Annotated in this window: 43 protein-coding genes and 1 pseudogene (1 of these 44 running past the window's edge); 23 read left to right on the top strand and 21 right to left on the bottom strand. The window is 72.1% G+C overall.

The annotated features are described in order from the left end of the window. The 7 genes from BKI49_RS31455 to BKI49_RS36080 form a co-directional block, all read right to left on the bottom strand. Positions 1–1,043: the 5' portion of a sugar ABC transporter ATP-binding protein gene (locus BKI49_RS31455; RefSeq protein WP_095937685.1), read on the bottom strand. It extends 469 nt beyond the left edge of the window; the window shows 1,043 of its 1,512 coding nt (coding positions 1–1,043); it begins with the start codon at positions 1,041–1,043; its stop codon lies off the left edge, out of view. A gap of 146 nt (positions 1,044–1,189) precedes the next feature. Next, positions 1,190–2,371, bottom strand: a complete 1,182-nt coding sequence (locus BKI49_RS31450; protein ID WP_095937684.1) for an ROK family transcriptional regulator — start codon at positions 2,369–2,371, stop codon at positions 1,190–1,192. A gap of 551 nt (positions 2,372–2,922) precedes the next feature. Then, positions 2,923–3,597 (bottom strand): GntR family transcriptional regulator, encoded by a 675-nt coding sequence (locus BKI49_RS31445; protein ID WP_028801785.1) that lies wholly within the window; start codon positions 3,595–3,597, stop codon positions 2,923–2,925. Between the two features lie 187 nt (positions 3,598–3,784). Beyond that, entirely contained in the window at positions 3,785–4,723 is a 939-nt protein-coding gene (locus BKI49_RS31440; RefSeq protein ID WP_095937683.1) for a beta-ketoacyl-ACP synthase III, read from the bottom strand. A 183-nt stretch (positions 4,724–4,906) separates the two neighbouring features. Then, on the bottom strand, positions 4,907–5,044 hold the full coding sequence (locus BKI49_RS35475; protein ID WP_179332645.1) for an MFS transporter small subunit: 138 nt from the start codon (positions 5,042–5,044) through the stop codon (positions 4,907–4,909). Then, positions 5,010–6,344 (bottom strand): OFA family MFS transporter, encoded by a 1,335-nt coding sequence (locus tag BKI49_RS31435; protein WP_095937682.1) that lies wholly within the window; start codon positions 6,342–6,344, stop codon positions 5,010–5,012. The genes BKI49_RS35475 and BKI49_RS31435 overlap by 35 nt, the downstream gene beginning before the upstream one ends. A 406-nt stretch (positions 6,345–6,750) precedes the next feature. Beyond that, positions 6,751–7,143: a hypothetical protein gene (locus BKI49_RS36080; RefSeq protein ID WP_257005030.1), complete on the bottom strand. Its 393-nt coding sequence runs from the start codon at positions 7,141–7,143 to the stop codon at positions 6,751–6,753. A 362-nt stretch (positions 7,144–7,505) separates the two neighbouring features. On the opposite strand from BKI49_RS36080, the gene BKI49_RS31425 reads away from it, so the two are divergent. The 5 genes from BKI49_RS31425 (at position 7,506) to fdhD (ending at position 14,001) form a co-directional block, all read left to right on the top strand. Next, entirely contained in the window at positions 7,506–8,477 is a 972-nt protein-coding gene (locus BKI49_RS31425) for a 2-dehydropantoate 2-reductase (RefSeq protein WP_095937681.1), read from the top strand. Beyond that, a complete protein-coding gene (locus BKI49_RS31420) occupies positions 8,474–10,393 on the top strand; it encodes a molybdopterin oxidoreductase family protein (RefSeq protein ID WP_095937680.1) in 1,920 nt (639 codons plus the stop codon). The genes BKI49_RS31425 and BKI49_RS31420 overlap by 4 nt, the downstream gene beginning before the upstream one ends. Positions 10,394–10,397: 4 nt before the next feature. Continuing rightward, on the top strand, positions 10,398–12,221 hold the full coding sequence (locus tag BKI49_RS31415) for an NADH-ubiquinone oxidoreductase-F iron-sulfur binding region domain-containing protein (protein WP_095937701.1): 1,824 nt from the start codon (positions 10,398–10,400) through the stop codon (positions 12,219–12,221). A 63-nt stretch (positions 12,222–12,284) separates the two neighbouring features. Continuing rightward, a complete protein-coding gene (locus tag BKI49_RS31410; protein ID WP_095937679.1) occupies positions 12,285–13,145 on the top strand; it encodes a 2Fe-2S iron-sulfur cluster-binding protein in 861 nt (286 codons plus the stop codon). A gap of 7 nt (positions 13,146–13,152) precedes the next feature. Next, positions 13,153–14,001, top strand: a complete 849-nt coding sequence (fdhD, locus tag BKI49_RS31405; protein ID WP_095937678.1) for a formate dehydrogenase accessory sulfurtransferase FdhD — start codon at positions 13,153–13,155, stop codon at positions 13,999–14,001. A 234-nt stretch (positions 14,002–14,235) separates the two neighbouring features. Here fdhD and BKI49_RS31400 read toward each other — a convergent pair whose 3' ends face one another. Together BKI49_RS31400 and BKI49_RS31395 are read right to left on the bottom strand one after the other, a co-directional pair. Continuing rightward, positions 14,236–14,778, bottom strand: a complete 543-nt coding sequence (locus BKI49_RS31400; RefSeq protein ID WP_095937677.1) for an isochorismatase family protein — start codon at positions 14,776–14,778, stop codon at positions 14,236–14,238. A gap of 19 nt (positions 14,779–14,797) precedes the next feature. Then, on the bottom strand, positions 14,798–15,232 hold the full coding sequence (locus BKI49_RS31395; protein WP_095937676.1) for a MarR family winged helix-turn-helix transcriptional regulator: 435 nt from the start codon (positions 15,230–15,232) through the stop codon (positions 14,798–14,800). A 123-nt stretch (positions 15,233–15,355) separates the two neighbouring features. On the opposite strand from BKI49_RS31395, the gene BKI49_RS31390 reads away from it, so the two are divergent. The 5 genes from BKI49_RS31390 to BKI49_RS31370 all read left to right on the top strand — a co-directional run bounded on the left by BKI49_RS31390 (position 15,356) and on the right by BKI49_RS31370 (position 20,780). Further along, positions 15,356–16,273, top strand: coding sequence for a quinone oxidoreductase family protein (locus tag BKI49_RS31390; RefSeq protein ID WP_095937675.1), 918 nt, complete (start codon positions 15,356–15,358; stop codon positions 16,271–16,273). 225 nt (positions 16,274–16,498) lie between these two features. Continuing rightward, a complete protein-coding gene (locus tag BKI49_RS31385) occupies positions 16,499–16,771 on the top strand; it encodes a hypothetical protein (protein WP_028801797.1) in 273 nt (90 codons plus the stop codon). After that, on the top strand, positions 16,768–17,517 hold the full coding sequence (locus BKI49_RS35470) for a collagen-like protein (protein WP_179332644.1): 750 nt from the start codon (positions 16,768–16,770) through the stop codon (positions 17,515–17,517). Before BKI49_RS31385 ends, BKI49_RS35470 begins: the two co-directional genes overlap by 4 nt. Positions 17,518–17,641: 124 nt before the next feature. Continuing rightward, positions 17,642–19,531, top strand: a complete 1,890-nt coding sequence (locus BKI49_RS31375; protein WP_095937674.1) for a sialidase family protein — start codon at positions 17,642–17,644, stop codon at positions 19,529–19,531. Positions 19,532–19,541: 10 nt separating this feature from the next. After that, positions 19,542–20,780, top strand: a complete 1,239-nt coding sequence (locus BKI49_RS31370; RefSeq protein WP_095937673.1) for a DUF4185 domain-containing protein — start codon at positions 19,542–19,544, stop codon at positions 20,778–20,780. Here BKI49_RS31370 and BKI49_RS31365 read toward each other — a convergent pair. Further along, a complete protein-coding gene (locus tag BKI49_RS31365; RefSeq protein ID WP_095937672.1) occupies positions 20,713–21,753 on the bottom strand; it encodes a bile acid:sodium symporter family protein in 1,041 nt (346 codons plus the stop codon). The two genes, BKI49_RS31370 and BKI49_RS31365, sit on opposite strands and share 68 nt — an antisense overlap. 145 nt (positions 21,754–21,898) lie before the next feature. On the opposite strand from BKI49_RS31365, the gene BKI49_RS31360 reads away from it, so the two are divergent. Continuing rightward, complete coding sequence (locus BKI49_RS31360; RefSeq protein ID WP_028801803.1) at positions 21,899–22,771, top strand: LysR substrate-binding domain-containing protein; 873 nt, start codon at positions 21,899–21,901, stop codon at positions 22,769–22,771. 19 nt (positions 22,772–22,790) lie between these two features. On the opposite strand, the gene BKI49_RS31355 is transcribed toward BKI49_RS31360, so the two are convergent. Beyond that, complete coding sequence (locus BKI49_RS31355; RefSeq protein WP_095937671.1) at positions 22,791–23,771, bottom strand: Lrp/AsnC family transcriptional regulator; 981 nt, start codon at positions 23,769–23,771, stop codon at positions 22,791–22,793. 118 nt (positions 23,772–23,889) lie between these two features. Here BKI49_RS31355 and BKI49_RS31350 point away from each other — a divergent pair, with 118 nt between their 5' ends. From BKI49_RS31350 to BKI49_RS31330, 5 genes are all read left to right on the top strand, one after another. Beyond that, positions 23,890–25,374 (top strand): MFS transporter, encoded by a 1,485-nt coding sequence (locus BKI49_RS31350; protein ID WP_095937670.1) that lies wholly within the window; start codon positions 23,890–23,892, stop codon positions 25,372–25,374. Between the two features lie 815 nt (positions 25,375–26,189). Further along, entirely contained in the window at positions 26,190–28,016 is a 1,827-nt protein-coding gene (locus BKI49_RS31345; RefSeq protein ID WP_095937669.1) for an AMP-dependent synthetase/ligase, read from the top strand. 211 nt (positions 28,017–28,227) lie between these two features. Next, the gene (locus BKI49_RS31340) at positions 28,228–29,481 is read left to right on the top strand and encodes an ABC transporter substrate-binding protein (RefSeq protein ID WP_095937668.1); all 1,254 of its coding nucleotides are present in this window, start codon (positions 28,228–28,230) and stop codon (positions 29,479–29,481) included. Positions 29,482–29,503: 22 nt separating this feature from the next. Continuing rightward, complete coding sequence (locus BKI49_RS31335; protein ID WP_095937667.1) at positions 29,504–32,200, top strand: ABC transporter permease subunit; 2,697 nt, start codon at positions 29,504–29,506, stop codon at positions 32,198–32,200. Next, on the top strand, positions 32,197–33,033 hold the full coding sequence (locus BKI49_RS31330; protein ID WP_095937666.1) for an ABC transporter ATP-binding protein: 837 nt from the start codon (positions 32,197–32,199) through the stop codon (positions 33,031–33,033). Before BKI49_RS31335 ends, BKI49_RS31330 begins: the two co-directional genes overlap by 4 nt. 75 nt (positions 33,034–33,108) lie before the next feature. Here the strand turns inward: BKI49_RS31330 and BKI49_RS31325 are convergent, their stop codons facing one another. Next, positions 33,109–33,894, bottom strand: a complete 786-nt coding sequence (locus tag BKI49_RS31325) for a heparin lyase I family protein (RefSeq protein WP_095937665.1) — start codon at positions 33,892–33,894, stop codon at positions 33,109–33,111. A gap of 355 nt (positions 33,895–34,249) precedes the next feature. On the opposite strand from BKI49_RS31325, the gene BKI49_RS31320 reads away from it, so the two are divergent. Together BKI49_RS31320 and BKI49_RS31315 are read left to right on the top strand one after the other, a co-directional pair. Then, positions 34,250–35,041 (top strand): aldo/keto reductase, encoded by a 792-nt coding sequence (locus BKI49_RS31320; protein ID WP_095937699.1) that lies wholly within the window; start codon positions 34,250–34,252, stop codon positions 35,039–35,041. A 206-nt stretch (positions 35,042–35,247) separates the two neighbouring features. Beyond that, the gene (locus BKI49_RS31315; protein ID WP_095937664.1) at positions 35,248–35,943 is read left to right on the top strand and encodes a glycoside hydrolase family 75 protein; all 696 of its coding nucleotides are present in this window, start codon (positions 35,248–35,250) and stop codon (positions 35,941–35,943) included. A gap of 80 nt (positions 35,944–36,023) precedes the next feature. Here the strand turns inward: BKI49_RS31315 and BKI49_RS31310 are convergent, their stop codons facing one another. Then, positions 36,024–36,725 (bottom strand): SDR family oxidoreductase, encoded by a 702-nt coding sequence (locus tag BKI49_RS31310; protein WP_095937663.1) that lies wholly within the window; start codon positions 36,723–36,725, stop codon positions 36,024–36,026. A 165-nt stretch (positions 36,726–36,890) separates the two neighbouring features. Then, the gene (locus tag BKI49_RS31305; RefSeq protein WP_095937662.1) at positions 36,891–40,463 is read right to left on the bottom strand and encodes an nSTAND1 domain-containing NTPase; all 3,573 of its coding nucleotides are present in this window, start codon (positions 40,461–40,463) and stop codon (positions 36,891–36,893) included. Positions 40,464–40,807: 344 nt separating this feature from the next. Between BKI49_RS31305 and BKI49_RS36075 the strand changes: the two are divergent. After that, a pseudogene (locus BKI49_RS36075) lies at positions 40,808–41,260 on the top strand (glycosyltransferase family 39 protein); the annotation flags it as partial. Positions 41,261–42,103: 843 nt separating this feature from the next. Here the strand turns inward: BKI49_RS36075 and BKI49_RS31295 are convergent. The 3 genes from BKI49_RS31295 to BKI49_RS31285 all read right to left on the bottom strand — a co-directional run bounded on the left by BKI49_RS31295 (position 42,104) and on the right by BKI49_RS31285 (position 46,477). Further along, positions 42,104–43,012 (bottom strand): class I SAM-dependent methyltransferase, encoded by a 909-nt coding sequence (locus BKI49_RS31295; RefSeq protein ID WP_095937698.1) that lies wholly within the window; start codon positions 43,010–43,012, stop codon positions 42,104–42,106. 236 nt (positions 43,013–43,248) lie between these two features. Continuing rightward, positions 43,249–44,964, bottom strand: a complete 1,716-nt coding sequence (locus BKI49_RS31290; RefSeq protein WP_095937661.1) for a glycoside hydrolase family 6 protein — start codon at positions 44,962–44,964, stop codon at positions 43,249–43,251. A gap of 34 nt (positions 44,965–44,998) precedes the next feature. Further along, positions 44,999–46,477: a cellulose binding domain-containing protein gene (locus BKI49_RS31285; RefSeq protein ID WP_095937660.1), complete on the bottom strand. Its 1,479-nt coding sequence runs from the start codon at positions 46,475–46,477 to the stop codon at positions 44,999–45,001. Positions 46,478–46,729: 252 nt separating this feature from the next. Between BKI49_RS31285 and BKI49_RS31280 the strand changes: the two genes are divergently transcribed. Then, positions 46,730–49,645 (top strand): glycoside hydrolase family 48 protein, encoded by a 2,916-nt coding sequence (locus tag BKI49_RS31280; RefSeq protein ID WP_095937659.1) that lies wholly within the window; start codon positions 46,730–46,732, stop codon positions 49,643–49,645. A gap of 135 nt (positions 49,646–49,780) precedes the next feature. Then, a complete protein-coding gene (locus BKI49_RS31275) occupies positions 49,781–52,459 on the top strand; it encodes a cellulose binding domain-containing protein (protein WP_095937658.1) in 2,679 nt (892 codons plus the stop codon). Positions 52,460–52,550: 91 nt separating this feature from the next. Here the strand turns inward: BKI49_RS31275 and BKI49_RS31270 are convergent, their stop codons facing one another. Beyond that, positions 52,551–54,425, bottom strand: coding sequence for a rhamnogalacturonan lyase (locus BKI49_RS31270; RefSeq protein ID WP_179332643.1), 1,875 nt, complete (start codon positions 54,423–54,425; stop codon positions 52,551–52,553). Between the two features lie 88 nt (positions 54,426–54,513). Continuing rightward, positions 54,514–55,458, bottom strand: a complete 945-nt coding sequence (locus BKI49_RS31265) for a helix-turn-helix transcriptional regulator (RefSeq protein ID WP_095937657.1) — start codon at positions 55,456–55,458, stop codon at positions 54,514–54,516. Positions 55,459–55,497: 39 nt separating this feature from the next. Between BKI49_RS31265 and BKI49_RS31260 the strand changes: the two genes are divergently transcribed. Both BKI49_RS31260 and BKI49_RS31255 read left to right on the top strand, forming a co-directional pair. Further along, complete coding sequence (locus BKI49_RS31260) at positions 55,498–56,004, top strand: hypothetical protein (protein WP_095937656.1); 507 nt, start codon at positions 55,498–55,500, stop codon at positions 56,002–56,004. Further along, entirely contained in the window at positions 56,001–56,471 is a 471-nt protein-coding gene (locus tag BKI49_RS31255; RefSeq protein WP_095937655.1) for a hypothetical protein, read from the top strand. The genes BKI49_RS31260 and BKI49_RS31255 overlap by 4 nt, the downstream gene beginning before the upstream one ends. A 12-nt stretch (positions 56,472–56,483) precedes the next feature. Here BKI49_RS31255 and BKI49_RS31250 read toward each other — a convergent pair whose 3' ends face one another. Continuing rightward, positions 56,484–57,200, bottom strand: coding sequence for a class I SAM-dependent methyltransferase (locus tag BKI49_RS31250; protein ID WP_095937654.1), 717 nt, complete (start codon positions 57,198–57,200; stop codon positions 56,484–56,486). A gap of 5 nt (positions 57,201–57,205) precedes the next feature. Beyond that, a complete protein-coding gene (locus tag BKI49_RS31245; RefSeq protein ID WP_095937653.1) occupies positions 57,206–57,511 on the bottom strand; it encodes a 4a-hydroxytetrahydrobiopterin dehydratase in 306 nt (101 codons plus the stop codon). Between the last annotated feature and the right edge of the window lie 160 nt (positions 57,512–57,671).

The following is a 57,671-nucleotide window of genomic DNA, read 5'->3' as shown; positions in this document are numbered from 1 at the left end:
GCCTGTGCCTTGCGCTCCTCGGGGGCGAGACCGAGTCCGGCCCGGACGGCCGCGCGTACGCTGCCGGGGCGCAGGGGCCGTCCGTCGACGCTGATCCGGCCGGCCGTCGGCTTGCGGGCTCCGTAGATCGTCTCCAGGATCTCGGAGCGTCCGGAGCCGACGAGTCCGGCCAGGCCGACGATCTCGCCAGGGCGCAGATCGAGGTCGAGTGACTCGAACTCCCCCTCGCGGCTGAGCCCTTGGACCGTGAGGACGGGCTCGCCGGGTGGCCGCGTGGAGGGCCGGTCGGGGAAGACGTACTCGACGTTGCGGCCCGTCATCAGGGCCACGACCTCGCTGGTCGGGGTCGACTTGGCGGGCAGTCCGCCGGCCACGGCACGCCCGTCCTTCAGGACGGTGACGCGGTCGCCGATGCGGCGGATCTCCTCCAGGCGGTGCGAGATGTAGACGACGGCGACGCCTTCCGTTGTCAGGTCGCCGACGATGCGGAAGAGGTTGTCGACCTCGTCGGGGTCGAGCGCGGCGGACGGTTCGTCCATGACGATGAGCCGTACGTCGTGGGACAGGGCCCGTGCCATGGAGACGATCTGCTGCTGCGCCGCCGACAACTCACCGACCAGCCGCGCCGGGTCGATCTCCGGGTGGCCGAGTCGCTTGAGCAGTGCGGCCGTCGACGCCCGTGCCGCCTTTCCCCGTACGACGAAGCCGGCGCTGGTGGGTTCGTGTCCGAGGTGGACGTTCTCGGCCACCGACAGGCCTTCCACCAGGTCGAGTTCCTGGTAGATGGTGGCGATGCCGAGGCGCATGGCCGCGATCGGGGACTTGAGGGTGACGGGTGCGCCGCGCCAGCCGATGGTGCCGTCGTCGGGCTGGTGGGCGCCTGCCAGCACCTTGATGAGGGTGGACTTCCCGGCACCGTTCTGGCCGAGCAGGCAGTGCACTTCGCCGGCCTGGACGTCGAGGTCGACTCCGTCGAGGGCCCGGACTCCGGGGAACGACTTGGTGATGCCGGACATGGTGAGCAGCGGTGGTTCTGGTGCCATGACGGTTCCCCTTGGCGGGCGTGCGGACCGGTTTCAGGGCGTGGCGTGCGCGAGCAAGCGCTTTCAGGCAGGGCAGGGCGAAGCAGGGCGCTGTGCTGGTGACACGTGCCGACGGTGCGGCTGGTGATGCGTGCTGGTGTGGTGGGCTACGCGGGTGAGAACAGGTGGTCGCTGATGAGCCGGGCCGCGCCGATGACTCCGGCGGTGGGCCCCAACTCCCCGAGAACGATGGGGAGGTTGCCGGTCGCGAGGGGCAGCGACTGACGGTAGACCTGGGTGCGGATCGCGGCGAGCAGGGTGTGGCCGAGACCCGTCACCCCGCCGCCGATCACCACCAGGCCCGGGTTGAAGAAGCTGACCAGGCCGGCGATGACCTGGCCGGTGCGGTTGCCGCCCTCGCGGATCAGGTCGAGCGCGGTGGCGTCGCCCGCGGCGGCCGCGGCGGCGACGTCGACGGCGCTCAGGGCGCCGTTCGTCTCCAGTCGTGCGGCGAGCTCCGCCGAGAGACCCTGTTGGGCCGCCTCGACGGCGTCGCGGGCGAGCGCGGCGCCGCTGAAGTGTGCCTCCAGGCAACCGCGGTTGCCGCAGGCGCACGGACGGCCGTCGGGTACGGCCTGGATGTGGCCGATGTCGCCGGCACTGCCCGTCGTACCGCGGTGGACCTCGCCGCCGACGACGATGCCACAGCCGATGCCGGTACCGATCTTGACGCAGAGGAAGTCGCCCACGGAGCGTGCGACGCCCGCGTGCTGCTCCCCCATGGCCATCAGGTTCACGTCGTTGTCGACCATGACCGGGCAGCCGAGTTCCTGGCTGAGTGCCTCGCGGACCGGGAAGCCGTCCCAGCCGGGCATGATCGGCGGGGCGACCGGGACACCCTCGGGGAAACGGACCGGTCCGGGGACGCCGATGCCGGCGCCGTCGAACCCTTCCGCGAGCCCCGAGGCGCGCAACTTGGCCGCCATGGAGAGGACTTGCTCGAAGACCGCGACCGGGCCCTCGCGGACGTCCATGGGCTGGTTGATGTGGCCCAGGACCTCCAGCTCGGCGTTGGTGACGGCGACGTCGATCGAGGTGGCGCCGATGTCGACGCCGAGGAAGCGCAGTGCCGGTGCGAGCCGGATGTTGTGGGAGCGGCGGCCACCGCGGGATGCGGCGAGTCCGTCGGCCACCACGAGCCCGGTCTCCAGGAGCCGTTCCACCTCGACGGCCAGCTTCGACCGGGAGAGGTCGATCTGGTCCCCGAGCTGGGCGCGGGAGTTGGGCCCTCCGTCACGCAGCAGGCGCAACAGGCGAGCCTGGTGCGCATTGGCAGGTCGTGCCGTCATACGTCTCACGAGCCCCTCCCCGCCTCAATCGGCCTGCGTCCGTCGCGTTCCGGCCAACTTCGCCGGTCTCGCTTTCGAGGGGAACGTAGCAGTGGCTGCCGGGGGTGGGAAGAAGTCGCGCACGAATTGCTCTCAACTTTTTCCACTGACAGGACAAAGCAGGGGCTGCCGACAGCGCAAGGGCGCGCCCCCTGGCCGGCACCGGGGGGTGCCCGACAGGGGACGTTCAGGGGAACTCTGCCTGGTGGCCGGGGTGTTGGAAGCACTCTGGACGTGACGGCCCGAACGGGGCGACGCGGCGCGGAACGCCTTCGGTGTCGCGGCACTGGACCGCCCGGACGGGAGCCGGGGGCGCGCCGGCCGTCTTCAGCGGGGCGGCGACGTAAGGCTGTCGGGCGGGACGAACCACGGCCGGCCGCCGCGCGAGCCTCACCTCGTCGGCGGCGTACGGCTGTCCGGGCCGCGTGGGCCGGAGGAGCGGCCTCGGTGCGCCGCCCCGAGGGCGCGGAGCGTCGTCCCGGCGGCACCGAGCGGCTTCCGGGCGGGCGGAGTTACTTCTCCCGCTCGTGGTACGTCTTGCGCGTGTGCTCCGTGTGCGCGCGCATGACCTGAGTGGCGCGCGGCTCGTCGCGGTCCGCGATCGCCGCGATGAGGTCACGGTGCTCGATCCAGGACTGCCGGCCACGCTGCCGGGCGACCGGCGTGTAGTACCAGCGGACGCGCCGGTCGACCTGCGCGGCCAGCTCGGCGAGGACGGTGTTGCCGGCGAGCTCCATCACCTTCGCGTGGAAACGGGCGTTCATCGCGACCGCGCCGTCCACGTCGTCCGCGGAGACCGCGCGCTCGCCCTCGGCACACAGCTCCTCCAGGGCGGCGATACCGGCGCTCCCGGCGTTGGCGGCGGCGAGGCGGGCCGCCTCGGCCTCCAGCAGCGTACGCACGGTGAGGAGTTGGTCGGCCTCCTCCTCCGTCGGCTCGTGCACGAACGCGCCCTGGGCGGGACGCAGGTCGACCCACCCCTCCGTGTTCAGCCGCTGCAACGCCTCGCGCACCGGCTGGCGGGAGACCCCGAGATGCCCGGCGAGTTCGCTCTCGACCAGGTGCTGGCCCGGCTGGAGGGCACGGGTGGTGATGAGTTCGAGCAGCGCCTCGTAGACGCGGTCGCGCAACGGGCCGGGCCGTTCCAGCTTGGGCACGGACCCTTGCGGCAGTCCGGTCGACAACATCACGGTCCCCCTCCTGAGGCAGCGGCGGGTGCGGCAGCCGAAAGCCGGTGCCACCGGTCGGCCGGAGCCGCTCGGGAGCCGACGCCACCGGAAAGCCAGTATGAATTGTCTTTCGTCTACAGTCTACGGCGCACAATGGCCAGGGAGAACGGGAGTTGGACTCGTCACACCGGGATGTCCGTGCACGTCAGGGGCAGCGCACGACCTGCCCGGCGTACGACAGGTTTCCGCCGAACCCGAAGAGCAGAACCGGATCCCCGCTGCGGATCTCGCCGCGTTCGACGAGCTTGGAGAAGGCGAGCGGGATGCTCGCGGCGGAGGTGTTGCCGGATTCGGTGACGTCGCGCGCGACGACCGCGTTCACGGCGCCGATCTTCTCGGCGAGGGGCTCGATGATGCGCAGGTTCGCCTGGTGCAGGACGACTCCGGCGAGGTCCTGCGGGGCGAGACCGGCCCGCTCGCACGCCTTCCGGGCGATCGGCGGCAACTGGGTGGTGGCCCAGCGGTAGACGCTCTGCCCCTCCTGGGCGAACCGGGCGGGCGTGCCCTCGATCCGTACCGCGTGCCCCATCTCGGGCACCGATCCCCACAGCACCGGCCCGATGCCGCCCTCGTCGGAGGCCTCGACGACCGCGGCACCGGCACCGTCCCCGACCAGCACGCACGTCGTACGGTCGGTCCAGTCCGTCACGTCGGTCATCTTGTCGGCGCCGATGACCAGGGCCCGGGTCGCGGCACCGGCGCGCACGGCGTGGTCGGCGGTGGCGAGGGCGTGCGTGAAGCCGGCGCAGACGACGTTCACGTCCATGGCGGCCGGGGAGGGCACGCCGAGGCGGGCGGCGACGCGGGCCGCCATGTTCGGGGAGCGGTCGACGGCCGTGGACGTGGCGACGAGGACCAGGTCGATGTCGCCGGGGGTCAGGCCGGCCGCCGCGAGCGCCTTGGCCGCGGCGTGCGCGGCCAGCTCGTCGACCGGTTCGTCGGGGCCCGCGACATGGCGTGTGCGGATGCCCACCCGGCTCCTGATCCACTCGTCGCTGGTGTCGACCATGCCCGCCAGGTCCTCGTTGGTGAGCACCTTGGCGGGCTGGTAGTGGCCGACGGCGGCGATCCGTGAGCCGTTCATGGGTGGTCCCCCTCGTTGCCTTGGGTAGCGGGATCCACCAGTCTGATCAGTGACTCACGGGTACGAGGGCAGGTGATGCCACAGGAATGCGGCGCCAGGCTTGTCGGCTTCTGTCAGCACTCCCGCACGGCGTCGGTGCCGACAGCCCCACACAGGGTCACCGGACAGAAGGGCGTCCGGCGGTCATCCCGTGAACAGCTGGGTCGCCTTCTGGGTCAGTTCGTACAGCCCGTAACCGAACGGGATCCCCACCCACAGCCAGGCGACGGCGATCAACGCGCGGCGGCTAGGCGGACTGCTGGGGCTGGACGGAGTCGTCATCGGCGGCCTCCCTCGGTGCGGGGATGTGATGGCGGGCGTGCACGGGGCGGACCAGCTCGTTGGCGACGAAGCCGACGGCCAGCAGCCCGATCATGATCAGGAACGAGGTGCCGTAGAGCGAGGAGCCGTGCTTGCCGGCCTCCTCCTGGCGGTCCGCGATCCAGTTGACGATCAGCGGACCGAGGACGCCCGCCGTGGACCACGCGGTGAGCAGCCGGCCGTGGATCGCGCCGACCTGGTAGGTGCCGAAGAGATCCTTCAGATAGGCGGGGACGGTCGCGAAGCCGCCGCCGTAGAAGGAGAGGATCACCAGGGCGCAGAGGATGAACAGCGGCTTCGACGAGTCCCCGAACCAGGCGATGAGCGCGTACATCAGTGCGCCCACGCCGAGGTAGACGCGGTAGATGTTCTTGCGCCCGATGAGGTCGGACGTCGAGGACCAGCCGATGCGGCCCGCCATGTTCGCCGCCGAGAGCAGCGCGACGAATCCCGCGGCCGCGGACGCGGACACCGGGGTGGACGTGTCCGCGAAGAAGTCCGTGATCATCGGGGCGGCCTTCTCCAGGATGCCGATGCCGGCGGTCACGTTCATGCACAGCACGAGCCACAGGCACCAGAACTGCGGGGTGCGCACCGCGTTGCGGGCCGAGACCTGCACGCCGTCGAGCGCGCTCGGACCGGACGCGGCGGGCTTCTCACCACGCGGGACCCGCACCAGCAGCACGCCGAGCGACATGAAGACGGCGTACGCCAGCCCGTGCACGAGGAAGGCGAGCGCGATCCCGGAGGAGTCGGACCCGAACGACTTGAGCATCTGCGTGGACCACGGCGAGGCGATCAGCGCGCCGCCGCCGAAGCCCATGATGGCGATGCCGGTGGCCATGCCGGGCCTGTCCGGGAACCACTTGATCAGGGTCGAGACGGGCGAGATGTAGCCGATGCCGAGGCCGATCCCGCCGACGAAGCCGTAGCCGAGCACGATCAGCCAGTACTGCTCGGTGGCGGCGCCCAGCGCCGAGATCAGGAACCCGGAGGAGAAGCAGACCAGGGCGACCGTCATGGCCCAGCGCGGCCCGTTGCGCTCGACGAGCGTGCCGCCGAACGCGGCCGACAGGCCGAGCATGACGATGCCGAGCTGGAAGGGGAGCGCGCTCTGGGTGCCACTGAGGCCGAGCGCGGATTCGAGCGGCGGCTTGAAGACGCTCCAGGCGTAGGCCTGGCCGATGGAGAGGTGGACCGACAGTGCGGCCGGCGGGACGAGCCAGCGGCTCCAGCCGGGCGGTGCGACAGGGGGACTCATGATCCGGGACGATAGAAAGCGGTACCGGAGTTGGGAACCCGCGCGGCGTGAATCGGTCGACCGTATGCGGTGAGCGGTATGCCACGCGCGACGAGCGGTCGTCCGGACCGGACGAACGGCTTCCGCCCGGCCGGATCCCGCCCCCTCGCTCCCGGCGAACGCGGCCCGGTCACCGCCTGCGGAAGGTCACCGGCATGCGTCGGGGCGGACGAGCCGGCTGACGTCGCCTCGCCGTGGACGTCGGTTCCCCGATTCCGGGACGAAGTGCCGATGACGGGCAGCCCCGAGCCCGGACGGCCCGCGTCCGGCGCTGCGGCATGTCCGCTCCGCCCGCCGGCGGGATGCCCCGTGACCCGGCGGTGCCGCCCGCGCCGTCGCTGGCGGATGCGCGCGGCAAGGCGGCGGCTCAGCTCGGGCGGAACACCTGGGCCGGCCCCTCAGCGGTGTCGATCACTTCCGGTCGGGTCGTGCTCGTCGGCTCGTAGTGCGTCCCGAGGACGGTGATCCCGTCGCGCACGACCGTGAGGGGCAGTGGTCGCGTACGGCCGTCGGCGGGACCGCCGACGAAGGCGACCAGCACGGTGATCGAAGCGGGATCCATGGACGGTTGCGCCTCGGGCGTCTTCACCGGCACACGGGGTACGGGACTCGTGGCGTCATGGGGCACCTCGGTCGCGGCGTCGCGCGGTACCGGACTCGCGGCGTCGCCGTCGGTGCCGCCGGCGCGGGCGCCCGCGGCGCCGCATCCCGTCACGGCCAGGAGCACCGCGACCCTTCCGAGGGCCCTCAGTGATCGCACCCGGACAGTGTGCCGTCGCCTGCACCCCGCACCGAGCGATGTGCCGATCTTGAGATGTGGGACGGACCCGCACCCCGCGCCGCCGCCCCAGGGCGAAGGCGCCACCGTCCTGGCGAAGGCGCCACGGTCCCGGCGAAGGCGCCACCGTCCTGGCGAAGGCGCCCCGGAAAGTCGCGGTCAGCTCGCCACGGCGACGCGCGCCGCCCGAACGAGGCCCGGCCGCACCGACCTTGGCCCCTCGGCCAAGTCCTGCCCAGGTGCTGCGCGAAGTCTTGCTGCCCCAACCTCCATACTGTAGACAATATTTCGTCGACAGAGTTCGGCAGTTCCTCGGTACCCTCGACCGAACGGAGCGAGCCACCGTGAAAGTCGCAGTTCTCGGCGCCGGTGCGATCGGCGCCTACGTCGGCGCCGCGCTGCACCGCACGGGCGCCGACGTGCATCTCATCGCCCGTGGACCGCACCTTGCGGCCATGAGGCAGCACGGAGTCCAAGTCCTCAGCCCGCGCGGGGACTTCACCGCGCGTGCGCACGCCACCGACGACCCGGCCCAGGTGGGTCCGGTCGACTACGTCCTGCTGGGTCTGAAGGCGAACTCGTACGCGGCGTGCGGGCCGCTGATCGAGCCGCTGCTGCACGACACCACGGCGGTCATCGCCGCCCAGAACGGCATCCCCTGGTGGTACTTCCACCGGCACGGCGGCCCGCACGACGGCCACCGCGTCGAGAGCGTGGACCCCGGCGGCGCGGTCAGTGCCGTGCTCGCGCCCGAACGGGCCATCGGCTGCGTGGTGTACGCGGCGACCGAACTGGCGGGCCCGGGCGTCGTACGCCACCTCGAAGGCACCCGGTTCTCCGTCGGCGAGCCCGACCGGTCGGTCTCCGACCGGTGCACGGCGTTCAGCGAGGCCATGCAGGCGGGCGGTCTCAAGTGCCCCGTCGAGCAGGACCTGCGCAACGACATCTGGCTCAAGCTGCTGGGCAACATCTCCTTCAACCCGATCAGCGCACTGGCCCGCGCCACGATGCGGCAGATGTGCCTGCACGGCGGCACCCGCAAGGTCATCGAGATCATGATGACCGAGACGCTCGCGGTCGCCGAGGCCCTCGGCTGCAAGGTCGGCGTCTCCATCGAACGGCGCCTGGCCGGCGCCGAGCGGGTGGGCGACCACCGCACGTCCACGCTCCAGGACCTGGAGCGCGGCAAACCGCTCGAACTCGACGTACTCCTCGCGGCCGTCGTCGAGTTGGCGGAGATCACCGACGTCCCGGTGCCCACGCTCCGCACCGTCCACGCCATTTCGGACCTGCTCGCATTGAGGACCGCCGCATGAGGAAACGACAGCCGAAGACATATGCCCGGCTCACGCACCCGCTGGTGAGGGACTCACGCGACGAGCCCTTCCGGCGGGCCACCTGGGACGAGGCGCTGACCCGCGCGGCCGCAGGACTGGGGGCCGCTCGCGGCGCCTTCGGCATGTTCTCCTGCGCCCGCGCGACCAACGAGATGAACTACGTGGCGCAGAAGTTCGCCCGGGTCGTCATGGGCACGAACAACGTGGACTCCTGCAACCGCACCTGTCACGCCCCGAGTGTCGCCGGACTGTCGGCGGCCTTCGGTTCGGGCGGCGGGACGTCGTCGTACGAGGAGGTCGAGCACACCGACCTCATCGTGATGTGGGGCTCCAACGCACGGTTCGCGCACCCGATCTTCTTCCAGCACGTCCTGAGGGGGATCAGGAACGGCGCCCGTATGTACGCGGTCGACCCGCGCCGCACCTCGACGGCCGAGTGGGCGGAGAGCTGGCTCGGGCTGAACGTGGGCACGGACATCCCGATGGCGCACGCGATCGGCCGGGAGATCATCCACGCGGGCCTCGCCAACCGGGCGTTCGTCGAGCGGGCGACGAGCGGCTTCGAGGAGTACCGGCAGCTGGTCGAGCCCTGGACGCTGTCGCTCGCCGAGAAGGTGACCGGTGTACCGGCGGCGGCCATAAGGGAGTTGGCGCACGCCTACGCCCGCGCCGAGCGGGCCCAGCTGTGCTGGACGCTCGGCATCACCGAGCACCACAACGGCACGGACAACGTGCGCGCGCTGATCAACCTGTCACTGCTGACCGGGCACGTGGGCCGGTACGGCTCCGGGCTCCAGCCGCTGCGCGGCCAGAACAACGTGCAGGGCGGCGGCGACATGGGCGCCATCCCCAACCGGCTGCCCGGCTTCCAGGACATCCTCGACCCGCCGACGCGGCTGAAGTTCGAGACCGCCTGGGACACCGTCATCCAGCCGCACTACGGGCTGAACCTGACGGAGATGTTCGAGGCGATGGAGGAGCGCACGCTCAGGGCTGTCTACTGCATCGGCGAGAACCCCGCGCAGTCGGAGGCCGACAGCGAACAGGCGGTGCGCCGGCTGCGCGCCCTCGACTTCCTCGTCGTCCAGGACATCTTCCTCACGAAGACGGCCCAGTTGGCGGACGTGGTGCTGCCCGCGACCGCCGGATGGGCGGAGACCGACGGCACGACCACCAACAGCGAGCGGCGGGTCCAGCGGGTCCGCGCGGCGGTCACCCCGCCCGGTGAGGCCCGCGAGGACATCGACATCATCTGCGACCTCGCTGCCCGCCTGGGGCACGACTGGAAGTACGCCGACGCGGAGGCCGTCTGGAACGAGCTGCGGTCGGTGTCGCGGGACCACTACGGGATGACGTACGAGCGACTGGAGGAGCACCAGGGCATCCAGTGGCCCTGCCCGGACGTCGCGCGGCTCGAACCGACCTATCTGCACGGCCGGTTGTGGGAGTCCGACCCGGCCGACCGCGGGCGCCTCGCGCCGTTCGGGCTGGTGCAGCACGACCCGCCGGTGGACCTGACGGACGAGGAGTACCCGATCCGGCTCACCACCGGGCGACGGCTCGACTCGTACAACACCGGTGTGCAGAGCGGTGGTTTCGCCTCACCGCTGCGGCGCGGCGAGTACGTGGAGCTGTGCCCGGAGGATGCCGAGCGCTACGGGGTCGTGGTGGGCGAGGAGGTCCGGGTCTCCTCGCGCCGCGGAACAGTGCTGGCACCGGTGTGGATCGACACCGCGCTGCGGCCCGGTCTCGCCTTCATGACCATGCATTTCCCGGACGAGGTGGACACCAACCAGCTGACGATCGAGGCGAACTGCCCGATCGCCGGCACCGCGGAGTTCAAGGCCTCGGCGATCCGGATCGAGAAGCTGCCGGCCCCGATTCAAGTGAGGTGACGTGGTGGACCTGCACTTCGGCGACAGCAAGCCGACGGACGAGGAACGGGCGGCGGTCGACGCGCTGCTCGGCCCTCCGCAGTCCTCGTGGGAGGGCGCCGACCGCAGCGACGCCGATCTGAGGTGGGCGCGCGGCGGCCGGGAGGCCAGGGAGCGCCGCGACCTGCTGTTGCCGGGGCTGCACGCCCTGAACGACCGGATCGGCTGGATCAGCGAGGGCGCGCTCGACTACCTGTGCCGCCGGCTGACCGTGCCGCCCGCGGAGGCGTACGGTGTCGCGACGTTCTACGCGATGTTCTCGGTGCGTCCGCGGCCCGCGACCGTGCTGCACGTGTGCACGGACCTCGCGTGCGCGGCGGCCGGCGCCGCGGACCTGTGCGCCGGGGTCGAGGCCCGGCTCGGTGCCGGCAGCGGTGTCGCGGTGGAGCGCAGTCCCTGCCTCGGCCTGTGCGAGCGCGCTCCGGCCGCGCTCGCGATCAGAGCCGGGGACCCGGCCCGCACGGCGGTGTCGGCGCCGGCCACCGTCGAGAGTGCGGTGGCCGCGGGCGGCGCGCCCGGCTCGGCGGACGACGAGCCGCCCGCGGTCATGGCCGTCCCCCAGGCGGGCGACCCGTCACTGGTGCTTCTGAGCCGGGTCGGTGTGGTGGACCCGGCCGACCTCGACGACTACCGGGCGCACGGCGGGTACACCGCGCTGCGCCGGGCGTTCGCGATCGGCCCCGCCGCGGTGATCCGCGAGGTGACCGACGCGGGCCTGGTCGGGCGCGGCGGCGCCGCCTTCCCCACCGGCCGCAAATGGCAGGCCACGGCGTCCCAGCCCGACCATCCGCACTACCTGGTGTGCAACGCGGACGAGTCCGAGCCCGGCACCTTCAAGGACCGGGTGCTCATGGAGGGCGACCCGTACGCGCTCGTGGAGGCGATGACCGTCGCGGCGTACGCGGTCGGCGCCCACCAGGGCTATCTGTACCTGCGCGGCGAGTACCCGCGCGCGCTGCGCCGGATGGAGCACGCCATCGGGCAGGCACGCGCCCGGGGGCTGCTCGGCGACGACGTCCTCGGGCAGGGCTACGCCTTCGACATCGAGATCCGGCGGGGCGCGGGCGCGTACATCTGCGGTGAGGAGACCGCCCTGTTCAACTCGATCGAGGGCTACCGGGGAGAGCCCCGGTCGAAGCCGCCGTTCCCGGTGGAGAAGGGGCTGTTCGGCAAGCCGACGGTGGAGAACAACGTCGAGACGCTGGTGAACGTGCTGCCCGTCCTCACGATGGGGGCTCCCGCGTACGCGGCGATCGGCACGGCCGGCTCCACCGGCCCGAAGCTGTACTGCGTGTCGGGCAGCGTGGACCGGCCCGGCGTCTACGAACTGCCGTTCGGCGCCACGCTGGGCGAGCTGCTCGAACGGGCGGGGGTGCGCGAGCGGCTGCGGGCGGTCCTGCTGGGCGGTGCGGCGGGCGGCTTCGTACGGCCGGACGAGCTCGACATCCCGCTCACCTTCGAAGGCACCCGGGAGGCGGGCACCACGCTCGGCTCGGGTGTGGTCATGGCGTTCGACGACACGGTCCCGCTGCCCCGGCTGCTGCTGCGGATCGCCGAGTTCTTCCGTGACGAGTCGTGCGGGCAGTGCGTGCCCTGCCGGGTGGGGACCGTACGCCAGGAGGAGGCGCTGCACCGGATCGCGGAGCGCACCGGAGCGGCCGCCGCCGACGACATCGCCCTGCTGCGCGAGGTGGGCCGCGCCATGCGGGACGCCTCGATCTGCGGTCTGGGACAGACCGCGTGGAACGCCGTGGAATCCGCCATCGATCGTCTGGGGGCGTACGAATGACCGCAATCGACCGGGCGGAGGCCGCCGCATGATGACCGCAGTGGACCGGACGGAGGCCGCCGCATGACCGTGGTACCGCTGGGAGTGCCCCGCCGGCTGATCGAGTTCACCCTGGACGGGCAGGAGGCCCGGGTGCCGGAGGGCTCGACGATCCTCGACGCCTGCCGGGCCGCGGGCAAGGACGTACCGACGCTGTGCCAGGGCGACACCCTGACACCCAAGAACGCGTGCCGGGTGTGCGTCGTCGAGGTGGAGGGCGCACGCACGCTCGTCCCGGCCTGCTCGCGCCGGGCGGAGGCGGGGATGGAGGTGCGCACGGACACCGAGCGCGCCCGGCACAGCCGCAAGGTGGTCCTGGAGCTGCTCGCCTCCTCCGTCGACCTGTCGACGACTCCAGGGGCCGCCGAATGGATCAAGGAGTACGAGGCGAAGCCGGACCGCTTCGGCCCGGACGCCGCCCGGGTGAACGAGGAACCGAAGGTCGACAACGACCTGTACGTCCGGGACTACGACAAGTGCATCCTCTGCTACAAGTGCGTGGACGCCTGCGGCGACCAGTGGCAGAACACCTTCGCCATCTCCGTCGCCGGTCGCGGCTTCGACGCCCGGATCGCCGTGGAACACGACGCGCCGCTCACGGATTCGGCCTGTGTGTACTGCGGCAACTGCATCGAGGTGTGCCCCACGGGGGCGCTGTCCTTCAAGTCGGAGTTCGACATGCGCGCGGCGGGTACGTGGGACGAGTCGGCGCAGACCGAGACGACCACGGTGTGCGCCTACTGCGGAGTGGGCTGCAATCTCACCCTGCACGTGCAGGACAATGAGATCGTGAAGGTCACCTCCCCGCACGACAACCCGGTGACCCACGGCAACCTCTGCATCAAGGGCCGCTTCGGCTACCAGCACGTACAGAACCGGGACTGATCAGGACATGGGACGAGTCACGGAACGACGCAAGGTGATCCGCATCCGGGACGGGGCCGTGAGCACCCGCCCGGACACCCTCGTGGCGGAGGAACCCCTGGAGATCCGCCTCAACGGCAAGCCGCTCGCCATCACCATGCGCACCCCGGGCGACGACTTCGCCCTTGCGGCGGGCTTTCTCGTCAGCGAGGGGGTGCTGGGCGGCGCGGACGAACTCCAGAACATCGTGTACTGCGCGGGCGCGACCGTGGACGGTTCCAACAGCTACAACGTGGTCGACGTGCGGACGGCGCCCGGCGTCGTCCTCCCGGACATCACGCTCGAACGGAACGTGTACACGACGTCCTCCTGCGGCCTGTGCGGCAAGGCCAGCCTGGACGCGGTCCGCACGACGGCCCGCTGGACGATCGACGACACTCCCCCGGTGCGGCTGGAGCCCGAGCTGCTCGCGAGCCTCCCCGACCGGCTGCGGGCGGCGCAGCGGGTCTTCGACCGGACCGGGGGCCTGCACGCGGCCGCGCTGTTCTCGCCGGAGGGCGAGCTGCTCGACGTGCGGGAGGACGTCGGCCGGCACAACGCGGTCGACAAGCTGGTGGGGCGCGCCCTGCAGAGCGGCTCGCTGCCGCTGTCCCGGACGGTCCTGCTGGTGTCGGGACGGGCGTCGTTCGAGCTGGCGCAGAAGGCGGTGATGGCGGGCATTCCGGTGCTCGCGGCGGTGTCGGCGCCGTCGTCCCTGGCGGTCGACCTGGCCGCGGAGGCGGGCCTGACCCTGGTCGGCTTCCTGCGCGGCCCCTCCATGAACGTGTACGCGGGCGAGCACCGCATCGCCCTGCGGGCCGCGGCCGCCCAGGGCTGACCGGCTCCCCGCGACACGGCGGCGGGGCCCCGAACGGCGGGGAGCGCCCCCTGCGCCGGAGGGGCCCCGTCTTTCCCGCGCCGCCGTGTCGAGCGGCCCATCGCTTTCGCGCCCTGCGCCAAAGGGCCCGGGGCGTCCGGGCCGCAGGGGCCGCCCCGTCCACGCCCCGGGCCCGTGCCGTCCACGCCGGGGCCCCCGGTGTGCCCGGCCGGTGCCGGGAGGCTCCGCCGGGCCTCAGCTCTTCGCGAAGCGGACCTCGGCCGCCGTCACGACCGTGCCGAGGCGCGGGAAGTCGAGACGGACGGAGGCGTCGTGCTCGGGGGCGGTGAACGCGGCCATCGCGTCCTCGACGAAGACGAGGTCGTAGCCGAGGTCTCCGGCGGCCCGGGCGGTCGACTCGACACCGAGGTTGGTGGCGATGCCCCCGAACACCAGCGTGGAGACGCCGTGGGCCCGCAGCCGCTCGTCGAGGCCGGTGCCCTGGAAGCCGCCGATGGTCCGCTTCACGATCTCGATGTCGCCCGGTGCCGCGAGGCCCGCCACGAGTCCGCTGCCGGGCGGCTGTTCGGGGACCCCGGGCCGCTCGACACGGATCAGCACGACGGGTGCCCCCACCGCGCGGAAGGCGGTCGCCATTTCCTCGGACGTGGTGAGCACGTCGGTGCCCTTGTGGGGTTCCAGGGGCAGCGCCACGATGCGGTCCATCAGATCGACGAGGACGAGGGCGGTGCGCGCCGGGTCGAGGGCGAGACGGGGTTCGGCTTCGGGTGCGGTCATGACGGAACGTTAGCCCGCGTCACCCGTCCGTACCGGAAATCCGGATCAACAGGCCCATGAACTGCTCCCGTTCGGACGCGGACAAGGGGGCCATCAGGACGTCGTTCGCCTCCAGGGCCGCCGTCTCGCAGCTGCGGAGCACCCGCTCTCCCTCGGCGGTGAGGGAGACCGCGTTCTTGCGGCGGTCCCCGGGGTCGGGTGCGCGGACGACCAGGCCGGACGTCTGAAGGTCGTTCAGGACGCCGACCAGGTCCTTGGGGTCGAGGCCGATCGAGCGGCCGAGCTCGGCCTGCGCGACGGGGCCGAGGTCGGCGACGGCGGACAACACCACGTGGTGCCACATCTTCATGCCTTCGGCGGCCAGCGCCTCCGCGACGAGGGCGCGGCCACGGGCGGCGGCGCGGCCGAGGAGCCAGCTGGGGAGCGCGCGGATCGCGGGCAAGGGGGCGGACATACGGCCAGGGTAGCGAAAAAGCCGTTGGACATCCCAACGAATGGCGCCCTACCGTTGGGACTCCCAACGATTCTCGTGGGTGCTCTTCGATGCCCCATGACCGCTCCCATTCCTGGAGGTGCGATGCGTCGCGTCCGCTACGAGCACACCGGTGGCCCGCTGTTCCTGGAGGAGGTCCCCGAGCCTGTCGCCGGACCGGGCGAACTGCTGGTGCGCACCGAGGCCATCGGGGTGACGCTGCCGGTGGTGCGCAAGGTGACCGAGGCGGCCGAGCCGATACGGCTCGGCGGCGAGGTCGCCGGCGAAGTGGTCGCCGTCGGCGAGGGCGTCACCCGCTTCCGGACGGGCGACCGCGTCACCGGGCTCGGCTTCGGGCACGCCTACGCCGATCTCGCCCTCCTGCACGAGTCCATGGCCTCGCCGATACCCGACGGCGCGGGCGCCGTCGACGCGGTGGCGCTCGTGCGCAGCGGTCTGGTCGCGCTGGGCGCCCTGGAGGCGGGGCGCCCCGTCCCGGGCGAGTCGGCACTCGTCACGGCGGCGGCGAGCGGGATCGGCCATCTGGCGGTACAGCTGGCCCGGCTGCGCGGGGCCTCGCGAGTCGTCGGAGCGGTGTCCGCGTCCGCAAAGACGGCGTTCGTGCGCGCGCTCGGCGCCGACGAGGTCGTCACGTACGACACCGAGCGCTGGGGCGCCCCCGTCGACTACGCGCTCGACGCCGTCGGCGGGGATCTGCTGACCCCGGCGATCGGGGCCCTCGCCCCGGGCGGACGCCTCGTCGCGTACAGCTCGGGCGGCGGAACCGTGCGCGCCTACGACCTGCTGGTGGGCGCCAGGACGGTGACCGGCTTTCAGATGGCGCGGATCGCCCGCGAGGATCCCGAGCGGTACGAGCGGTGGCGCCAGGAGCTGTGGCGACTGTTCACGCAGGGTGCTCTCCGGCCCGCCGTGCACGCGGAGTTCGCGCTGGAGGACGCCGCGTCGGCGCACGCGGCGATCGAGTCCCGCGGCAACCTCGGAAAGGTGGTCCTGCGTCCCTGACCTGCACAGGGTGGAGCCGCCCGGATGCCCCGCGTCCGCACCGGCGTGCGCCCGGTGGGCACACCGGGCGCACGGCGGCACGGACGGGCTCGGTGACGTTCCGTCACCACCCGTCCGAGGTATCGGACTCCGTACGCACATCCTCGTACGTCCGTGCTCGTTACTCCTGGCGAATTCCATCGGGCCCCGTCCGCGCGGCCCGTCGTCCAGGTAGGAGGCGTTTACTTGGATGCCGGCACCACCCTGTTCGGCTCGCTGCTCGCCTGCGCGGGCGCGCTGGGCGCGGCGCTCGTGGCGTATCTGGGAAAGCGGGGCGAGAACGCCCTGAGCGGCTACTCCAGCCTGACCGAGCGGCTGCAGTCCGAGCGCGACCGCCTGGAGCGCCAGGTCGCCGAGCGTGACTCGCGCATCGACGAACTGGCCACGCTCCGCGCGGCGGACCAGACGGAGATCGCACGGCTGCGCCTCGACATCCATCGCCTGGGAGGGGCGCCGTGACCCGATTCCAGCAGGTGCTAGCCGTGCGGTGGCGCACCGTCTTCCTCGTCTGTGTCCTGGTCGCGCTGTCCGGTGTCGCGGTGGTCCTCTGGGCGCGCATCGACGCCGGGGACCGCAAGGCGGACGCGCTGCGCTCGGAGGCGGACCGGCGCGGCAAGGCACTGTCGACCCTGGCGCAGGACGTGCGCGATCTGCGCGCCCAGGTCGAGGCGGGCGGCGGCACGCCGGCGGCGCCGGATCCCGCCGAGGCGATCGACGGTCTGATGGACCGGGTACGTGTGCCCGCCGGAGCGCCCGGCGCGCCCGGCGCCAAGGGCGAGCGGGGCGTGGGCGGGAAGCCGGGCGCCGACGGGCAGCGCGGCGAGCCCGGCATGCCCGGCGCCGCGGGCGCGGACGGTGGGTCCGGCCCCTCGGGCCCGCCCGGCGCGGACGGTTCACCGGGCCCGGCGGGACCTCCCGGCCCACAGGGCGATCAGGGCTACCAGGGACTGCCCGGGAACCCCGGGAACCCCGGGAACTCGGGCACGAAGGGCGACAAGGGCGACAAGGGCGACCCGGGCGACCTGGGGCCGCCCGGCCCCAAGGGCGACCCCGGACCGGTGTGCCCGGACGGGTACACGCTCCAGGCGCCGTCCGGCGACCCGGACGCACTCGTCTGCCGCAGGAGCGCTCCGGAGCCGACTCCGCAGTCGGCGGCCGTACTTCCGCTCGTCCCCCTGCCACGGCGGCGGCGCAATCGGACGTGAACATGACCGGTGCACGCTTCTTGTGGGGTGCCTGAGGGCCCAAGTAGCGTCTGTGCCGCGAACGTTGGACGTGGGATGTCCAGAGAATCCGGATTGCCCGGACGGATGAAGGGCAGGTCGCACCATGCCGTCACATCTCCGCGCACGCCTCAGATCCACCGTCGGAGCCACCCTCACGGCCGCGCTCGCCGCAGCCGCACTCCTCGCACTGCCGGCTCCCGCCGGCGCCGAACAGACGTCCGCGCAAGCCGAGTTCGAACAACAGGTGCTGTTCAAGGCCTCCCAGGACCCGGGTTACGCCTGCTTCCGCATCCCCGCCGTCGTGCGGACGGCCGAGGGGACCCTGCTGGCGTTCGCCGAGGGCCGCGTCCTCAACTGCGGTGACGCCGCCGACATAGACATCGTCGTCAAACGCTCCACCGACGGCGGGCGCACCTGGGGTCCCCTCCAGGTGGTCAACGACGGCGGCGGCGACACCCACGGCAACCCGGCGCCCGTCGTGGACCGGGAGACGGGCCGCATCCTCCTCGCCGAGACGTACAACACGGGCCGCACGGACAGCGCGAGCTGCTCCGTGCCCTGCGACCGCACACCGCACCTCCAGTACAGCGACGACGACGGGCGGACCTGGTCGCCGCCGCGCGACCTGAGCGACGAGATCCTCCCGCCGGAGTGGAACTCCTGGTACGCCACCGGCCCCGTGCACGGCATCCAACTGACGCGCGGAAAGCACGCGGGACGGCTCGTCTTCGGCGTCAACACCGAGACGTGGAACGGAAGTCGGGTCACCGCCAACCACGCGGCCCTCATCACCAGCGACGACGGCGGCGACAGCTGGGACGTCGGGGCGTCGGACTCGTGGCCGATCGCCGACGACGGCACCTTCCGGCAGAAGCCGTCCGAGATGACCCTCGCCGAACGCGCCGACGGCTCGGTCCTGGTGAGCGGCCGGGAACAGGACGGCACCGACCTCGGCCACCGCACCCAGGCCGTCAGCCGCGACGGCGGCGACAGCTTCGTGGCCCCCTTCCGCGACCTCCCGGACCTCTACGCCCCGCAGGTGCAGTGCTCGTCCCTGCCCCTCGGCAAGCGGCTGCTGCTGGCCTGCCCCGGCGACCCGGACCGCCGTCGCACCATGATGATCCGGTCCTCGTACGACGGCGGACGCACCTGGGACAGCGTGGACCGCGGCACGGTCGTCACCACCGACTGGTCCGGCTACTCGGACCTGGTGCGCGCCGACGCCGGCAGCGTGGGACTGCTGTACGAGGGCGGCGCGGTCGACGCCCGCGACGAGATCCGCTTCGCCCGCTTCACCGAGGACTGGCTCACCCCGCGGCGCGGCCCGGACCCGACGACGCCCGACCTCGCCCCGCACGCCCGGCGCTCCGCGGTCCTCGGCGGAGCCCAGGAGACCGACGGTGTGTTCGGCGGAGCCCTCGCCTTCGACGGCAGGGACGACGCCGTCCGGTTGCCGTACCAGGACCGGCTGCCGCTCGGGACGAAGGACTTCACCGCCACGCTGTGGTTCCGCTACACCGCCACCACCGGCGAACAACCGCTGCTGTGGATGGGCGGCATCGGTACTACGCAGCCCCAGGTGTGGCTGCGCGGCGAACCCGCCTCCAACCGGATCACCGGGCTGATCACCACCCGCAACGGCGCGTCGGCCCCCACCACGGCGTCCGTCCGCACGACGGGCGCCTACAACGACGGCCAGTGGCACCTGTTGGCACTGCGCCGCGGGCAGGGGCAGCTGACGCTGTTCGTCGACGGGACCGCCGTCAGCACCGCGGACGTGCCCGGATCGGTCAGCCGCAACTCACCGTTCGGTGTGCACATCGGCCAACGAATGGACAGCCGCGCGTACTTCACCGGAGCCATCGACGACGTCCGCGTCCACGACCGGGCGTTGAGCGACGCCGAACTGGCCGGGCTGCGCACCCACCAGGAAGCCGTGACCCCGGACACCGTCCTGTGGCTGCCCATGGACCATGTGAGCGGAGCCCACTAACGTCCCGTCCGTGCCCGACGACGCACGAGCACGACGGCGGAACGCGACCGGGGCCGGCCTCCTGCTGGCCCTGGTCTGCACGGCCGTGCTGCTCACCGCCCTCCCGGACCGCGACCGGGAGGGCGGCGGCACGTGCGCGCCCCGCACACCGCGGTCCTGGAACGCGGCCGCCGCGCTCACGGGCGAGTTCGCCCGGTACGGGGACGACCCCACGCGCACCGACGACTGGACCGGCGGCGACGGCACCCATTCGGTGCGGCTGCCCGACGGGCGGGTGCTGTGGCTCTTCTCGGACACCTACCTCGGCCAGGTGCACGGACCGCCGAACCCCGTCGGCGAGTCGTACGCCTGGCGCGACACGAACACTCCGCTCGTACGCAACTCCGCCGTCGTGATGTCCCGCGACGGACGGCTGCGGACGACGCTGCCGGCCCCGGTCTTCCCCGACCCGGCGCCGCAGCAGTGGCGCTGGCCGGTCGCCGCCCGTGTCGAGCCCCGCTCCCCCGGCTCCGCGGACCAGGTCGTCCGCGTCCTGCTGTGGACCCGCACGGCCGGTCAGGCGCCCTGGATCTACGGCGTGCCGACCGCCACCGAGGTCGCCACGCTCTCGCTGCCGGATCTGCGCCTCGAAGGCATCACCACCGTCCTGGACCAGCGTGCCGTCGCCGACGCCTCCCGACGGGTGCTGTTCGGCACCTCGGCCGTCGACGCGGGCGAGTGGACGTACGTCTTCGGCGGCGACGACGGGCAGGCCGCCGCACGCCCGGTGTCGCGGGCCTACGTCGCCCGGGTGCCGCACGGCCGGCTCGCGGAGCCGGGCGCCTGGGAGTACTGGGACGGCTCGGCCTGGACGGTGCGGGGGCACCCTGCGCCGGTCCTCGGGGACGGGCGGCGCACGGGGGTGGGCAGTGCGTTCACGGTGCTGCGCGAGGGCGGCACGTACGTCCTGTTCACCATGGCGGCGGGCACCGCGGGGCTGACGACGATCACGTCGTACTGGGCGTGTTCGCCGACCGGCCCCTGGCACGGGCCCGTCCGGGGCTTCAGCCCCGCGCTCCCCCGCGGCGACGTGGCCGCGTACAACCCGCAGGTCCATCCGGAGCTGGGCGACGGCGACCGGATCGTGCTCAGCTACGACGTGAACTGGCTGACCTCGGCGGGCGCCACCGCGCAGACGAACATCAGCCGGAACGTGTCCCTGTACCGACCGCGATTCGTGACGCTGCGGCTGACCGGCGCGGGGTCGTAGCGGCCTCGGGGTCGCGGGCCCGGCGTTTGGCGATCACCGCGCACACCATGAGCTGCATCTGATGGAAGAGCATCAGCGGCAGCACGGCCAGCGAGGCGTGCGCGCCGAAGAGCACACCGGCCATGGGGAGTCCGGAGGCGAGTGACTTCTTCGACCCGGCGAACTGGATCGCGATCCGGTCCTCCCGGCCGAAGCGGAGCGCCTTCGTGCCGTACCAGGTGAGCGTGAGCATCACGGCGAGCAGTACGGCCTCGACGAGCAGCAGTCCCGCCAGCCGCACGGGGCTCACCTGGTGCCAGATGCCCTGCACCATGCCCTCGCTGAACGCGGTGTAGACGACGAGCAGGATGGATCCGCGGTCGACGTAGCCGAGCACCTTCTTGTGCCGGGTGATGAACCCGCCGATCCAGCGGCGCAGCACCTGGCCCGCGAGGAACGGCACCAGCAGTTGCAGCACGATCTTGACGAGCGAGTCGGTGGAGAAACCGCCGCCGCTGTTGCCGAGCAGGGCCGCGGCGAGCAGCGGGGTGATGACGATGCCCGCCAGCGAGGAGAAGGAGCCCGCGCAGATCGCGGCGGGCACGTTGCCGCGCGCGATGGAGGTGAACGCGATCGACGACTGGATGGTCGACGGCACCAGGGTGAGGAAGAGCAGTCCGGTGTAGAGGTCGTGCGTCAGGAACACCGGCTCCAGCCCGCGGGCGGCCAGGCCGAGCAGTGGGAAGACGACGAAGGTGCAGGCCAGCACCGTGCCGTGGAGCCGCCAGTGCTTGAGCCCCTCCAGCGCCTCACGGGTCGACAGACGCGCCCCGTAGAGGAAGAAGAGGAAGGCGATGGCGGCCGTGGACGCGCCCGACGCGACGTCGGCGGCCGTACCCCGCGCGGGGAAGAGGGCCGCGAGGCCCACCGTCCCCAGCAACAGCAGGATGTACGGGTCGATCGGCAGCCGGCTCGGCCACTTCAGGCGTTTCACGGTGCTCCACTGCTCGGTTCTGTACGTAGGTCGTGTCGGTCGCACGAGGTCGGGTCGTGCCCTCTCCATCGTCCTCTCCCGGACCGCGATCGGGAATCCGTCATACCGTTCTGACTGTCATCACGATTCGCGATAACGTGTCCCCGTGTACGACCCTTCCCAGCTGCGTACGTTCCTGGCGGTGGCCCAGACGCTCAGCTTCACGCAGGCCGCCCGCCGGCTCGGGCTGCGGCAGTCCACGGTCAGCCAGCACGTGCGCCGCCTGGAAGACGCCGCCGGACGCCAGTTGTTCTCCCGCGACACGCACTCCGTGGAGCTCACGGAGGACGGCGAGGCGATGCTCGGCTTCGCCCGCCGGATCCTGGCCGTGCACGAGCAGGCCACGGCGTTCTTCACCGGGACGCGGTTGCGCGGCAGGCTGCGGTTCGGCGCCTCCGAGGACTTCGTCCTCACCCGGCTCCCGGAGATCCTGGAGGGCTTCCGGTACGACCATCCCGAGGTGGACCTGGAGCTGACGGTCGAACTGTCGGGCACGCTCCACGAGCAGCTCGCCGCGGGCAAGCTCGACCTGGTGCTGGCGAAGCGGCGGCCCGAGGACCCACGCGGCGAACTCGTCTGGCACGACGGACTGGTGTGGATCGGCGCCGAGCGGCTGCGCCTGGACCCCGACCGACCCGTCCCCCTGATCGTCTACCCGCCGCCGGGCATCACCCGCGCGCTCGCCCTGGAGGCCCTGGAGCGCCAGGGCCGCCCCTGGCGCATCGCCTGCACCAGCGGCAGCCTCAACGGCCTGATCGCGGCGGCCCGGGCGGGTCTCGGCGTGATGGCGCACTCCCGGGGGCTGATCCCGCCGGGCCTGGTCCGCGTACCGGAACGGGCGGGGCTGCCGGAGCTCGGCGAGGTCGACTTCGTGCTGGTGCACGGGCGGCGGCGCACGTCCGCGCAGGGCGCCGCGGACGCGCTGGCGGCGGCGATCCTGGCCGGCGGCGACCGGCTGCACCGCGGGCGGCGCGTGTGACACGGCCGCCCGGCCGCGGTCAGGGCGCCTTCGCGTAGGTGAGCTGCTTGACCCGGCGCAGGAACGGCGTCGTCTCGACGTGCTGGACGCCTTCGAGACGGCCGATGCCCTCGCTGAGATAGCCGTAGAGGCCGGCCGTGTCGCGGGTGACGGCGGTGACGACGATGTTGGAGGGCCCCGCGGTCGCGGAGGCGAAGGCGACCTCGTCGTGGGCGGCGAGGGCCTCACCGACGGACTGCAGGGCCGCGGGGGCCGCCGTGATCCACAGGCAGGCGGCGAGGGGGTGGCCGAGCAGCTCGGAGTGGTACTCGATGTCGATGTACACGGCGCCGGAGGCGAGCAGTCCGGCCAGGCGGCGCTTGACCGCGGACTCCGAGCGGCCGGTGGCCCGCTGGAGTTCGGGGTAGGTCGCGCGCCCGTCCCGCTCCAGGGCGGCGACCAGCGGCTCGTCCTCGGGGTCGATCACGACGGTGCCGGCCGTGCCGTCGGCCTCGGGCACGTCGCGGCGCAGCGCGGCGATCTGGTCGTCCGCCAGTACGGCGAACTTGCCGAGCCAGCCGTTGGGGCCGCCGAAGAAGCGGTGGAGCAGTTGGTGGGCGCGGATCTCCATGATGCTCGGGGTGCGCGGCAGCTTCCCGAGCAGCAGGTCGTCGTGGTCACCGGGGCTGCGCGGACGCGTCATGCAGACGACCTCGGTGCCACCCGAGGCGAGCCCGATCCACGCCGTGTCGGGGCGCTTGGCCAGCGCGTCGGCGATGGCGTGCGCGCTGTCGGGGGCGCAGCGCAGCCGCAGCATCCAGTGGTCCTGGCCGAGCCGCTGGGCGTCGCGGACGGCGACGACGCGCAGCCCGGCCTCCGCGCACAGCCTGCGGTAGCGCCGTGCGACGGTCTGGTCGGAGACGCCGAGCACCTCGGCGATGCGGCTGAACGGCGCCCGGCCGTTGACCTCCAGCGCGGCGAGCAGCCGCAGGTCGAGCTCGTCACCGGCGTGGGATTCCATCTCTGCGGGACCTTCCTCTGTCGGATTCCGTCGATCCGATGCCCGCGGCGACCGCGATCATCCGTCCGGAGCTCATCGTACGGAGGCATACGCATCCGTGGCACGAGGAGTTGAGGACATGCGTACATGGGGGCCGCTCACGGCGATATGCCTGGGCACGTTCATGTTGCTGCTGGACGTGACGATCGCCGTCGTCGCGCTGCCGGACATGGCGCGGGCGCTGGACGCGTCGCTGAGCGATCTGCAATGGGTGATCGACGGGTACGCGCTCGCACTCGCCGCGCTGCTGCTGGGGGTCGGGGCGGCGGCCGACATCCTCGGAAGGCGCCGTGTGCACGTGGCGGGCGTCGCGCTGTTCGCGGTGGCGTCGCTGCTGTGCGGGCTGGCGTCGGGGCCGGGGATGCTGGTGGCCGCGCGCGGTCTGCAGGGTGTGGGCGCGGCGGCGATGTTCGCGACGACGCTGCCGCTGCTCGGTTCCGTCTACCAGGGGCGGCAGCGGTCGGCGGCGCTCGGCGTGTGGGGCGCGGTCAGCGGCGGCGCCGCGGCGGTCGGGCCGGTACTGGGCGGTCTGCTCACCGAGGGGCCCGGCTGGCGCTGGATCTTCTTCGTGAACCTGCCGGTCAGCGTGGCGTCGGTGTGGCTGACCCTGCGCGTGGTGCCGGAGTCGCGCGGTCCGCGCGGGATGCGCATCGACTGGGCGGGCACGGCGGCGTTCGCGTGCTTCGCCGGAGCGACGACGTACGGGGTGGTGCGGGCCGGTTCCGACGGCTGGACGTCGGCGGTCACCACGGGTTCGTTCACCGTCGCGGCGCTGGCCGCCGTCGGGTTCGTCCTCGTCGAGCAGCGAGCCGCTCACCCGCTGCTCGACCTGTCCCTGCTGCGCAAGCCCTCGTTCGTGGGGGTGATGGCGGGCGCGCTCGCCTTCAACGGGGTGGCGTTCGGGGTCGTCCCGTACCTGTCGATCTGGATGCAGACGGTGCTCGGCATGAGCCCGGTGCGCGGCGGGCTCACGCTGCTGCCCATGACGGGCGCGTCCGTGGTGGTCGCGATCCTCGCCGGCAAGCTGCTGCACGGGGTTCCGGCCCGGCTGACGATCGGCGGCGGGCTGCTGCTGATCGGCTCGGGCGCGATCTGCCAGGCCGTCCTGGACGCGGGCAGCGGGTGGACGGCACTGGTGCCGGGCCTGGTGCTGGTGGGCACCGGCACCGGCTTCGTCTCCCCCGCGATCGCCGGCGCGGCGCTCGCGGCGGTCCCGCCCGAGCGGGCGGGCATGGCGGGCGGCGCGGTCAACACGGTCCGGCAGCTCGGCTACGCCCTCGGCGTCGCGGTCTTCGGCACGGTCCTGACGTCCCGGATGCGGGACACGCTGCCGCACGACGCGGCGCACACGCTCGCGGGCGGCGGCGCGGGAGCCCTGCGCGGCGCGTTCCCCGAGCACACGCTGCGGGCGGCGTTCGCCTCCGGACTCGACACGGCGTCGATGGCCGCGGGAGTGACGGGAATGGCCGCCGGGGCGCTGGTACTGGTGCTGGTGCGGACACCGCGCCCCGTGGCGAGCCCGGTCGAGGCACCGGGCGAGACGGTGGCTGCACCGCGCGGGTGACACGGGCGGTGCGGTGACGGCGCCGCGCGGTGTCACCCGGCCGGGACGGGGGCGGTTTCCGGGGCGATCGCCCCGGAAACCGCCCCCGTCCCGCGATCGACGGCCGCCCCTTCCCCCGCAAGGCGCACAGCCCGCTGCCCGCTGCCCGCTGCCCGCTGCCCGCTGCCCGCTGCCCGCTGCCCGCTGCCCGCTGCCCGCTGCCCGCTGCCCGCACGGCAACGACGGGGCCCGCCCGGACGTACGCGGCACGAACCGGCCGGACCGCGCCGGACACACTCGACACGAACCCGCCGGACCGCGCCGGACACACTCGACACGAACCCGCCGGACCGCGCCGGACCGCGCCGGACGCATGGCGCTCGAACCGGCCCGGCTGCCCCAAACGCGCGGCCGCACGACCCGATCGGCCCCGCGCGGCCGCACGACCAGCCCGGCTCCGCACGGACGCACGCCGGCACGGACAGCCGGTCCCGGGCCGCGCTGAAGCGGAGGGGCAGGTCGCACGGGGTGGAGGAATGGATTCCGGATCTTCGGGCAGAGGATCCGTCGAGGCCTCGCCCCTGCGGAATCGGATGCTCCACATCCGGTTTACAAGATGCCGTCCACCGTAATCGGGTCGTACAGATTCCGTGGAGATTGCGGGCCAGAAACTTACGGAACCGTAAGGGATTCTGTCCGGCCCTTCCCCTTGTGAGGGCATTTCCGCGGCTGACCTGTGCATTCGCCGCGACGACCGGTGGTTCGACCCCTCTCCCGCCCGGCGGCCGGGTGGGGTAGCTTTCACGGCGCTGTGCGGAGCGCCACGAGGAGCGGGATTGCGCGAGTTCACCAACCCCCCATTGGCGTCGGCGCCGCCGGTGGGCGGCCTGGCCGACGTCGTCTTCGACCATGCCCAGGAAGACCCCCTCCACGTCGCACTCGGACGCAAGGACGACCAGGGTCAGTGGCGTGACGTCACGTCCGCCGAGTTCCGTGACGAGGTGCTCGCGCTCGCCAAGGGTCTGCTGGCCCACGGCATCCGCTTCGGCGACCGGGTCGCGATCATGTGCCGCACCCGGTACGAGTGGACGCTCTTCGACTTCGCGCTGTGGACGATCGGCGCCCAGGTCGTGCCCGTCTACCCCACCTCCTCCGCCGAGCAGGTCTTCTGGATGCTGCACGACGCCCAGGTGTCGGCGATCATGGTGGAGCACGAGGACCACGCGATGACCGTCGCCACGGTCGTGGACCGGCTCCCACAGCTGCACCAGCTCTGGCAGCTCGACGTGGGTGCGGTCCAGGAGCTGTACGAGGCGGGCGCGCACATCGACGACGAGGTGGTCCACCGGCACCGCCGGGCGGTCACACCGGAGTCGATCGCAACGATCATCTACACCTCGGGCACCACCGGGCGCCCCAAGGGCTGCGTCCTGTCCCACTCGAACTTCATGTTCGAGGCGGACACGGTCATCGAACGCTGGGAGCCCGTCTTCCACTCCAAGCGCGGCGACCAGGCGGCCACCCTGCTGTTCCTGCCGCTCGCGCACGTCTTCGGGCGCATGGTGCAGGTCGCCGCGTTCCGCGGGAAGGTCAAGTTCGGCCATCAGCCGCAGCTGAACGCGGCCGCCCTGCTGCCCGACCTGGCCGCCTTCCGGCCGACGTTCTTCCTCGCCGTCCCGTACATCTTCGAGAAGGTCTTCAACGCCGCCCGCCGCAAGGCCGAGAAGGAAGGCAAGTCGGGGCCGTTCGAGAAGGCCGTCGAGGTCGCCGTGCGCTACGCCGACGCGACGGAGGCGAAGGCGTGGGGCATCGGCCCCGGCCCGTCCGCGAGTCTGCGGATGCAGCACCAGCTCTTCGACAAGCTCGTCTACTCCAAGGTGCGGGCCGCGATGGGCGGGCGGGTCAAGCACGCCATGTCGGGCGGCTCGGCGATGGACCGGCGGCTCGGACTGTTCTTCGCGGGTGCCGGCGTGTTCATCTACGAGGGGTACGGGCTCACCGAGTCCACGGCCGCCGCGACGGCCAACCCGCCGGAGCGCACCCGGTTCGGCACCGTCGGGCAGGCGATCCCCGGCACGACGGTGCACATCGCCGACGACGGCGAGATCTGGCTGCACGGCGGCAACGTCTTCCAGGGGTACCTGAACGACCCCAAGGCCACCGACGCCACCCTGCACGACGGCTGGCTCGCCACCGGCGACCTGGGCTCGCTCGACGAGGACGGCTACCTCACCATCACCGGGCGCAAGAAGGAGATCCTGGTGACCTCCGGCGGCAAGAGCGTCTCGCCGGGGATCCTGGAGGAGCGGGTGCGCGACCACCCGCTGGTCGCGCAGTGCATCGTCGTCGGCAACGACAAGCCCTACATCGCCGCGCTGGTCACCCTCGACTCCGAGGCCGTCGAGCACTGGCTCGGGATGCGCGGAAAGCCGCAGTTGTCGCCCGCCGAGCTGGTGCGCGATCCCGACCTGGAGACCGAAGTGCGGCGCGCGGTGGTCGCCGCGAACACGCTGGTCTCCCAGGCGGAGTCGATCCGGACGTTCCGGATACTGGCCCACCAGTTCACCGAGGAGCACGGGCTGCTGACGCCGTCGCTGAAGCTGAAGCGGAAGGCGATCGAGAAGGCGTACTCGACCGAGGTCGAGGCCCTGTACCAGGCGTAGAGAGGCCCTGCACCAGGCACAGACCGGTCACCCCGGTGGGCCGCGACCTCGTTCCGGCGAGGCCTGGGCCCCTGCGCGCCCGCGCCCAGGAGGGCGCCCGGGGCCCACACCCTTTGCTTTCTGATGGTTCGTCATTTATCGATGCGTCAGATATTGACGCTCCGTCAGATTCCACGGACACTTTCGGTCATTCTCAGGAGGGGGACCGACCGTGTCGCGACCGATCCGCACCATGACCGTCGCCGTGGCCGCACTGCTGCTCGCCACCGCCTGCAACTCGGCCGTCGGCGGCGGGAGTTCGGACAAGGCGGGCGGCTCCGTCCGCGGGGTGACCGCGGACTCCGTCAAGGTCGGCGGGATCGTCTCGATGACGACCGCCACCGGGTACTCGAAGAAGGACACCGATCTCGGGGCCAAGGCCCGCTTCGACCGCGCGAACTCCGAGGGCGGAGTCAACGGCCGCACCATCGACTACCTCGGGGCCGAGGACGACGGACAGGACCCGGCCAAGAACCTCGCCGCGGCACGCAAACTCGTCCAGCAGGACAAGGTGTTCGCCATCGCTCCGATGAGTTCGACGACCTTCTCCGGAGCGGACTTCCTGCAGAAGGAGAAGGTCCCCACCTTCGGCTGGGGCACCCTGCCCTCCTTCTGCGGGCCGACGTACATCTACGGTTTCGGCGGCTGCATGGTGCCGATGCCCGGCGGCACCATCTCGCAGACCTGGCCGGAGGGGCTCAAGCAGGTCACGGGCGGCGCGCGGGGCAGGTCGGTGGCGATCCTGGCCAACGACAGCGACGCCGGCACCTTCGCCATCCGCACCTACCGGCAGAGTTTCGCGTCGGCCGGCTACGAGGTCACCTTCGCCAAGTCGTCCGTGCCCGCCGGAGCCGTACCGAGCGACTGGTCGGCGTACACGAAGGAGATCCTGCGCAGCGACGGCGGCAAGGCCCCGGACGCGGTGGTCTCCGTGATGCAGACTCCGTACAACATCGGCCTGTTCACGGCTCTCAAACGGACCGGGTACGACGGGGTGCTCACCGATCCGACGGACTACGACCCCGCCCTGCTCGCCAAGAGCGCCACGAAGAAGGCGCTCGACGGGGTGCACATCCTGCTGTCCTTCCAGCCGTTCGAACAGGACACCCCGGCGATGGCACAGTTCAAACAGGACATCAAGAAGGCGGCGGGCAAGGACGTTCCTCTCAACATGCACATGATGACCGGCTACATGTCGGCCGACCTCTTCCTGGCCATCGCCGAGAAGGCGGGCAAGAACCTGACGGTGGCCTCCTTCCAGAAGGCCGCGAACTCCTTCTCCGACACCGGCACCATGGTCGGCGACCGGGCCGAACCCAGGGGCCGCAAGGAGTCGTTCGGCTGCGGGGCCCTGGTCCAGCTGAAGGACGGCCGGTACGTCGTGTCGGCGCCCTTCAAGTGCTACACACCCATCCCCTTCAAGTAGCCGACACCGAAGGGGGCTGGGAATGTCGGACCTGCTGGGGTTCGTCCTGAGCGGGCTGGTCTCCGGCGCGCTCTACGCACTGCTGGCCACGGGACTCGTCCTGTCGTACTCGGCTTCGGGGCTGTTCAACTTCGCGCACGGCGCCACGGCGTACCTGTGTGCGCTCACCTTCCACGAACTGCACTCCGGCCTCGGCTGGCCGGCCGTGCCCACGGCCCTGCTGCTGGTGTGCCTCCTCGCCCCAGCGCTGGGCTGGGGCCTGGACCGGCTGATGTTCCGCAAGCTGGCCCGGGCCGGCGAGACCGCCCAGATCGTCGCCACCATCGGACTGTTGGTGGCTCTGCCCGCCCTCGGCCTGTGGATCGTCGAACTCCTGGCGGACGCGGGCGTGTCCGTCGCGCCCGCGGAGAACCAGTTCGGGCTTCCCGGGGTCGGTCCCAGCCCCGCGAAGTCCTGGCAGCCGGTCGACGGAGTCGGCGTCGACTCCGATCAGTTGATCACCTGGGTGACGACCGCGGTGGTCGCCGTCGGCCTGTGGGTCCTCATGCGGCACACCTCGCTCGGCCTCCGGCTCCGCGCGACGGTGGACAACCGCTCGCTCGTCGAACTGCGCGGCATGAGCGCCGACCGGTTGTCGTCGGTCGCGTGGATGCTGTCCTCCGCGCTCGCCGGACTCGCCGGCGTCCTCGCCACCCCCCTTCTCGGCCTGTCCGCCCACGACTTCACTCTCTTCCTCTTCGTCTCGGCCACCGCCGCGGTCCTCGGCCGCTTCGCCTCCGTGCCGCTTGCCTTCGCGGGCGGCCTGGGCCTCGGCGTTCTGCAGAACCTGGTCGCCGGATACGCGTCCTTCGCCGACGGCATCACGGGATTCCGCACGGCCGTCCCGTTCCTGATCCTCTTCGCCGGGCTGCTGGTGCTGACCCGGCGGCAGCGGACGGCGGGCACCGCCGCCGCCGACGCGCCGCCCGCCGACTATCTCGCCGGCCGCTCGTGGGCGCGGCGCTGGGGCCCGTGGACCGTCGCCGGGATCCTGCTCGCCGTCTCCTTCTACACGGTCACCACCCCGTTCTGGAGCGGCCTTCTCGCCCAAAGCCTGGCTCTCTCCCTGGTGTTCGTGTCCTTCACGGTGGTGACCGGGCTCGGTGCGATGGTGTCCCTGGCGCAGGCCACGTTCGTGACCGGGGCGGCGCTCGTGGCGGGCCTGCTGATGAGCCACGGTTGGCCGTTCGCGGCGGCCCTCGCCGCGGGGACCTGTGCCGCCGCGGTCCTCGGCGCCCTGGTGGCCCTGCCCGCGCTGCGCCTCGGCGGACGTGCGCTCGCCCTCGCGACGCTCGCGCTGGCCTTCCTCGCCGACCAGGTCCTCTTCCAGACGGGCCTGCTGCGCAACGGCGACACGGGGTGGGCGGTTCCCCGACCGGTCGTCGGCCCGGTGGACCTCGGCGACGACCGGGCGATGGGTGTGGCGATGACCGTGCTCGTCGCCCTGGCCGTCGCCGGGCTCAGCGCACTGCGGCACTCGCCGTCGGGGCGCGCGATGCTGGCCGTGCGCTCGGCGCCCGCGGCGGCCATGGCCTCGGGCGTGTCGGTGATCCGCACCAAGCTCCTGCTGTTCACCCTGTCGGCCGGGATCGCCGGGTTCGGCGGAGTGCTGTACGCGTCGTACAGCACCCGCGTCACGGCGACCGATTTCACCGCGATGACCGGGCTGATCTGGCTCGCGGTCGTCGTGGCGGCGGGCGTCCGGCGCCCCCAGTTCGCCGTCGTCGCCGGGCTCGTCTACGTCGTCGTACCGCATCTGCTGGCGGACCACGTCACCGAGTCGGCGCAGCTGCCGGTGGTCCTGTTCGGTCTGGCGGGTCTGGCGCTCGCCAACGACCCGGACGGGTACGCGGCGGCCGTGTCCACCCGACTCCACCGCAGGCGCACGGCCGAGGCGCCGTCCGCTCCGGCCGGGCCCGCCTCTCCCCCGTCGCCCGGTGCCGTGCTCGAACTGCGCGACGTCCGGGCCGGATACGAGGGCGCCGCCGTCCTGCACGGTGTCGACCTCGCGGTGCGCCCCGGCGAGATCCTCGTCCTGCTCGGCCCCAACGGCGCCGGGAAGAGCACCACGTGCGGCGTCGCCGCCGGACTCCTGACGCCGTTCACCGGCCGGGTGTACGTGGCCGGGGTCGACGTGACGCGGGAGCGGTCCCTCGGGCGGTCGCGGGCCGGGGTGCTGCTGGCGCCCGAGGGGCGCGGGATCTTCCCGTCGCTCACCGTCGAGGAGAACCTCGCGCTGCACCTCCCGGCGAAGGAGGCACGCGAGGCCGTGTACACGCGCTTCCCCGCCCTCGCCGCGCGCCGCGGCGTCGGCGCCGGTTCCCTCTCCGGCGGTGAGCAGCAGCTGCTCGCCCTCGCACCACTGCTGCAGAATCCGCCGCAGGTGCTGATCGCGGACGAGCCGTCGCTCGGACTCGCCCCGCGCCTGGTCGCCGAGGTGTTCCGGCTGCTGACCGAACTGAAGGAGCGGGGCACCGCGGTCCTGCTGGTCGAGGAGAAGGCCACCGAGGTCCTCGACGTCGCCGACAGGGTCGCCCATCTGAGCCAGGGGCGGGTGACGTGGTGCGGTCCGCGCGACCAGGTGCGGGCCGACCGGCTCACCGAGGCCTACCTCGGGGCCGCCGCACCGGGGGCCCGCAGGACGCCCCGGGCCGACGCCGAGGAGGTGCCCCGGACGTGAACGCCCCGGTACTCGAAGCGGTGGGCATCGGCGTCCGCTACGGCGGTGTCCGCGCGGTCGACGACGTCGGCCTCACCCTGCGGCCCGGCGAGATCTGCGGGCTCATCGGGCCCAACGGCGCCGGGAAGACCACACTCTTCGACGCGCTGTCCGGGATCCGCCGCCCCGACGCGGGGCGCATCCTCCTCGACGGCGCGGACATCACACGCCGGTCGCCCGTCTGGCGGGCCCGTCACGGCGTGCGCCGCACCTTCCAGCGACAGCAGCTCTTCGGCCGGCTCACCGTGGCCGACAACCTCCTGGTGGCGCAGGAGTGGCGCGGCGGGGGCGGCGGTCTGGCGGCCGATCTGCTGGCGGCGCCGACGCGCCGCAGACACGAGAAGGCCCGCCGGGAGCGCGCGGCGGCCGTCCTGCACGAGTGCGGGCTCGACGACGTCGGCACGGTGTACGCCGGCACTCTCCCGGTGGGCCGGGCCCGGATGGTCGAGCTGGCGCGTGCGGTCGTGGAGCCGCCCCGGGTGCTGCTGCTGGACGAACCCACCAGCGGGATGACCGCCGGCGGGGAGGACCGCCCGCCGGACGGCGGGCGTCCGGCGGACGGCACCGGTCGGCCGGTGTCGGACGTGCGGCTTCTGGCGTCGGTGGTCCGCCGGCTCGCGGACGAGGGCGCGGCCGTCCTCCTCGTCGAGCACGACGTCGGCTTCGTCATGGAACTCTGCTCCCGCGTCGTCGTGCTCGATCTCGGACGGGTGCTCGCCGAAGGGACGGCCGCCGAGGTGCGCGCCGACCCGAGGGTCAGGGACGCGTACCTAGGCACCGCGACCACCCACTGACCTCCCGTCACCGGACGGCCCTGGCAAGGCGGTTGTCGTCAGGCGTGCGCGGCGAGCGGGCAAGCAGCGGCGCACTCACACCAGTTGGTAGCCGCGCAGGTTCGTGAGCAGCAGATAGCAGTCCTGGAGGGATCCGGAGGTGTCGCCGAGGGAACGGTAGATGCCCCACTTGGGCCGCACCCGGTCGGCGAGGAAGGTGTCGACGCCCGTCCTCGACGCGTCGACGACCGTGGTCGCGCCGTTCTTGAGGATCCAGCGCACGGAACCCGCCGAGCCGTTGCCGACCTTGATCTGGAAGTCGACGTCGATCCACCGGTTCTGGAGCGGCTCCAGGTCGGTCCTGCCGACGAGGACGTCGGCGACGGCCAGTCTGAGCTCGACGGTCTGCACGCCGTTCACGCGTCGCAGGGACTGGACGACGATGGGCGAGGTCCCGTTGCCGGGCTGCTTCATCTGCATGATGTGGGTGAAGGTGGTCGTCGCCTTGAGCGAGCTCGGGATGTACATCGAGTACGTGACCCGCCAGGTCTGGCCCTCCTGCCACTTGAGGTAGCTGCTGCCGCCCGTGCGCAGTCCGGTGACCTCCTGGCGCTGCCGGTCCGTGGAGGTGTCGCGGTCGACGGTGTGCATGGTGAACCGCCAGTTGTCGCCGCTCGTCCGGATGTGCGGCCGGCCTGCCGGGTGCGAGTCGGCGCGGTCGTCCTCGACGGTCTCGAAGGCGCCCAGGCCGTCGGCGCTCGCCGACGGGGACCACTTCAGCTGCCAGGAGGCGGCGTGGGCGGTGCCGGCGGGGAGGCCGGCCGCGGCCGCCGCCGTGGTGCCGAGCGCCGCGCCCAGCAGGGTTCTTCTGGATGTGCTCATGACTGACTCACCTCGTCCTGGTGGGGGGTGTGCGCGTCGGACCGGGCCCGGACGCATGCGAGGGTCGTTCACATGCATGCACGTTGTTCGCCGACGTGTTCGGCGATGCGTACAGAGTCGCGGGATGACGGGTTATGGTCAATGGTCCGGACCGAGGGACCGGGACCCCTTTCCGGCCAACCTCCGCCGACGCGCGGCGCCGGCACCCGGCCCCCACCATGGATCCACAGGGAATCCACCGGTCAGGAATGCATCACGGCGCGTGATCGTTGACCATGGGAGTACCACCCGACGACTGAAGGATCGAGAGCTCGTGAGCAAGGTCCCCCCGATCATCCTGAACAACGGCGTCGAGATGCCGCAGCTGGGCTTCGGTGTCTGGCAGGTGCCGGACGACGAGGCGGAGCGGGCTGTCGCCACCGCGCTGGAGGCCGGGTACCGCAGCGTCGACACCGCCGCGATCTACGGCAACGAAGAGGGCACCGGCAAGGCCATCGCCGCCTCCGGCATCCCCCGCAAGGACCTCTTCGTCACCACCAAGCTCTGGAACGGCGATCAGGGGTACGACTCCACGCTGCGCGCCTTCGACACGTCCCTGGAGAAGCTCGGCCTGGAGTACGTGGACCTGTATCTGATCCACTGGCCACTGCCGTCCCGGGGCACGTACGTCGACACGTACCGGGCCTTCGAGAAGATTCACGCGGACGGCCGCGCGAAGGCCATCGGTGTCTCCAACTTCCTTCCGGAGCACCTGGAGAAGCTGATCGAGGCGACGTCCGTCATCCCGGCGGTCAACCAGATCGAGCTGCACCCGCACCTCCAGCAGCACGCGGCCCGCGAGTACCACGCCGAGCAGGGCATCGCCACCGAGGCCTGGTCCCCGCTCGGCCAGGGCAGGGGCCTCCTGGAGGTCCCGGCGATCGTCGCCATCTCCCAGAAGCACGGCCGCACTCCGGCTCAGATCGTGTTGCGCTGGCACCTCCAGTTGGGCAACATCGTGATCCCGAAGTCCGTGACCCCGGCCCGGATCGAGGAGAACATCGACGTGTTCGACTTCTCCCTGGACGCCGAGGACATCGCCGCGATCAGCGCGCTCAACGAGGACCGCCGCCTGGGTCCCAACCCGGCGACGTTCGACATGGGCTGAGCCGTTCCGGAACACCTGCCGGCCCGGACGCGCACTGTGCGTCCGGGCCGCTGTTCTTCCCAACTCCCCGATTCCCCCGGGCTTTTTGAGCCCCGGCGGCTTGGACCGGACCAAGTCCCCCGCAGGGGTTGACGCGGTCATGCAAGCGGGTCCACCTTGTACGGCAACCCGGTAAGGAAAGTTTCCTAACAGAAGGGTCCCCCACAGTGCGTTCTCGAACACTGACCCTCGCCGCGGCCGCGGGCGCCGCGCTCCTGGCCACCGCGGCACTCCCGGCCAGTGCCTCCGGCACCACCACCCCCCGATCGGCGCAGGAGGGTTCGGTCAGCGCGGCCGACCTGCTCGCCAAAGTGACGTCCTGCTCGCAGATATCGAACGGCAAGTACCGGACCGACGAGGAGACCTCGGCCACCGTCCCCGTCTGCGGCAAGAACGGCGCGGTGTTCTGGAAGGCCGACATGGACGTCGACTGCGACGGCCAGGTCACCACCAAGTGCAACGGCGACACCGACCCCTGGTTCCAGGACGACACCGCCTTCCACCAGTCCGACGGCAAGCCGCTGCGCGCGGACTCGCTGCCCTACGTGGTGGTGCCCAGCTCCAGCAGCATCTGGAAGTACACGAGCGCGGGCATCAAGGGTGGCGGCGTGGTCGCCGTCATCTACAACAACAAGGTCGAGTACGCGGTCGTCGGCGACACCGGCCCCACGCAGATCATCGGCGAGGCCTCGTACGCCACCGCGAAGGCACTCGGGATCGACCCGAACCCGGAGACCGGGGGCACCGACTCCGGCGTGACCTACATCCTCTTCAAGAACTCGCAGGTGTCCCCCATAGAGAGTCACAGTGCGGCCGTGTCGCTGGGTGACTCGCTGGCGAAGAAGTTCCTGCAGAACAACTGACCTGCCCTGCCCAGGCGTCGGGGGAATCGCGTGCCGTGCGCGGCCGGTCGCGCGATTCCCCCTCGCGCTCGCGCGGCGGGTCAGACGGGCTGGCCGACCGGTCGTACGACCACGGTGTTCACGTCGACACCGCTCGGCTGCCCCATCGCCCAGACGATCGACTCGGCGAGCTGGTCCGCGGTGAGCAGATGGCCCGGCGGCAGGCTGCCGTAGGCGTCCCAGAACGGGGTCTCCACGCGGCCGGGCGAGATCAGCGTCACGCCGACGCCGTGTTCGGTGACCTGCCGCCTGGTGTTCTCGGCGAGTCCGGTCACCGCCCACTTGGTCGCGCCGTAGATGTTGCCGGGCGTGAAGACGTGTCCGGCGACGCTGCCGATCAGCACGATCCGGCCCTTGCTCGCCTTCAGCGCCTCGATGGAGGCCCGGATGAGGAGCGCCGGACCCAGCACATTGGTCAGCACCATCTCGGGCCACCCCGCCGGGTCACCCTCCGCGACGGTGTCGTGCGTGGCGAAGCCGGCGTTGGCGACGACGGTGTCGAGCCGCCCGAACTCCTTCAGCGTCGCCTCGACCGCCGCCGCCACGTGCTCGTAGTCGGCCGCGTCGCCGGGAATCGTCAACAGGCCCTCGGGGCGCCCGAGTTCCTCGGCGAAGGCGTGCAGCCGCTCCTCACCGCGGCCGGTGACGGTCACCCGCTGCCCGGCGTCGAGCAGCCGCCGCGCGACCGCGGCGCCGATACCGCTCCCGCCCCCGGTGATGAGCGCGACAGGAGAGTCGGTCATGGTTACCCCCATATGAGTTCGGTGAACGCCGCGAGTTCATCACTTGGAGCACTCTCGAAGTCAAGGCCCCGGAGTCCCGGCCCGGCATCGGCGCAGGACGACGGGCCGGCGTGCACGCTCGGCGGAGGCCCTGACGCACGGGGTCCCGTCGCGGCACCGCACACCTCAACACATCCGCCGGAACGGCACGTCCGGCAGGTGGGCGCGCCACTGGTCCCGGGTCGGTCCGCCGCCCGCCCGCGCGCACACCGCCGACGCGGCCCGGGCGGGTGCCAACTCGACCGTACGCGAGCCGAGATGCGGGGTGGCCACATGCAACTCCCCGCTGTCCGTGCCGAATCCCAGCGCGAGGACGGGACCGTCGCCGACGGGCAGCTCCGCCCCGCGCAACCGCGGTGACGCCGTCTCCCACACCCGCACCGAACCGTCGGGCGTGCTCGCGGCCAGCAGCGAGCCGTCCCAGGAGAAAGCGAGCACGGGCGGTTCGACGGTGGAGCCGGCGGCCGTCAGCACGGCGATCCGGCGCCGCCCGTCCCCGTCCCACAGGGTGAGCCGCCCCTGCTGGTCGGCGACGGCCACGAGACGGCCGTCGGCGCTGAAGGCCGCGGTACGGAGCAGATCCTCGCCTCCGAACCCCTTCCTGCGCCCGCCCGAGGCGAGGTCGATCAGCACGCCTTCGGCGGTCAGCGCGGTGCGTCCGGAGGGGGCGACCGCCCTCGGGTCGTCGTTGCCCGTGCGGACCGTGCGGGTGCCGGGGCGTGTGCCCTGCCGTACGACACGTATCCCGTCCCGGACGCCGACGGCGATGTGCACGGTGCCGTCCGTCGCGACGGCCCGCGCCGCATGGTCCTTCGCGGGGACGGCGGGCTCGCCGTGGGCGCCGAACGCCGCGGCGGCGGCCGGGCTCGTCCGCCAGGCCGGACCGACGAGTCCGTGCAGACGCAGCGTGTGCACGACCCCGGCCCCGGACGAACCCTCGCGGTAGCGCAGGACGCCCTCCCGCGGGTCGAGCCGGATGTCGGTCACGGCCAGGGTGCCGACGGGGAAGGTGATGAGCGGCTGCCGGGGACCGCCGTCCGCGGGTGCCGGTGCGTCCGTCCTCCACAGGGCCAGCGCGCCCGGGCTCCAGGTGAGGGCGTAGCCGCCGGTGGGGTCGAACTCCACCGCATGGACGGCCGCACCGGGCGTCGGCAGCAGGGGACGCGCACGGCCGGCGTGGAAGTCCCAGGTGACGACGCCCTCATCGGTGCCGGCGGCCAGGGCGCGGTTGTCGGGTGTGAAGACCGGCTCGTCCGAGCCGCACAGCAGCCGCGCGGTCCGCTCGGGCGCCTCCGTGGCGATCCTGTGCCGCTCGACGAGGTCCCAGACGCGCAGTTCCGCGCCGTCGTGCGTGCACCGGGCGAGGAAGCGGCCGTCGCGGCTCAGCACCGGCAGCGGCCCGTCGGGGTCGCCGTTCCGGTGGCGGAGGAGGACCCGTTGCCGGAGGGCGTCCCACACCTCGACGGTGGCGCGACGGCCGTCGGTGTCCCGTTCCGGGCGTCGTACGACGAGAGTGCGGCCGCTGGGACCGAACGCGGCGTCGGTGTCCGTCCAGTCCCCCGGTGCGATGCGGTGGACGGCACCGGTCGCGAGGTCCCTGACCACAGCGCCGCCGCTGCGTTCGCGGTAGACGATCCTGCGGCCGTCGGGGCTGACGTCGACGATCCCCCACGACAGTCCGGGCAGCGTCACGGCGCGGGTGCGCCGGTGGGTTCGGACGTCCCACTGAACGACCCGGTCCCGTACGACGGTCGTGAGCTGCCGGCCGTCCCTGCTCAGCCAGGAAGGGGCGTTGGTGGCACGGTCCCGCACGGGCTGGGTGAAGGCATCCTGCTCGCTCTGGCCCGCCGCGGCGCGCAACGCCTCTCGGGTCTCGGGCAGATCGGCCGTGCGCCAGGCCGCGAGCGCCAGGCGCATCGCGGTACGCGGATCCGTGGGCCGCAGGGTGTCCGCGAAGGCGGCGACGCGGCGGGCCTCCGCCTCGTCCCGCTGCCGTTCGCTCACGCCGCTCTGCCGCCAGGCGGAGACGCCCGCCACGACGGCGAGGCAGAGGAGCACGGCGAGCCCGGCCGCCAGGGCCCTGAGCCGGCGGGCCGCACGGGCCGCGGTCCGGCGACCATGCTCGTACGCCGTCACGCTCGCCGCCAGGAAGTCACGCTCCAGCGGGCTCAACTCGCCCTGCCGCGTGCCGAATTCCTCCTGGGCCTCGGTCAGGCGTACACCCCGGTAGAGCGCGCCCGTGTCCCGGCCCAGCCCCCGCCAGACGCCCGCCGCCTCGGTGAGGCGGCGGTGCGTCCGCAGCCGTTCGCGGTCCTCGTCCAGCCAGCCGCGCAACCGGGGCCAGGCGCTGATGAGGGCTTCGTGGGCGAGCTCGACGGTCTCGTCGTCCACGGTCAACAGGCGGGCACCCACGAGCCGTTCGAGTAACCGCCCGGTGGCCGCTGTGTCACCGAGTTCGTCGCGGCGGACCGGACGCCGGGTGTCCTCGGCGCCGTCGCCGGGGTGGACCAGGCGCAGCAGCAGCGCCCGGACCGCGACCGCCTCGGCCGGGGTGCAGCGCCCGTACACCTCTTCCGCGGTGTGTGCGACGGCGCCCTGGACCCCGCCGACGGACTCGTACGCCGCGAGGGTGAGGGTGCGTGCGCTGCGGCGCCGCCAGGTCTCCCGAAGGGCGTGGGCCATCAGCGGCAGGCCACCGGGTTCACCGGTCACGTCCGCCACGATCCGTGCGGTCAGGGCGCGTTCGACGACGACGCGCCGCGCCGCGGCGGGCCGCACGACCGCCTCGCGGAGCCGCTGGGGCGTCATCGGCCCGACGAGCAGGGTGGATTCGCGCAGCGCCTCGGCCAGCCTGCCGTGGTCGGCGCACCGCCCGTAGAAGTCGGCGCGCACCCCGATGATCACGCGCAGTCCGCTGCCCGGCTCCAGGGCCGTGAGCAACCGGCCGATGAACCGGTCTCGTTCACCGGGGTCGGCGCAGAGCGTGAAGACCTCCTCGAACTGGTCGACGACGAGCAGGGTGTCGCCCGGCGCGTCGTGCGGGACGAACAGCGCGTCCGGTGTCCTGGCGGGGTGCGCGCCCGGGGTGAGGATGCGGATGGCGGCGGGCACGAGGGAGGGGCGCGGCAGTTCACGCCCGCCGCCCGGTGGCACCCCCGTACTGCCCGGTGCGCCTGCCCCTGCGCGTCCCGGGCCCGGCGACACGGCCGCTTCGGGGGTCTCCTGCCGCAGTGCCGGGATCAGGCCCGCCCTGAGGAGGGACGACTTGCCGCTGCCGGAGGCACCGACGATCGCCGAGAACCTGGCGCGGCCGGTGAGGGCCAGCAGTTCGGCGATCAGGTCGTCGCGGCCGTGGAAGCGGTCGTGGTCGGCGGGCTCGAAGCGGGCGAGCCCCGGGTAGGGGCTGTCGGCGCCGTCCTCCTCGGCTGCGTCCGCCCGCTCGGCGGCGGCCTCGTGCCAGCGCTTCTCCCACTCGGCGGTGTCGCCGCCGCACGCGGTGACGTACGCGAGGAGCACCGCCGGCGTGGGCAGCCGTTCGCCCGACGCGGCGGCGGACAGGGTGGGCCCCGAGTAGCCGGCGCGGCGCGCCATCGCGCGGTAGGTCGGGGTCCCGGCGTCGTCACGGAGCTTGCGCAGCTCGTACGCGAAGGCCGGCACCGCGCCGTCCGCCGGGTCCAGCGGCTTCTCCCGACGTCCCACCCGTTCCTCCCCCCGTCCGGGGCGGCCCGGGCCGCCCCGACGCTCCCACCTGGATTGATAGGTCCCGCGCGACGGGGCTGCCCATCAATGGTCCGGCGTCTGGACTCGGCGGTGTACGCCCTCGGGCCCCGTCAGCGGGGGCCGCGAGGTTCCGCCACGCACCGGAGCCGGTCATCGCCACCACACACACTTCCAGACCGCCGCACGCCCTCGAACGGTTGACGGCAGCCGCGCCCCGCGCACCCCTCCCGGTGCTCGCTCCCGCCGTCGTGTCCCTCACCCTCGGGCTGTGGGGTATCCGGCGGGGCGGCACCCTGTGGCGCGACGAGGCGGTCACGTACGACATGGCGCGGCGCGACCTGCCGGACCTGTGGGCGACGCTCGCCGGTGCCGACGCCGTGCACGGCCTGTACTACCTGGTGATGCACGCGCTGTTCGCGGTGTGCGGCGGACTGGACCCGCTGCTGGTGCTGCGGCTTCCCTCGGTCCTCGCCACAGCGGTGGCGACCGGCGCGGTCGCCGCGCTCGGACGGCGCCTGGCCGGGCCGGGCGCGGGCCTGCTGTCGGGAACCGTGTTCGCCCTGCTCCCGCAGGTCCAGCGGTACGCGCAGGAGGGGCGGTCCTACGCCCTGGTGTGCGCCCTGGTCGTCTGGGCGACCGTTCTGCTGGTGCGGGCCGTGGAGCGGCCGGGCCGCCGGGCCTGGGCGGGCTACGGCGCGGTGCTGCTGACGGCGTGTCTGCTGCACGAGTTCGCCGTGCTGGCGCTGGTGGGACACGCCCCGGTGGTGCCTCGCGCGGTCCGCCGCGGCTGGGCCGTGACGGGCACCGCGGTGCTGGCCGCGGTGGCGCCGCTCGCCGTGCTCAGCGCGGGACAGTCGGCGCAGGTGGCCTGGATCGGACGGCCGGGGGCCGGGGCGATCGCCGGCTTCGCGGGGACGGGCGCCCTGGCCCTGGCCTGTGCGCGAGCGCTCGGGCGCGGCGGCGCGCACCGCGCCCGGCTGCCCGTGTTCGCGCTGTCCCTCCTCGTGCTGCCCGCCCTGCTCCTGCTGCTGGTGTCCCTGGCCGAACCCCTGTACGTGGACCGGTACGTGCTCTACTGCCAGGCCGGCACCGCTCTCCTGGCCGGTGCGGCCCTGGACCGGCTCGTGCGGGCCCGGCGGACCCGCGTGGTGGCGGCGACCTGCGCGGGCGCCGCCCTGCTCGCGCTGCTTCCCGCGAGCCTGCACCTGCGCACACCGCAGAGCCGCACCGACGACGTCACCGCCGTCGCCCGCGCCCTCGCACAGGCCAGGACGGGCGGCGGCGGTGTGCTGTTCATGCCGGCCCGGCGCCGGGTGTGGTCCCTGCCGGATCCCGGCTCGGTGCGCGGGCTGCGCGACCTGGCCCTGGACCGGGGACCGGTCGCCTCGCACACCTTGTACGGCACGGAGGTGCCTGCGGAGGTGATCCAGGCACGCATGCTGGCGACTCCCAGCATCGTGGCCGTCCGCGACCCCGCGGGTCAGCCGCTCGACGCGACCCCGGGCGAGGCCGTCAAGCGGCGGACCCTCGCGGCGCACTTCGTGGAGTGCGGCACACGGCGGGTGCGGGGCGCGCGGATCACGGTGTTCGCCCGCCCCGGCCGGTGCCGAGTCCCGCGGTCACGCGGGCTTCACACCGACGTGAACGGTCATCGCCGTCAGCAGGAACGCGTCGGGGCGGTGGTGCACGCTCGCCTTGTCGTCCGGGTCGACCAGCCGGTCGAGGGTGGCGACGTCGTCGGCGTCCAGGGCCTCGGCCAGGCCCTCGCGGCGCCGGGTGAGGGAGCTGACGACGAAGGCGCGGGCCTCGTCGGAGAGCGGGGCGGGCAGGTCGAGGAGGAACGTGCGGGTCGCCGTGTGGCGCAGCCCGGCGGCGGTCAGCAGCGCGGGCCAGTCCTCCGGCTCGGTCACCGCGCCGGGCAGGTCGGCCCGCATCCTCGCGAACCACTCCTCCTGCGCCGCGTCGACCCGGGCCTGGAGACCGGGTCGGCCGATGCCGAAGTCGCGCGGCAGGAACCGGCTGGGCAGGCCGCCTTCGAGGAGGGCGAGCACGCCGCCGGGCGCGAGACCTTCCGCGAACCCGGCGAGAGCGGCGCGCTGGTCGCCCACGTGGTGCAGCGACCTGCTGGCCCACACCAGGTCGGCCGGGTAGTCCAGGAAGCCGAGCCCGTCGGCGAGTTCGGCCTCGACCGTGCTGAACCGGTCGGCGACACCGAGCCGCTCGGCGCGGACGCGGGCCTCCGCCAGCAGGGATCCGGCGACGTCCACGGCGACCACGCGCGCCGCCGGGAAGGCGTCGGCGAGGAGGCAGGAGATGACGCCGGGGCCGCTGCCCGCGTCCACGACCAGTTCCGCTCCGGGGCGTACTTCCCGCAGCCAGGCCGCGGCCTCGACGTAGGCCGGGGCGTACAGCTCGGCCTCCTGCACCAGCAGCGGAAGCATGTCGGCGAAGTCCACATGGGTGTGGTCGTGCGGGGCGTGCCCGTGCGAGGTGTGGTCGTGCGAGATGTGGTCGTGGTGCTGTGGCATGGTCGCGGGCCTCTCGTTCGGCATGCCGACAGCGTGCGCCGGCGCTCCCGGAAACGGCCAGCCGTATTGCTCGAACGGCAAAATCCCGGTACGCCCGTCCTCCGTCCGTCCGGGGCGGCCCCATGGGTGGCAGCGCGGTGCGGCGCCGCGTCACGGAGGACCGCCGCGGTGGGTGCGCGATCCACCGGGGCCCGGCCGTTGCGACCCGGCCCCGGCGGATCATCCGCTCGCCGGGACTACAGCGCCGGGTAGGCGTTCGCCATCAGTTGCTGGAACTGCGCGGAGAACCAGTGCCCGGACAACGGGGCGTTCGGCAGGGCGCCGGACAGGTTGTTCCCGTTGCGGGCGTTGCCCGTGTACGTCGGGTCGCACATGCGGTCGAAGCCCTTGCCCTCGTCGTTCGAGATCGCCGAGCTGGAGCCGTCGGACTCACCCGGGGGCTTCATCCACACGTACGCGTCGATGCCCGTCGCCGGGGCGGCCTGCGGACGCTCGCCGAGGCCGGCACCGGACTGGTTGCACCAGTTGCCGATGTGGATGCGGCGGTCGTAGCGTCCGCCGTCGACGTAGGTGTCCACGCTGGTCGTCGCGCCGGGACCGGTGGGCCGTGCGCTGCCGCCCCAGCCGTTCCTGGAGGTGTCGATCAGCATGCCGATGCCGGAGTTGAAGCCGACCGAGACGAGCTGGTTGCGGAAGGCCTGCGCGTAGGACAGCTCGTCGACGTACCGGTTCCAGTCGACCCACTTGGACTGGCGCACCGTGGTGCCGTTCACCGAGTCGTTGACGGTGAAGTTGTTCTCCTTGAGCGCACTGTAGTTGGCGGTGTTGGTGATGAAGCCGTGCACGTCGTCGACGGTCGCGCCCTCACTGGTCGCCGCCTGCTTGAACAGGGTGGCGGACGGGCCGAAGTTGTCGTCCCAGCCGAGCCAGCCGTGGTGTCCGGCGTCGATGTAGTTGTAGACGTTGGGGATCGCGCCGAGCTTGGCCAGGGCGTAGCCGACGCCCTTCACGTAGTTGCCGTTGGCCTGCATGGTGTCGCACTGCGGGGTGGCGGTGGCGCGGCTGCCGGTGTTGGTGACGAGGTTGGGCAGCGAGTCGATCTCGATGGTGGTGACGATGCGCAGCGAGGCGTACTTGCTGTCGGAGAGGATCGCCGCGATCGGGTCGATGAACTGCGTCTTGTACTTGTCGATCTCCGTCGGGCCGAGTTCGCCGTTGGACGCGAGGGCCGCGCAGTCACGTCCGGGCAGGTCGTAGACGACGAGCTGGACGACCTCTTCGTTGCTGCCCTTCTGGGCGAGCGCCGCGTCGAGGTGGGCGCGCAGACCCATGCTGCCGCCCGCGCCGTTGATGGCGGCGATCCGGTCGAGCCAGACTCCCGTGGGCTGGTTGGAGATCCGGCTGCCGCCGGGTTCGGCCGCGGCCTTCGCGGACCACTCGGGGTTCACGTACACCTTGGCGCCGGCGTAGGGGTTGTCGACCCTGCCGGAGGGGTCCGGACCGGGGTCGGGGTCGCCGCCGCCCCCGTCGTCGACGTTGCAGGTCACGCCGTCGAGCGTGAAGCTGGTCGGCAGGGCGTTGGTGCCGCTGTAGGAGGCGTTGAAGCCGAAGCTGACCGAACCGCCGCTCGCCAGGGTGCCGTTGTAGCTCTCGTTGGCGGCGGTGACGGCCGTGCCGCTCTGGGTGATCCTGGCGTTCCAGCCGGAGGTCACCTTCTGGTTGCCGGCGTACGACCACTTCACCGACCAGGACGACTTGGCGGCCGAGTTGTTGGTGACGGTGACGGCGGTGGTGAAGCCGGTGTCCCACTGGTTCTGCACCTTGTAGTCCACGGTGCAGGGGACGGCGGCGATGCCGGGTTCGGGGGCGACGACGGCGGCGGCGGTGCCGGTCGTGGTCGCGCCGCCGAGGAGGACCAGGCTCGCCAGTAACGCTGTTCTGGTGCGACTCATGAGTGCGGGTGTCCTATCCGTTGACGTGTGTGTCTCATCCGTTGAGGGCGCGCAGGTGGTCGCGCAGCCCGATGCCGTACGAGGTGGGGGTTCCGTCGTAGTCGGAGATCAGGGAAGGGCCCGAGGAGCAGTCCCAGGTGTTCCAGGTCCAGCCGAGGTAGGAGAGGTTCCGGTCGTCGAACCACTTCATGACGGTGTCGACGAAGCCGTGGGAGCAGGTGTTCTCGCCGATCTCCCCGGCCACGAGCGGGACCTGGGCCGCCACCGGGGCGAGCGTCGAGTTCCAGCAGCTCTCGCTCGCACAGGTGTTGAAGTTGTAGACGTGGTAGGCGGCGACCAGATTGCCGGTGGGATCGGACGGCTTGTACGTGAGCCACTGACTGAGGTCGTTGGAGTACGCGAGACCGCCGGCCAGGATGAGGTTCTTGGCGCCGGTGCCGCGGACGGCGTCGACCAGGTCCTGCATCCCGGCGACCTCGTAGGAGATGCCGGGGCAGGTGCCGCCGTCCCGCCAGCAGGTCCACGCCTGGGTGGTCGTGGACGTCGCGCGGTCCGGGTAGGGCTCGTTGAACAGGTCGAACGCGACGGCCGGGTCGTCCTTGAAGGTGCCGGCGACCGAGGACCAGAACGACGGGGTGTACTGCGCGTCCGGCATCGGCTTCTGGCAGGTGGCGTGCACGTCGGAACAGCCGGCGGAGTTGCCGGTGTACTGGCCGTAGCTCCAGTGCAGTTCGACGAGCGGGGTCATGCCGTGCGCCTCGACCTTGGCCACCAGGTCCTTGACGGCGGCGATGTAGTTGGCACCGCCGTACTCGGGTTTGATGTTGGACAGGCCGAGCCAGCACTCCTCGTTCAGCGGGATGCGGACCGTGTTGGCCTTCCAGTCGGCGATCGCCTTGACGGCGGCGTCGTCGACCGGCCCGTCGAAGATGCCGTAGCCCTGGACGCACATGAACTCGCCGCCGGAGCGGTTGACTCCGAGCATCCGGCGGGTGGCGCCGCCGGCGTCCACGAGCTTGTTCCCGGACACGTGGAGCTTCGGCGCCTCGCCGGTGGGGGGCGGATCGGTGGGCGGTGGGTCGGTGGGGGTCGGCTCGCCGTCCACGTTGCACGCCGTGCCGTTGAGCTTGAATCCGGTCGGTGCCGTGTTGCTCCCGGACCACGAGGCCAGGAAGCCGGCGCTGACGCTCGCGCCGGAGGCCAGCGAGCCGTTCCAGTTCTCGTTGGCCGCCGTCACCGACGTGCCGGACTGGGACCACTTGGCGTTCCAGCCCTGGGTGACCTTCTGGCCCTGGGCGAAGTCGAAGGTGAGGCTCCAACTGCTCACCGAGGCCATGTTGTTGGTGATTTTCACGGCGCCCTGGAAACCGGCGTCCCACTGGTTGGTGACGGAGTACTCCACCGTGCACGCGGGAGTGGCTCCCGAGGCCGTGACCGTCGGCGCGATCGCCGTGCCCACGAGGGCGACGGCGGCGCCGACGAGTAAAAGTCCTGAACGCGGGGGGTGTCGCATGAGCGACTCCTTGCAGCTCGGGCGCGTCGTGACGGACGCGTCGACTGATGGAATCGCTCCCACTGGTGCGGTTGAAGTTAGCGCCAAGTGTCCGCGAAGGACAGAGGTGTCGCGTTGTTGATCAATCGAATCATTTCGACTCACCGAGCACCTTGACCGCTCACAGCCCGCTCTCCACTATGGGAGCGCTCCCACTGGTTCAAGGCTTGTTGCTCCTCCCCCATTCTCCGAGCCGCAAGGAGGAACCAGCACATGCTCCCCAGACCGGGACGTCGCACGTCGCGACGTCTGTGGACCGCTGTCGTGGCGGCCCTGGCACTCCCCCTGACGACCCTGGCGACGGGTACAACTCCCGCACACGCAGCGGCAGTTCAGTGCAGCGTCGACTACAAGACCAATGACTGGGGCTCCGGATTCACCGCGGATCTGACGATCACCAACCGCGGTACGGACGCGATCACCGGCTGGACCCTCAGCTACGCCTACACGGGCAACCAGACCCTCACCAACGGCTGGAACGGCGCCTGGTCCCAGTCCGGCAGAACGGTCACGGTGAAGAACGCGGACTGGAACGGGACGATCGCCGCCGGGGCCGCCGTCACCACCGGCGGCCAGTTCACGTACAGCGGCACCAACACCGCCCCCACGTCCTTCGCGGTCAACGGCACCACCTGCGCCGGCGCGCACCAGCCGCCGGTGACCGTGCTGACCAGTCCCACCGCGGGAGCCGTCTACTCCCAGGGCGACGCCGTACCGCTGGCGGCGACCGCGGCCGCCGCCGACGGGGCGACCGTCAGCAAGGTCGAGTTCTACGACGACACCACGCTGCTCGGCACCGACACGAGCTCGCCGTACACGCTGTCGGCCAATGGCTTGACCGTGGGCAGTCATTCGCTGATCGCGAAGGCGTACGACAGTCTCGGCGCGTCCGCCGACTCCACGCCGGTCGGCATCACCGTCGCCTCGGGTCCCGCCGTGGTGGCCTCGCCCTCCCAGCTCGGCGTCCAGCAGGGCAGGACGGGCACCTTCGACGTGAAGCTGTCCACCCAGCCGTCGGCGAACGTGACGGTCGCGGTGGCCCGGACGGACGGCAACACCGGCCTGTCGGTCACGGGCGGCTCCTCGCTCACCTTCACACCGTCGAACTGGAACACCGCGCAGAAGGTGACGATCACCGCCGACGCCTCCGGCACCGGCGCCGCCACCTTCACCGCCTCGGCGACCGGCCACACCAAGGCCACGGTCACCGTGACGGAACTGGCCGCCTCGAAGGCGTACGACGCACGGTTCCTGGACCTCTACGGCAAGATCACCGACCCGGCGAACGGCTACTTCTCGCCCGAGGGCATCCCCTATCACTCGGTGGAGACGCTGATCGTCGAGGCGCCGGACCAGGGACACGAGACGACGTCGGAGGCGTACAGCTATCTGATCTGGCTGCAGGCCATGTACGGGAAGGTCACCGGCGACTGGTCCAAGTTCAACGCCGCGTGGCAGACCATGGAGACGTACATGATCCCCACGCACGCCGACCAGCCGACGAACTCCTTCTACAACGCCTCGAAACCGGCGACGTACGCCCCTGAGCTGGACACCCCGAACGAGTACCCGGCCAAGCTCGACACGGGCGTCTCCGTGGGACCGGACCCGATCGCCTCCGAGCTGAAGAGCGCGTACGGCACGGACGACGTGTACGGCATGCACTGGCTCCAGGACGTCGACAACGTCTACGGCTACGGCGACGAGCCCGGCAAGTGCGAGGCGGGCCCGACCGCGACCGGCCCCTCCTACATCAACACCTTCCAGCGCGGCGCGCAGGAGTCGGTGTGGGAGACGGTGCCGCAGCCGACCTGTGACGCCTTCAAGTACGGCGGCACCAACGGGCACCTGGACCTGTTCACCGGCGACTCCTCGTACGCGAAGCAGTGGAAGTACACCGACGCGCCCGACGCCGACGCGCGCGCGGTGCAGGCCGCGTACTGGGCCGACGTGTGGGCCAAGGCCCAGGGCAAGGGCGGCGACGTGTCCAGCACCGTCGGCAAGGCCGCGAAGATGGGCGACTATCTGCGCTACGCCATGTACGACAAGTACTTCAAGAAGATCGGCAACTGCGTCGGCCCGTCGACGTGCGCGGCCGGCACCGGCAAGGACGCGTCGCACTATCTGCTGTCCTGGTACTACGCGTGGGGCGGCGCCACCGACACCTCCGCGGGATGGGCCTGGCGGATCGGCTCCAGCCACACGCACGGCGGCTACCAGAATCCGCTGGCGGCCTACGCGCTGAGCTCGAACGCCGACCTGAAGCCCAAGTCGGCCACCGGACAGGCGGACTGGGCCAAGTCGCTCGGCCGGCAGCTGGAGTTCTACCGCTGGCTCCAGTCGGACGAGGGTGCCATCGCGGGCGGCGCGACCAACAGCTGGGCGGGCCGCTACGCGACCCCGCCGGCCGGCACGCCGACCTTCTACGGCATGTACTACGACCAGCAGCCGGTGTACCACGACCCGCCGTCCAACCAGTGGTTCGGCTTCCAGGCGTGGTCGATGGAGCGGGTCGCCGAGTACTACCAGCAGACGGGGAACGCGAGCGCCAAGGCGATCCTCGACAAGTGGGTCTCCTGGGCGCTGTCCAAGACGACCGTCAACCCGGACGGCACCTATCAGATCCCGTCCACCCTCCAGTGGTCCGGCGCCCCGGACACCTGGAACGCGTCGAGTCCCGGCGCCAACAGCGGACTTCACGTCACCGTCGCCGACTACACGAACGACGTCGGGGTGGCCGCCGCGTACGCCAAGACCCTGTCGTACTACGCCGCCAAGTCCGGCAACACCCAGGCGAAGACGACGGCGAAGGCGCTCCTCGACGGCATGTGGAGCAACTACCAGGACGGTCTGGGCATAGCCGTCCCGGAGACCCGCGCCGACTACAACCGCTTCGACGACGGCGTGTACGTCCCGAGCGGCTTCAGCGGCACGATGCCGAACGGCGACAAGATCAACTCTTCCTCGACCTTCGCCTCGCTCCGGTCCTTCTACAGGAACGACCCGGCCTGGTCGAAGATCGAGAGCTATCTGGCGGGCGGCGCCGCGCCCTCCTTCACGTACCACCGTTTCTGGGCCCAGGCGGACATCGCACTCGCCATGGGCTCGTACGCGGAGCTGCTCGAATAGTCCCCGCTGAGGCTCCGTGTACACGGCCCTGTCCCTGACGGCAGGGCCCCGGCCGGGCGGTCCCTCACCCGCACTGAGGGCCGCCCGGCCTTCGCGCCTTTCCCTCCCCCCGCATTCCCCGGAAAGGACCCCACCGTGCGCAGAACCCGCATCCTGACGGCCGTGCTCGCGCTCGCGGCCGGATTACTGGCCGGCACTCCGCCCGCACTGGCCGCGGACGCCCCGACGGCCGCCGGCTCCACGGACACCACGCAGACGGCGGTCGCCGCGGACACCTACACCTGGAAGAACGCCCGGATCGACGGCGGCGGCTTCGTCCCCGGCATCGTCTTCAACCGCTCCGAGAAGAATCTCGCCTACGCGCGCACCGACATCGGCGGCGCCTACCGCTGGACCGAGTCCACCAAGAGCTGGACGCCGCTGCTCGACTCGGTCGGCTGGGACGAGTGGGGCCACACCGGAGTCGTCAGCCTCGCCTCGGACTCCGTCGACCCGGACAAGGTGTACGCCGCGGTCGGCACGTACACCAACAGCTGGGACCCGACCGACGGCGCCGTGCTGCGCTCCTCCGACCGGGGCGCCAGCTGGCAGAAGGCCGATCTGCCGTTCAAGCTGGGCGGCAACATGCCCGGCCGCGGGATGGGCGAGCGGCTGGTCGTCGACCCCAACAGAAACAGCGTGCTGTATCTCGGCGCGCCCAGCGGCAAGGGGCTGTGGCGCTCCACGGACTCCGGGGTGAGCTGGTCGCGGGTCACCGCGTTCCCCAACGCCGGCAACTACGTCCAGGACGCCACCGACACCAGCGGCTACGCCTCCGACAACCAGGGGATCGTCTGGGTCACCTTCGACGAGTCGACCGGCACGAAGGGCAGTACGACGCAGACGGTCTACGTGGGCGTCGCCGACAAGGACAACGCGGTCTACCGCTCGACGGACGGCGGCACGACCTGGACCCGGCTCGCGGGACAGCCCACCGGCTACCTCGCCCACAAAGGCGTGCTCGACGCGGCGAACGGCTACCTGTATCTCGCCTACAGCGACAAGGGCGGACCGTACGACGGCGGCAAGGGCCGGTTGTGGCGGTACGCGACCCGCAGCGGGACCTGGACGGACATCAGCCCGGTCGCGGAGGCCGATACCTACTACGGGTTCGGCGGACTGACCGTCGACCGGCAGCACCCCGGCACCGTGATGGCGACGGCGTACAGCTCCTGGTGGCCGGACACCCAGATCTTCCGGTCCACCGACAGCGGCGGCACCTGGACGAAGGCCTGGGACTACACGTCGTACCCGAACCGTTCGAACCGCTACACGATGGACGTCGCCTCCGTGCCCTGGCTGACCTTCGGCGCGAATCCCGCACCGCCCGAGCAGACCCCCAAACTCGGCTGGATGACCGAGGGGTTGGAGATCGACCCGTTCGACTCCGCACGGATGATGTACGGAACGGGCGCGACGATCTACGGCACCGAGAACCTGACCGACTGGGACACCGGGGGCCGGTTCACCGTCGAGCCCATGGTCCGGGGCCTGGAGGAGACGGCCGTCAACGACCTCGCCTCTCCCCCGTCGGGTGCTCCGCTGCTCAGCGCGCTCGGTGACATCGGCGGATTCCGGCACACGGATCTCACCAAGGTCCCCTCGATGATGTACACCTCACCGAATCTCACCACCACGACGAGCCTGGACTACGCCGAGACGAACCCGAACACGGTGGTCCGGGTCGGCGACCTCGACTCCGGCCCGCACATCGGCTTCTCGACCGACAACGGCGCCAACTGGTTCGCGGGCACCGACCCTTCGGGCGTCACCGGCGGCGGAACGGTCGCCGCGGCCTCGGACGGCAGCCGCTTCGTGTGGAGCCCGTCCGGTACCGGGGTGCAGTACACCACCGGGTTCGGTACGTCGTGGTCGGCGTCCTCCGGCATCCCGGCCGGGGCGCGGGTCGAGTCCGACCGGGCCGACCCGAAGACCTTCTACGGCTTCAAGTCCGGGACGTTCTACGTGAGTTCGGACGGCGGCGCCACCTTCACCGCGTCCCCGGCGAGCGGACTGCCGAGCGGCGACAGCGTGCGCTTCAAGGCGCTGCCGGGCACGAAGGGTGACGTGTGGCTGGCGGGCGGCGCGAGCGACGGGGCGTACGGGCTGTGGCACTCGACGGACGGCGGCGCGACCTTCACCAGGCTGGCCGGAGTGGAGCAGGCCGACACCATCGGCTTCGGCAAGGCCGCCGCCGGCGCCTCGTACCAGACGCTCTACACCAGCGCGAAGATCGGCGGAGTCCGCGGGATCTTCCGGTCCACCGACAAGGGCGCGACCTGGACCCGCATCAACGACGACGCCCACCAGTGGGGCTGGACCGGCGCGGCCATCACCGGCGACCCGCGGGTCTACGGGCGGGTGTACGTGTCGACGAACGGGCGCGGGATCGTCTATGGCGACACCTCCGACACGAGCGGCGGCGACGGCGGCGGCACCGATCCGGCACCGACGGGTGCCTGCGCGGTGACCTACCGGATCACCAACCAGTGGTCGGGCGGCTTCCAGGCGGACGTGACCCTGACGAACAGCGGCACGAGCGCCTGGAACGGCTGGACGCTCGGCTGGACCTTCCCGGACGGCCAGCGGATCACCCAGCTGTGGAACGCGGACCACACCCAGGACGGCACGGCCGTGACCGCGAGGAACGTGAGCTGGAACGCCACCGTGGCACCGGGTTCGTCGGTGGCCTTCGGCTTCACGGGCAGCTGGACGGGCTCGAACACGAAACCCAAGTCGTTCCGACTCGACGACCGGACCTGCACGGTGACCTGACCGGCCGGGGATCCGGACCCGCCCGGGGCAGCCGCGCGAGGGGATCGCGCGGCTGCCCCGGCCCGTTCCCCGCGGGCGCCGTCTCAGCGGATCACGGCGCGTACACCGCGGGCCGTGGCGCGGTCGGCATGCCGTCGCCCAGGAAGAAGCTCGGGTGCGGGGGCTGGTTGTAGGCCGTGTTCTGCCAGGCCAGCGCCGTGCGGTACTGGGTGTCGTGCAGCAGGGTGGTGATCTTCGTGGTCGTCTCGTACGGCGTCGAGTAGATCCGCAGCGCCGTGTTGTCGGTCGTCGGCCAGACGACCTCCTCGCGCCAGTCGCCGAACAGGTCTCCGGACAGCGACGGGGTCGCCTTGGTGCCGTTGTTCGAGTGGACGCCCGCGCCGGTCAGCAGGCGGGTGTCGGCGGACGTGCCGTACTTGTCGACGTGGGTGCCGTCGAGGAGTTCACGGACCGGGTCGCCGTCCCACCAGGACAGGAAGTTGGCGCTGCCCGGCTTGCGGTTCGCCACCACGGTCCCCTTCGGGTTGCGGACGCCGTCGGCCCTGGAGGACCAGGACTCGGCTCCCGCGCTGCCCGCCCAGACGTCCCCGGACACACCCCTGCCGTTGTCGCCGTCGGCGGCCGTCGACCACAGGACGGCGCCGGTCCTCGCGTCCGCCATCCACGACGACGGCTTGCTGGAGTCCTCGTCGACCTTGAACTCCTCCAGGCCCGCGCGGGACGGGTCGAGATCGCCGACGTGCATCGCGTCGCCGTGGCCGTTCCTCGTCGTCCACAGCCCGGAACCGTTGTCGTCCACCGCCATCGAGCCGTACACGATCTCGTCCTTGCCGTCGCCGTCGACGTCCGCCACGGACAGCTGGTGGTTGCCCTGGCCGTCGTAGCCCTTTCCGCTGTTGGTCGAGGAGTTGGTGTCGAACGTCCAGCGCCGGGTGAACGCGCCGCCGCGCCAGTCCCAGGCGGCGATCACGGTCCGGGTGTAGTAGCCGCGCGCCGTGATCAACGAGGGTCGGCTGCCGTCCAGATAGGCGGTCCCGGCCAGGAACCGGTCGACGCGGTTGCCGTACGAGTCGCCCCAGGACGAGACGGTGCCGCGGGCCGGGACGTAGTCGACGGTGCCCATGGCGGCTCCCGTCAGGCCGTTGAACATGGTCAGGTACTCGGGTCCGGACAGGACGTAGCCGCTGGAGTTGCGGTGGTCCGCGGAGGAGCTGCCGATCACCGTGCCCCGGCCGTCCGTCGTACCGTCCGCCGTCTTCATGGCGACCTCGGCCCTGCCGTCGCCGTCGTAGTCGTACACCTGGAACTGGGTGTAGTGGGCGCCCGAGCGGATGTTCCTGCCCAGGTCGACGCGCCACAGACGGGTGCCGTCGAGCTTGATGCCGTCGACGATCGTGTTGCCGGTGTAGCCGGACTGGGAGTTGTCCTTGGCGTTCGTCGGCTGCCACTTGAGGACGAAGTCGAGCTGTCCGTCGCCGTCGAGGTCGCCGACGGAGGCGTCGTTGGCCTCGTAGGTGTAGGCGACTCCGTCGGGTGTGGTGCCGCCGGCGGGCGGGGTGAGGGGCACGTCCTTGTAGCCGCTGCGGAACTGGACGGCGTGCACCGAGTCGCCCTGCTCCACGCCGTTCACGATCGCGCGGACCGTGTAGTCGGCCTGCGCGGGCGCCCCGGAGTGGAAGTAGTTCGTGGAGCCGGTGACCGGGGACGGGTTCACCTTCGTGCCGGCCCGGTAGACGTTGAAGGACACGTCGTTCGGGTCGGTGCCCAGCCAGCGCCAGCTGACCAGGTTGCCGCTGTCGGTGTGGACGCTGACGACGCCCCGGTCGAGGGCCTCGACCTGCCGGGCCGTGGCGGCTTCGGCCGATCCGGTGCCGAGCGCGGTGAGCCCGGCGGCGACGAGTGCCGCCGCGGCCGCCGTCGCCGAGCCGATCACGCGTCCGCGGTGCTGCCTGTGCGGGTGCTGCACGATGGGTACCTCCTGGGAGGACAGACGGATTCCGTCCCCTCGGTCGCCGCCGCCCGCACGGGAGTTGCCGCTTCTCGGCAAGCGCTCTCTATCCGTATCGGCGCGCCAGCTCCCGCACCGTCGCGGCGATCCGCTCGCGCAGCTCCGGCGGCTCCAGGACCTCGACGGCCGCACCGAGCCGCAGGAAGTCGTCGTGCGCCTGGTCCACGGACTCGATGGGCACGGTCACCCGCGTCCAGCCGTCCTCGTCCGTACGGCCGTCGGCGGCCACCGCGTCGGCCAGTGGTCCGCTCGGACGGCTTCCGGGAGCCAGCCGGACGACGGCCCGGCCGCGGCGCAACCGCCGGTGGAAGTCCTGCTGGTACGCGGTCCAGTACGCGGCCAGGTCGAAGTCCTCGGGACGGGTGAACTCCTCCTCCGTCGAGGCCAGTTCGAGGATCTGGTCGACGCGGTAGGTGCGCGGGCCCGGTCCCGCCACGACGTACCAGCGGCCCGCCTTGAGGACGAGACCGTACGGCTCCAGCCGGCGCTCCACGTCGGTCGGCTCGCGCCAGCGGCGGTACAGGATCCGCAGGACGCGCCCGTTCCACACCGCGTCGGCCACCGCCGGCAGGTACGGGGTGTCGTCGGCGTCCGCGTACCAGCCGGGCGCGTCCAGATGGAAGCGGCTGCTGATCCGGTCCGCGTGTCCCCGCAGCTCGTGCGGGAGGGCGGCGCGCACCTTCAGCCGGGCGGCGGCGAGGACCGGGCCGAGGCCGAGTTCGGCGGCCGGTCCGGGTACGCCCGCGAGGAAGAGGGCCTCGGCCTCCCCGGCGGTGAGGCCGGTGAGACGCGTCCGGTAGCCGTCGAGGAGCCGGTAGCCGCCCGCGTGGCCCGCGTCCCCGTACAACGGCACGCCGGCCGCGCCCAGCGCCTCGACGTCGCGGTACACGGTCCGCACCGACACCTCCAGCTCCTCGGCGAGCTGGGCGGCGGTCATCCGGCCGCGGGTCTGCAGCAGGAGGAGGATCGAGACGAGTCGGCCGGCTTTCACTGACACAGGATGTCAGTGGAGCGGGCCTAGCGTCCGGTCATGGCTTCGACGACCTTCTCGGCCTCCCCTGGCTTCCGGGAGAAATTCCTGACCGTGCCGCCGCCCATCGAGGTGGCGGGGCGGCACATCAAGCGCTACCACGTCACCGAGGACCCCGCCGGCATCGCGCCCGAGGTCGAGCGGGCGGCGTACGCGATCCTGCCGCGGCTGCTCCCCGAACCGGACGGCACCCCGCCGGCCAGCTTCGTCGTGCTGCACCGCGGCGGCGACGACGGCGCGTACCTCAACGTCTACAGCTGGGTGTGGGACAACGTCCTGCAGTTCGGCGGCGCGGCGGCGGGCCAGCCGGTACTGGGCTGCCCCGACCGTGACCCCACGCACTTCGTCGTGCCCGGCCGGCCCTGGATCGGCTGCGTCTGGGAGCTGCCGCCGATCCTGCACGAACGCGACGCCTGGGTGCGGCATCTGCTCGCCCCCGACACCCCTGACCTGGAGGCCTACCTGGCCGACTCGCTGCCCGAGGGAACCACGGGAGACCGCTCATGAGCACCCCGCACGACTTCGACTTCCTGCTCGGCGACTGGGACGTCCACAACCGCCGGTTGACCGACTTCCTCGACCCGGACGGCGGCTGGGAGGAGTTCCCCGCCACGAGCCACTGCCGGAGCCTGTTCGACGGGGCCGCCGACATCGACGAGATGGACGTGCCGGACCTCGGCTGGAAGGGGCTCACCCTGCGGCTCTTCGACCCGGAGGCGCGCCGGTGGTCACTGCACTGGTCCAGCAGCCGCAGCGGCAGGCTCTTCCCTCCGATGTACGGGTGGTTCGGGCCCGACGGGCGCGGCGAGTTCCTCGGGGACGACACGCACGACGGGAAGGACGTACGGGTGCGCTTCGTGTGGTCGGGGATCTCGGCGACCACCGCCCGCTGGGAGCAGGCCTTCTCGGTGGACGGGGAGCGGACGTGGGTGACCAACTGGGTCATGGAGTTCACCCGCCGCGAGCCTGTGTGACGGCGGGCCGGCTCAGACCCGGCGGTACGCCCGCAGGGTGAACTCGGGGTCCGGGCGCGGCGAGTCGGGGTCCGGCAGGGCCTCGACGCGGTCGGCGAGTTCGGTGCCGCCGGCGGGGTAGATCGCGCCGTCCCGGATGCGGCGGGCCAGCCGGCGCGGGACGCGGCCCTGGCCGTGTCCCGGGAAGCGGGCGATTCCGCTCGGGAGGAGGCCGTGCGCGGCGGCGTACGCCGTGACGAGCGCGGCCGAGTCCGCGGCGTGCCCGGTGCGGTAGGGCGCGGCGAGCACGTCGATGTCGCTGTCCACATGGTGGGCGGCGTCCTTGTCGACGGTGGTGACGAGGACGCCGCCGGGCCGCAGGACACGTGCGGCCTCGGCCACCACGGCTTCCGCGTCGGCCAGCAGGTGCAGCAGCCAGATGACCGTGAGCGCGTCGAACGAGCCGTCCGCGAAGGGGAGTCGACGGGAGTCGCCGAGGACGACGGCGCCCGGCAGGCGCGCCGCGGCCGTGCGGACCATGCCCGCGGAGGAGTCGACGCCCGTCACCCGCAGTCCGGGCCTGCCCGCGGCGAGGCGTCGCGTCACGATCCCCGTGCCGCAGGCGACGTCGAGCAGGTTGCGCGCGCCCGCCGGCACCAGCCCGAGGGCCGAGCCGGCCGCCGCGGCGGCGCGTGGCTCGCCGCCCCGCGTCGCGTCGTAGTCGTCCGCTTCCCTGTCGTAGTCCAGCACGTGGGTCAGTGTGCCCCGTGCCCCGGTGCCAGGTCCTCCACCCTGCGGGCGAGACGGAAGTCGAGTTCGGTGACCGCGCCGCCGATGCTGTGCGTGTTCACGGTGAGGTGGATCGTGTTGTAGCCGAGGGTGAGGTCGGAGTGGTGGTCGAGCTCCTCCTGCACCTGTGCGATGTGCACCACCATCGCGGTGGCCGCGAAGTGCGAGCCGAGCCGGTAGGAGCGGGCGAGGCGGTCGCCGTCCAGCGACCAGCCCGGCAGCTCGGCCAGCCGGTTCTCGATCTCCTTCTGCGACAGCGGCTCGACGGCCATGACCTCGCTCCTCTCGGGGGGAAGGGGGCTGCGGGTTCCCGCATTCCTCAGCGTGCCACAGGGGCTCGCGGCCGGCTCCGTGGACGCTGGGCCGGTCTCGGCCTCTCGGGCCCGGGCCGGCCTCGTTGCCTGGGTTTCGGACGGGTCGGGCGCGTGCCCT

The organism is Streptomyces sp. Tue6028 (genome assembly GCF_002300165.1).
Taxonomy (GTDB): Bacteria; Actinomycetota; Actinomycetes; order Streptomycetales; family Streptomycetaceae; genus Streptomyces; species Streptomyces siamensis.
The sequence above is the reverse complement of the archived record's forward strand: the minus strand, read 5'-3'. Positions and strand labels throughout refer to the sequence as shown.

What these genes read in the sequence shown, in the direction of transcription:
- BKI49_RS31450 (WP_095937684.1), bottom strand. Translation starts at nt 2,371, where the DNA reads ATGACGGCACGACCTGCCAATGCGCACCAGGCTCGCCTGTTGCGCCTG.
- BKI49_RS31445 (WP_028801785.1), bottom strand. Translation starts at nt 3,597, where the DNA reads ATGTTGTCGACCGGACTGCCGCAAGGGTCCGTGCCCAAGCTGGAACGG.
- BKI49_RS31440 (WP_095937683.1), bottom strand. Translation starts at nt 4,723, where the DNA reads ATGAACGGCTCACGGATCGCCGCCGTCGGCCACTACCAGCCCGCCAAG.
- BKI49_RS35475 (WP_179332645.1), bottom strand. Translation starts at nt 5,044, where the DNA reads ATGACGACTCCGTCCAGCCCCAGCAGTCCGCCTAGCCGCCGCGCGTTG.
- BKI49_RS31435 (WP_095937682.1), bottom strand. Translation starts at nt 6,344, where the DNA reads ATGAGTCCCCCTGTCGCACCGCCCGGCTGGAGCCGCTGGCTCGTCCCG.
- BKI49_RS31420 (WP_095937680.1), top strand. Translation starts at nt 8,474, where the DNA reads ATGAGGAAACGACAGCCGAAGACATATGCCCGGCTCACGCACCCGCTG.
- BKI49_RS31410 (WP_095937679.1), top strand. Translation starts at nt 12,285, where the DNA reads ATGACCGTGGTACCGCTGGGAGTGCCCCGCCGGCTGATCGAGTTCACC.
- fdhD (WP_095937678.1), top strand. Translation starts at nt 13,153, where the DNA reads ATGGGACGAGTCACGGAACGACGCAAGGTGATCCGCATCCGGGACGGG.
- BKI49_RS31400 (WP_095937677.1), bottom strand. Translation starts at nt 14,778, where the DNA reads ATGACCGCACCCGAAGCCGAACCCCGTCTCGCCCTCGACCCGGCGCGC.
- BKI49_RS31395 (WP_095937676.1), bottom strand. Translation starts at nt 15,232, where the DNA reads ATGTCCGCCCCCTTGCCCGCGATCCGCGCGCTCCCCAGCTGGCTCCTC.
- BKI49_RS31390 (WP_095937675.1), top strand. Translation starts at nt 15,356, where the DNA reads ATGCGTCGCGTCCGCTACGAGCACACCGGTGGCCCGCTGTTCCTGGAG.
- BKI49_RS31375 (WP_095937674.1), top strand. Translation starts at nt 17,642, where the DNA reads ATGCCGTCACATCTCCGCGCACGCCTCAGATCCACCGTCGGAGCCACC.
- BKI49_RS31355 (WP_095937671.1), bottom strand. Translation starts at nt 23,771, where the DNA reads ATGGAATCCCACGCCGGTGACGAGCTCGACCTGCGGCTGCTCGCCGCG.
- BKI49_RS31350 (WP_095937670.1), top strand. Translation starts at nt 23,890, where the DNA reads ATGCGTACATGGGGGCCGCTCACGGCGATATGCCTGGGCACGTTCATG.
- BKI49_RS31335 (WP_095937667.1), top strand. Translation starts at nt 29,504, where the DNA reads ATGTCGGACCTGCTGGGGTTCGTCCTGAGCGGGCTGGTCTCCGGCGCG.
- BKI49_RS31325 (WP_095937665.1), bottom strand. Translation starts at nt 33,894, where the DNA reads ATGAGCACATCCAGAAGAACCCTGCTGGGCGCGGCGCTCGGCACCACG.
- BKI49_RS31320 (WP_095937699.1), top strand. Translation starts at nt 34,250, where the DNA reads ATGCCGCAGCTGGGCTTCGGTGTCTGGCAGGTGCCGGACGACGAGGCG.
- BKI49_RS31310 (WP_095937663.1), bottom strand. Translation starts at nt 36,725, where the DNA reads ATGACCGACTCTCCTGTCGCGCTCATCACCGGGGGCGGGAGCGGTATC.
- BKI49_RS31295 (WP_095937698.1), bottom strand. Translation starts at nt 43,012, where the DNA reads ATGCCACAGCACCACGACCACATCTCGCACGACCACACCTCGCACGGG.
- BKI49_RS31290 (WP_095937661.1), bottom strand. Translation starts at nt 44,964, where the DNA reads ATGAGTCGCACCAGAACAGCGTTACTGGCGAGCCTGGTCCTCCTCGGC.
- BKI49_RS31285 (WP_095937660.1), bottom strand. Translation starts at nt 46,477, where the DNA reads ATGCGACACCCCCCGCGTTCAGGACTTTTACTCGTCGGCGCCGCCGTC.
- BKI49_RS31280 (WP_095937659.1), top strand. Translation starts at nt 46,730, where the DNA reads ATGCTCCCCAGACCGGGACGTCGCACGTCGCGACGTCTGTGGACCGCT.
- BKI49_RS31260 (WP_095937656.1), top strand. Translation starts at nt 55,498, where the DNA reads ATGGCTTCGACGACCTTCTCGGCCTCCCCTGGCTTCCGGGAGAAATTC.
- BKI49_RS31255 (WP_095937655.1), top strand. Translation starts at nt 56,001, where the DNA reads ATGAGCACCCCGCACGACTTCGACTTCCTGCTCGGCGACTGGGACGTC.
- BKI49_RS31245 (WP_095937653.1), bottom strand. Translation starts at nt 57,511, where the DNA reads ATGGCCGTCGAGCCGCTGTCGCAGAAGGAGATCGAGAACCGGCTGGCC.